Annotated in this window: 58 protein-coding genes; 28 read left to right on the plus strand and 30 right to left on the minus strand. The window is 66.0% G+C overall.

The window, feature by feature from the left end; all coding sequences use genetic code 11:
• Positions 1-30 precede the first annotated feature (30 nt).
• Positions 31-174, plus strand: a complete 144-nt coding sequence (locus tag IFT55_RS09435) for a hypothetical protein (protein ID WP_192091366.1) — start codon at positions 31-33, stop codon at positions 172-174.
• Between the two features lie 58 nt (positions 175-232).
• Positions 233-883, plus strand: coding sequence for a peptide-methionine (S)-S-oxide reductase MsrA (gene msrA / locus IFT55_RS09440; protein WP_192091556.1), 651 nt, complete (start codon positions 233-235; stop codon positions 881-883).
• Between the two features lie 7 nt (positions 884-890).
• Here the strand turns inward: msrA and IFT55_RS09445 are convergent, their stop codons facing one another.
• A complete protein-coding gene (locus IFT55_RS09445) occupies positions 891-1,289 on the minus strand; it encodes a DUF1489 family protein (RefSeq protein WP_192091368.1) in 399 nt (132 codons plus the stop codon).
• 31 nt (positions 1,290-1,320) lie between these two features.
• The gene (gene mgtE / locus IFT55_RS09450) at positions 1,321-2,715 is read right to left on the minus strand and encodes a magnesium transporter (protein WP_192091370.1); all 1,395 of its coding nucleotides are present in this window, start codon (positions 2,713-2,715) and stop codon (positions 1,321-1,323) included.
• A gap of 138 nt (positions 2,716-2,853) precedes the next feature.
• Between mgtE and IFT55_RS09455 the strand changes: the two genes are divergently transcribed.
• Positions 2,854-3,312, plus strand: coding sequence for a peptidylprolyl isomerase (locus IFT55_RS09455; RefSeq protein WP_192091372.1), 459 nt, complete (start codon positions 2,854-2,856; stop codon positions 3,310-3,312).
• Between the two features lie 69 nt (positions 3,313-3,381).
• Here the strand turns inward: IFT55_RS09455 and IFT55_RS09460 are convergent, their stop codons facing one another.
• Positions 3,382-4,269 (minus strand): LysR substrate-binding domain-containing protein, encoded by an 888-nt coding sequence (locus IFT55_RS09460; RefSeq protein WP_192091374.1) that lies wholly within the window; start codon positions 4,267-4,269, stop codon positions 3,382-3,384.
• Between the two features lie 287 nt (positions 4,270-4,556).
• Here IFT55_RS09460 and IFT55_RS09465 point away from each other — a divergent pair, with 287 nt between their 5' ends.
• The 7 genes from IFT55_RS09465 to IFT55_RS09495 all read left to right on the plus strand — a co-directional run bounded on the left by IFT55_RS09465 (position 4,557) and on the right by IFT55_RS09495 (position 13,203).
• Positions 4,557-6,845 carry a CDC48 family AAA ATPase gene (locus IFT55_RS09465; protein WP_192091376.1) on the plus strand — a complete coding sequence of 763 codons (2,289 nt, stop codon included), beginning with the start codon at positions 4,557-4,559 and terminating at the stop codon, positions 6,843-6,845.
• A gap of 128 nt (positions 6,846-6,973) precedes the next feature.
• Entirely contained in the window at positions 6,974-7,582 is a 609-nt protein-coding gene (locus IFT55_RS09470; RefSeq protein ID WP_192091378.1) for a class I SAM-dependent methyltransferase, read from the plus strand.
• 92 nt (positions 7,583-7,674) lie between these two features.
• Positions 7,675-8,757: a type III polyketide synthase gene (locus IFT55_RS09475; protein WP_192091380.1), complete on the plus strand. Its 1,083-nt coding sequence runs from the start codon at positions 7,675-7,677 to the stop codon at positions 8,755-8,757.
• Complete coding sequence (locus IFT55_RS09480; protein ID WP_192091382.1) at positions 8,754-9,440, plus strand: methyltransferase domain-containing protein; 687 nt, start codon at positions 8,754-8,756, stop codon at positions 9,438-9,440. The genes IFT55_RS09475 and IFT55_RS09480 overlap by 4 nt, the downstream gene beginning before the upstream one ends.
• The gene (locus tag IFT55_RS09485; protein WP_192091384.1) at positions 9,419-10,516 is read left to right on the plus strand and encodes an NAD(P)/FAD-dependent oxidoreductase; all 1,098 of its coding nucleotides are present in this window, start codon (positions 9,419-9,421) and stop codon (positions 10,514-10,516) included. Before IFT55_RS09480 ends, IFT55_RS09485 begins: the two co-directional genes overlap by 22 nt.
• A gap of 31 nt (positions 10,517-10,547) precedes the next feature.
• Positions 10,548-10,940, plus strand: coding sequence for a peptide-methionine (R)-S-oxide reductase MsrB (gene msrB, locus IFT55_RS09490; RefSeq protein ID WP_192091386.1), 393 nt, complete (start codon positions 10,548-10,550; stop codon positions 10,938-10,940).
• 106 nt (positions 10,941-11,046) lie between these two features.
• Positions 11,047-13,203: a transglycosylase domain-containing protein gene (locus IFT55_RS09495; RefSeq protein ID WP_192091388.1), complete on the plus strand. Its 2,157-nt coding sequence runs from the start codon at positions 11,047-11,049 to the stop codon at positions 13,201-13,203.
• Here the strand turns inward: IFT55_RS09495 and IFT55_RS09500 are convergent.
• The 3 genes from IFT55_RS09500 to IFT55_RS09510 are packed head-to-tail and all read right to left on the minus strand — an operon-like array spanning position 13,170 to position 14,895.
• The gene (locus IFT55_RS09500) at positions 13,170-13,868 is read right to left on the minus strand and encodes a YgjP-like metallopeptidase domain-containing protein (RefSeq protein ID WP_192091390.1); all 699 of its coding nucleotides are present in this window, start codon (positions 13,866-13,868) and stop codon (positions 13,170-13,172) included. The genes IFT55_RS09495 and IFT55_RS09500 overlap by 34 nt on opposite strands.
• Positions 13,865-14,299 (minus strand): YcgN family cysteine cluster protein, encoded by a 435-nt coding sequence (locus IFT55_RS09505; protein ID WP_192091392.1) that lies wholly within the window; start codon positions 14,297-14,299, stop codon positions 13,865-13,867. The genes IFT55_RS09500 and IFT55_RS09505 overlap by 4 nt, the downstream gene beginning before the upstream one ends.
• Entirely contained in the window at positions 14,296-14,895 is a 600-nt protein-coding gene (locus IFT55_RS09510) for an SCO family protein (protein ID WP_249403720.1), read from the minus strand. Before IFT55_RS09510 ends, IFT55_RS09505 begins: the two co-directional genes overlap by 4 nt.
• A gap of 75 nt (positions 14,896-14,970) precedes the next feature.
• On the opposite strand from IFT55_RS09510, the gene IFT55_RS09515 reads away from it, so the two are divergent.
• The gene (locus IFT55_RS09515; protein ID WP_192091396.1) at positions 14,971-15,567 is read left to right on the plus strand and encodes an ankyrin repeat domain-containing protein; all 597 of its coding nucleotides are present in this window, start codon (positions 14,971-14,973) and stop codon (positions 15,565-15,567) included.
• A 42-nt stretch (positions 15,568-15,609) separates the two neighbouring features.
• Here the strand turns inward: IFT55_RS09515 and ssb are convergent, their stop codons facing one another.
• On the minus strand, positions 15,610-16,185 hold the full coding sequence (gene ssb, locus IFT55_RS09520; protein ID WP_192091398.1) for a single-stranded DNA-binding protein: 576 nt from the start codon (positions 16,183-16,185) through the stop codon (positions 15,610-15,612).
• A gap of 90 nt (positions 16,186-16,275) precedes the next feature.
• Positions 16,276-17,364: an alkene reductase gene (locus tag IFT55_RS09525; RefSeq protein ID WP_192091400.1), complete on the minus strand. Its 1,089-nt coding sequence runs from the start codon at positions 17,362-17,364 to the stop codon at positions 16,276-16,278.
• 88 nt (positions 17,365-17,452) lie between these two features.
• On the opposite strand from IFT55_RS09525, the gene IFT55_RS09530 reads away from it, so the two are divergent.
• Positions 17,453-18,328, plus strand: coding sequence for a DMT family transporter (locus IFT55_RS09530; RefSeq protein WP_249403721.1), 876 nt, complete (start codon positions 17,453-17,455; stop codon positions 18,326-18,328).
• A gap of 3 nt (positions 18,329-18,331) precedes the next feature.
• On the opposite strand, the gene IFT55_RS09535 is transcribed toward IFT55_RS09530, so the two are convergent.
• The 5 genes from IFT55_RS09535 to IFT55_RS09555 all read right to left on the minus strand — a co-directional run bounded on the left by IFT55_RS09535 (position 18,332) and on the right by IFT55_RS09555 (position 22,515).
• Complete coding sequence (locus IFT55_RS09535; RefSeq protein WP_249403722.1) at positions 18,332-18,934, minus strand: hypothetical protein; 603 nt, start codon at positions 18,932-18,934, stop codon at positions 18,332-18,334.
• On the minus strand, positions 18,931-20,139 hold the full coding sequence (locus IFT55_RS09540; RefSeq protein ID WP_192091404.1) for a M48 family metallopeptidase: 1,209 nt from the start codon (positions 20,137-20,139) through the stop codon (positions 18,931-18,933). The genes IFT55_RS09535 and IFT55_RS09540 overlap by 4 nt, the downstream gene beginning before the upstream one ends.
• Positions 20,139-20,924, minus strand: coding sequence for a hypothetical protein (locus tag IFT55_RS09545; RefSeq protein WP_192091406.1), 786 nt, complete (start codon positions 20,922-20,924; stop codon positions 20,139-20,141). Before IFT55_RS09545 ends, IFT55_RS09540 begins: the two co-directional genes overlap by 1 nt.
• A 91-nt stretch (positions 20,925-21,015) precedes the next feature.
• Positions 21,016-22,206, minus strand: coding sequence for an aromatic amino acid transaminase (locus tag IFT55_RS09550; protein ID WP_192091407.1), 1,191 nt, complete (start codon positions 22,204-22,206; stop codon positions 21,016-21,018).
• A 66-nt stretch (positions 22,207-22,272) separates the two neighbouring features.
• Positions 22,273-22,515 (minus strand): glutaredoxin domain-containing protein, encoded by a 243-nt coding sequence (locus tag IFT55_RS09555; RefSeq protein ID WP_192091409.1) that lies wholly within the window; start codon positions 22,513-22,515, stop codon positions 22,273-22,275.
• A gap of 95 nt (positions 22,516-22,610) precedes the next feature.
• Between IFT55_RS09555 and IFT55_RS09560 the strand changes: the two genes are divergently transcribed.
• From IFT55_RS09560 to feoB, 3 genes are read left to right on the plus strand one after another with little or no spacing between them, the layout of a single operon-like run.
• On the plus strand, positions 22,611-23,297 hold the full coding sequence (locus IFT55_RS09560; RefSeq protein ID WP_192091412.1) for a COQ9 family protein: 687 nt from the start codon (positions 22,611-22,613) through the stop codon (positions 23,295-23,297).
• 43 nt (positions 23,298-23,340) lie between these two features.
• Positions 23,341-23,598 (plus strand): FeoA family protein, encoded by a 258-nt coding sequence (locus IFT55_RS09565; RefSeq protein ID WP_192091413.1) that lies wholly within the window; start codon positions 23,341-23,343, stop codon positions 23,596-23,598.
• Between the two features lie 14 nt (positions 23,599-23,612).
• The gene (gene feoB / locus IFT55_RS09570) at positions 23,613-25,466 is read left to right on the plus strand and encodes a FeoB small GTPase domain-containing protein (RefSeq protein ID WP_192091415.1); all 1,854 of its coding nucleotides are present in this window, start codon (positions 23,613-23,615) and stop codon (positions 25,464-25,466) included.
• A 281-nt stretch (positions 25,467-25,747) separates the two neighbouring features.
• Here feoB and IFT55_RS09575 read toward each other — a convergent pair whose 3' ends face one another.
• The gene (locus IFT55_RS09575; RefSeq protein WP_192091559.1) at positions 25,748-25,924 is read right to left on the minus strand and encodes a DUF4169 family protein; all 177 of its coding nucleotides are present in this window, start codon (positions 25,922-25,924) and stop codon (positions 25,748-25,750) included.
• Between the two features lie 75 nt (positions 25,925-25,999).
• Here IFT55_RS09575 and IFT55_RS09580 point away from each other — a divergent pair, with 75 nt between their 5' ends.
• Positions 26,000-26,902, plus strand: coding sequence for an endo alpha-1,4 polygalactosaminidase (locus IFT55_RS09580; protein ID WP_192091417.1), 903 nt, complete (start codon positions 26,000-26,002; stop codon positions 26,900-26,902).
• A 12-nt stretch (positions 26,903-26,914) separates the two neighbouring features.
• On the opposite strand, the gene IFT55_RS09585 is transcribed toward IFT55_RS09580, so the two are convergent.
• The 5 genes from IFT55_RS09585 to IFT55_RS09605 all read right to left on the minus strand — a co-directional run bounded on the left by IFT55_RS09585 (position 26,915) and on the right by IFT55_RS09605 (position 31,713).
• Positions 26,915-27,625 (minus strand): head GIN domain-containing protein, encoded by a 711-nt coding sequence (locus IFT55_RS09585; RefSeq protein WP_192091419.1) that lies wholly within the window; start codon positions 27,623-27,625, stop codon positions 26,915-26,917.
• A 112-nt stretch (positions 27,626-27,737) separates the two neighbouring features.
• Positions 27,738-28,271, minus strand: a complete 534-nt coding sequence (locus IFT55_RS09590; RefSeq protein WP_192091421.1) for a CarD family transcriptional regulator — start codon at positions 28,269-28,271, stop codon at positions 27,738-27,740.
• A 242-nt stretch (positions 28,272-28,513) separates the two neighbouring features.
• The gene (gene fdxA / locus IFT55_RS09595; protein ID WP_192091423.1) at positions 28,514-28,855 is read right to left on the minus strand and encodes a ferredoxin FdxA; all 342 of its coding nucleotides are present in this window, start codon (positions 28,853-28,855) and stop codon (positions 28,514-28,516) included.
• A gap of 35 nt (positions 28,856-28,890) precedes the next feature.
• The gene (locus IFT55_RS09600) at positions 28,891-29,208 is read right to left on the minus strand and encodes an RNA-binding S4 domain-containing protein (RefSeq protein WP_192091425.1); all 318 of its coding nucleotides are present in this window, start codon (positions 29,206-29,208) and stop codon (positions 28,891-28,893) included.
• Complete coding sequence (locus IFT55_RS09605) at positions 29,209-31,713, minus strand: helicase-related protein (protein WP_192091427.1); 2,505 nt, start codon at positions 31,711-31,713, stop codon at positions 29,209-29,211.
• Positions 31,714-31,912: 199 nt separating this feature from the next.
• On the opposite strand from IFT55_RS09605, the gene IFT55_RS09610 reads away from it, so the two are divergent.
• Positions 31,913-33,361, plus strand: coding sequence for a peptidoglycan DD-metalloendopeptidase family protein (locus IFT55_RS09610; protein ID WP_192091429.1), 1,449 nt, complete (start codon positions 31,913-31,915; stop codon positions 33,359-33,361).
• A gap of 55 nt (positions 33,362-33,416) precedes the next feature.
• On the opposite strand, the gene IFT55_RS09615 is transcribed toward IFT55_RS09610, so the two are convergent.
• The 11 genes from IFT55_RS09615 to hemE all read right to left on the minus strand — a co-directional run bounded on the left by IFT55_RS09615 (position 33,417) and on the right by hemE (position 44,167).
• Positions 33,417-35,093, minus strand: a complete 1,677-nt coding sequence (locus IFT55_RS09615) for an ATP-binding protein (protein WP_192091435.1) — start codon at positions 35,091-35,093, stop codon at positions 33,417-33,419.
• A gap of 36 nt (positions 35,094-35,129) precedes the next feature.
• Positions 35,130-36,047: a ParB/RepB/Spo0J family partition protein gene (locus IFT55_RS09620; RefSeq protein ID WP_192091437.1), complete on the minus strand. Its 918-nt coding sequence runs from the start codon at positions 36,045-36,047 to the stop codon at positions 35,130-35,132.
• Positions 36,044-36,823, minus strand: coding sequence for a ParA family protein (locus IFT55_RS09625; RefSeq protein ID WP_192091439.1), 780 nt, complete (start codon positions 36,821-36,823; stop codon positions 36,044-36,046). Before IFT55_RS09625 ends, IFT55_RS09620 begins: the two co-directional genes overlap by 4 nt.
• Entirely contained in the window at positions 36,820-37,440 is a 621-nt protein-coding gene (gene rsmG / locus IFT55_RS09630) for a 16S rRNA (guanine(527)-N(7))-methyltransferase RsmG (protein ID WP_192091441.1), read from the minus strand. The genes IFT55_RS09625 and rsmG overlap by 4 nt, the downstream gene beginning before the upstream one ends.
• Positions 37,437-39,263 carry a tRNA uridine-5-carboxymethylaminomethyl(34) synthesis enzyme MnmG gene (gene mnmG, locus IFT55_RS09635; RefSeq protein ID WP_192091443.1) on the minus strand — a complete coding sequence of 609 codons (1,827 nt, stop codon included), beginning with the start codon at positions 39,261-39,263 and terminating at the stop codon, positions 37,437-37,439. The genes rsmG and mnmG overlap by 4 nt, the downstream gene beginning before the upstream one ends.
• A gap of 23 nt (positions 39,264-39,286) precedes the next feature.
• Positions 39,287-40,570 carry a tRNA uridine-5-carboxymethylaminomethyl(34) synthesis GTPase MnmE gene (mnmE, locus tag IFT55_RS09640; RefSeq protein ID WP_192091445.1) on the minus strand — a complete coding sequence of 428 codons (1,284 nt, stop codon included), beginning with the start codon at positions 40,568-40,570 and terminating at the stop codon, positions 39,287-39,289.
• A 1-nt stretch (position 40,571) separates the two neighbouring features.
• On the minus strand, positions 40,572-40,802 hold the full coding sequence (locus IFT55_RS09645) for a DUF6489 family protein (protein WP_192091447.1): 231 nt from the start codon (positions 40,800-40,802) through the stop codon (positions 40,572-40,574).
• Positions 40,803-40,984: 182 nt separating this feature from the next.
• A complete protein-coding gene (rho, locus tag IFT55_RS09650) occupies positions 40,985-42,241 on the minus strand; it encodes a transcription termination factor Rho (protein WP_192091449.1) in 1,257 nt (418 codons plus the stop codon).
• A 145-nt stretch (positions 42,242-42,386) separates the two neighbouring features.
• Positions 42,387-42,635: a hypothetical protein gene (locus IFT55_RS09655; RefSeq protein WP_192091451.1), complete on the minus strand. Its 249-nt coding sequence runs from the start codon at positions 42,633-42,635 to the stop codon at positions 42,387-42,389.
• Between the two features lie 45 nt (positions 42,636-42,680).
• On the minus strand, positions 42,681-43,136 hold the full coding sequence (locus tag IFT55_RS09660; RefSeq protein ID WP_192091453.1) for a CopD family protein: 456 nt from the start codon (positions 43,134-43,136) through the stop codon (positions 42,681-42,683).
• On the minus strand, positions 43,133-44,167 hold the full coding sequence (gene hemE / locus IFT55_RS09665) for a uroporphyrinogen decarboxylase (protein WP_192091560.1): 1,035 nt from the start codon (positions 44,165-44,167) through the stop codon (positions 43,133-43,135). The genes IFT55_RS09660 and hemE overlap by 4 nt, the downstream gene beginning before the upstream one ends.
• A 308-nt stretch (positions 44,168-44,475) precedes the next feature.
• On the opposite strand from hemE, the gene IFT55_RS09670 reads away from it, so the two are divergent.
• The 11 genes from IFT55_RS09670 to IFT55_RS09720 all read left to right on the plus strand — a co-directional run bounded on the left by IFT55_RS09670 (position 44,476) and on the right by IFT55_RS09720 (position 51,283).
• Positions 44,476-45,294, plus strand: coding sequence for a pyruvate, water dikinase regulatory protein (locus tag IFT55_RS09670; protein ID WP_192091455.1), 819 nt, complete (start codon positions 44,476-44,478; stop codon positions 45,292-45,294).
• A complete protein-coding gene (locus IFT55_RS09675) occupies positions 45,291-45,887 on the plus strand; it encodes a Maf family protein (protein WP_192091457.1) in 597 nt (198 codons plus the stop codon). Before IFT55_RS09670 ends, IFT55_RS09675 begins: the two co-directional genes overlap by 4 nt.
• Positions 45,884-46,693, plus strand: coding sequence for a shikimate dehydrogenase family protein (locus IFT55_RS09680; RefSeq protein WP_192091459.1), 810 nt, complete (start codon positions 45,884-45,886; stop codon positions 46,691-46,693). The genes IFT55_RS09675 and IFT55_RS09680 overlap by 4 nt, the downstream gene beginning before the upstream one ends.
• Positions 46,690-47,286: a dephospho-CoA kinase gene (gene coaE / locus IFT55_RS09685; protein ID WP_342029273.1), complete on the plus strand. Its 597-nt coding sequence runs from the start codon at positions 46,690-46,692 to the stop codon at positions 47,284-47,286. Before IFT55_RS09680 ends, coaE begins: the two co-directional genes overlap by 4 nt.
• A gap of 6 nt (positions 47,287-47,292) precedes the next feature.
• Complete coding sequence (gene dnaQ / locus IFT55_RS09690) at positions 47,293-47,979, plus strand: DNA polymerase III subunit epsilon (RefSeq protein ID WP_192091461.1); 687 nt, start codon at positions 47,293-47,295, stop codon at positions 47,977-47,979.
• 58 nt (positions 47,980-48,037) lie between these two features.
• A complete protein-coding gene (gene hpf / locus IFT55_RS09695; protein WP_192091463.1) occupies positions 48,038-48,646 on the plus strand; it encodes a ribosome hibernation-promoting factor, HPF/YfiA family in 609 nt (202 codons plus the stop codon).
• On the plus strand, positions 48,646-49,113 hold the full coding sequence (locus IFT55_RS09700) for a PTS sugar transporter subunit IIA (protein ID WP_192091464.1): 468 nt from the start codon (positions 48,646-48,648) through the stop codon (positions 49,111-49,113). Before hpf ends, IFT55_RS09700 begins: the two co-directional genes overlap by 1 nt.
• Entirely contained in the window at positions 49,100-49,567 is a 468-nt protein-coding gene (locus IFT55_RS09705) for a PaaI family thioesterase (RefSeq protein ID WP_192091465.1), read from the plus strand. Before IFT55_RS09700 ends, IFT55_RS09705 begins: the two co-directional genes overlap by 14 nt.
• Positions 49,564-49,899 (plus strand): DUF1491 family protein, encoded by a 336-nt coding sequence (locus tag IFT55_RS09710; RefSeq protein WP_192091466.1) that lies wholly within the window; start codon positions 49,564-49,566, stop codon positions 49,897-49,899. The genes IFT55_RS09705 and IFT55_RS09710 overlap by 4 nt, the downstream gene beginning before the upstream one ends.
• Positions 49,900-50,062: 163 nt before the next feature.
• Positions 50,063-50,722, plus strand: coding sequence for a cell wall hydrolase (locus IFT55_RS09715; RefSeq protein ID WP_192091467.1), 660 nt, complete (start codon positions 50,063-50,065; stop codon positions 50,720-50,722).
• Between the two features lie 66 nt (positions 50,723-50,788).
• Positions 50,789-51,283 carry an MmcB family DNA repair protein gene (locus IFT55_RS09720; protein ID WP_249403746.1) on the plus strand — a complete coding sequence of 165 codons (495 nt, stop codon included), beginning with the start codon at positions 50,789-50,791 and terminating at the stop codon, positions 51,281-51,283.
• Positions 51,284-51,370 lie beyond the last annotated feature (87 nt).

The raw sequence follows: 51,370 nt of genomic DNA on the forward strand, positions 1-51,370 counted from the left end.
GGTCCGGCCCGTGACAGGAGGACGAGACAGATGACCAGGACGCACACCGGATTCCTTCGCCATTTCATCAGCGGCTTCGCCATCGGCGCCGTCGCGCTGGTCGCCGCGCAGTTCGGCGTCGCCGATACGCGGATGGTCCATGCCGCACCCGCGACGGTCGAGCGACTCGGTTGATCTGGCGGGGGGCGGCATCGCTCCCCATGTCGGTGCGGAGAGGATCCGCCCGATGAGAATGTTGCTTCCGCTGTCGATCGCCGCGATCGGTGCCGCCGCCGTGCTGACGGTCGCGCCCGCCATCGCCGAGCGTGCCGTCGCGATCCCGCCCGTTACCAGCGACGTTCCGCCCACCCCCGGTCTTGCCACCGCCGTGCTGGCGGGCGGATGTTTCTGGGGAATGGAGGCGGTGTTCGAACAGATGAAGGGCGTGCGGTCGGTCGTCAGCGGCTATGCCGGCGGGACGAAGGCTACCGCGACCTACGACCAGGTATCGACCGAGCGCACCGGGCATGCGGAAGCGATCCGCATCACCTACGACCCTCGCGTCGTCAGCTATGGCACGTTGCTGCGCGTCTATTTCTCGGTCGCGCACGATCCGACGCAGCGCGACCGGCAGGGACCGGATACCGGCCCCAGCTATCGCTCGGCGATCTTTCCGCAGAACGGCGCGCAGATGCTGACCGCGCAACGGTACATGGCGCAACTCGCCCGCACGAAATCCTTCGATCGCCCGATCGCCACCCGCATCGAACGTGGCGCGTTCTTCCCGGCCGAAGCGCAGCATCAGGACTTCGCGCGACGCAATCCGTCGCATCCTTACATCATGCGCTGGGACCGGCCGAAGGTCGCGGCATTCCGCGCGGCCTATCCGCGACTCGCGGGATAGCCCGGCGTCAGAGCAGCCCGAGCGCGACCAGTTCCCCGATCAGCCGGGGCGGGAGTTCGTCCGCCCCGCTGCCCGCGCCGCCCAGATCGGCGGGCGCGTCGGCTTCCTCCAGATACCGCCACCCCTGATGCGCCCGCTTGGGCCGGGCTTCGACCAGTATCAGCCTGGGTCCCAGATGGATCGCGGCGCGCCCGCCCTCCGCTTCGCCGAAGCCGAGGATCGGCGAGCGTGCGACCAGCCGGTGCTTGAGAATCCAGAACAGTGAGCCGCCGTCCAGTTCGGCGACCCGTTTGGGCAGATAGCGCGTCGTCATCGCCTCCCCCGCCGCATGGCGGGTGGCGAGACGTTCGGAAAGCTGGTCGACATGGTCGATCGCAAAGGCGACTTTGGTCAGGTGGAGCGGCACGCGGGCGACATGGGGATGCGCCCGCGCCGCCTCAACCGGTCAGTCCGCTGACGGTCGCAAGTCCCAGGAAAACAAGGAAGCCCATCGAATCGGTCGTCATCGTGACGAAGATCGACGACGCGACCGCCGGATCGGCGTTGAACCGGTCGAGCGTCAGCGGCACAAACACCCCCGCAAAGCCGGCGATCACCACGTTGAGCAGCATCGCCACGCCGATCACCGCGCCCAGTTCCCCGTTGTGGAACCACAACGTCACCCCCACGCCGATCAGCGTCGCCACGGTCAGCCCGTTCATCAGCGCGATGACCATTTCGCGGCGGATCGCACGCAGCGTGTTCGACTGGGTCAGCTGATTGGTGGCCAGCGCGCGCACCGTCACCGCCATGGTCTGGGTTCCCGCATTGCCGCCAAGGCCCGCGACGATCGGCATCAGCGCGGCCAGCGTGACCATCCGGTCGATCGTCGCGCCGAACATGCCGATGATCGTAGCGGGTAACAGCGCGGTAATGAGGTTGGTGATGAGCCAGCGGACCCGCGCCTTGTACGAATCGCGGATCGGTTCGTTGATGTCGCCTTCGCCCGCCCCCGACAGCAGCAGCGCGTCCTCGCCCGCCTCCGCCTGGATGATGTGGACGACGTCGTCGACGGTGATCATGCCAGCCAGCCGCCCGCCACCATCGACCACGGCGGCGGAGATGAGCGCGTATTTCTGGAAGCGGAGCGCGACTTCCTCCTGATCCATGTCGACCGGGATCAGCGTCTGTTCGCGCTGCATGACGTCGGCGATGGCGACGCCGCGCGGCGTGCGCAGGATCCACGACAGCTGGCACGTACCGACCGGCCTGTGCGCCGGGTCGACCACGAATATTTCCCAGAAATCGGTCGTCAGCGTCTCGTCGGCGCGCAGGTAATCGAGCGCGTCCCCAACCGTCCAGTGTTCGGGCACCGCGACCAGTTCGCGCTGCATCAGACGCCCGGCGGACTCCTCGGGATAGGACAACGCTTCCTCGATCGCGGCGCGATCGTCGGGATCGAGCGCGCGCAGCACCGCACGCTGATCCGCATCGTCCATGTCCTCGATGATCGCGACGGCGTCGTCGGTATCGAGCTGTGCGGCGAGATCGGCGACCTGCGCGGCGGTCAGCGCGTCGATGATCGCATCGCGGACCCAATCGTTCATCTCCGCCAGAACGTCACCGTTCAGCCGTTCGGCGACCGATGCCGCCAACGCCGCGCGCTGTTCGCCCGGCACGATTTCGAACAGGTCGGCAAGGTCGGCGGGGTGCAATGGTTCGACCAGATCGCGTGCCGCTTCGTCGTCGCCGCGTTCGACCGCGTCGAGCACCGCACGGACGAATTCCGGCTTCAGCCGGTCGTCGGCGTCGAGTTCGCTGGTATCGGCGATGGAGAGGTCGGTGTCGTTCATCGCGTGCCTTCCTGTCGCCGGCCGAACCCCGCTGTACCCATGCTGCACCGCCGTGCCAACGTTTGTGACAATTCGGTCGATGGTTGCCGGATCGGTGCACAGCCCCTACCTGCCCTCCACGATTTCAAGGAGTGACCCATGGCCGACCTTCCCAGCACGCTCGTACTGACGCTCGACACCGGCGAGGTGCGGATCAAGCTTCGCTCCGATCTGGCGCCGGGTCATGTCGAACGCATCGTCAAGCTGGCCGATTCGGGCTTTTACGACGGCGTGGTGTTCCACCGCGTGATCGACGGCTTCATGGCGCAGGGCGGCGATCCGACCGGCACCGGCACCAGCGGTTCGCAGGAGCCCGATCTGAAGGCAGAATTCAGCCGCGAACCGCATGTCCGCGGCGTGTGTTCGATGGCGCGTACCGCCGCACCGCACAGCGCGAACAGCCAGTTCTTCATCTGTCTCGACGACGCGACCTTCCTCGACGGACAATATACCGTGTGGGGTGAAGTCACCGACGGCATGGACGCGGTCGACAAGCTGCCCAAGGGCGAACCGCCCCGCAACCCGGGCAAGATCGTCACGGCCCGCAGCGAAGCGTAACGGTCGTTCTTTCGCCCCGAACGTCCCCCGGTCCCGGCCGGGGCGACGCTTCGGGGCGTTCGACCAACCTTATTCGGGCGGCGCGTTCAGCGCGCCGACCAACCAGTCGTGGAACAGCTTCACCGGCTTTTGCTGCAACATGCGCGGCCGGCATACGAACCAGTGGCTGTAAGTCGAATCGACCGCGCGATCGAACAGCGGCACCAGCCGGTCGTCGCGCGCGGTTTCGAAATGCGATTCGAGCATGAACGCCACGCCCAGCCCCTGCGCCGCCGCCTCCAGCATCAGCGTTCCCGAATCGAACCGGTCGATCGCGGCGGGCTCCAGCATGGGCAGCCCGGCGGCATGCATCCAGTCGGCGAAGGTATCGGGCATATCGCGGTGGATCAGCGCGGTATGGCGCGACAATTCGGCCGGATGTTCGATCGGTGTCCGTTCGATCAACGCGCGTCCGGCAATGGCATAGACCCGGTTGCGGTCCAGCCGCCGGGCATAGAGCGCCGGATCGATCGCGTGGCCCAGCACGATCGCGACATCGATCCCCTCCCCCAGCCGGCCAAGACCATGATGCGCGGTGTCGAAATCCAGATGGAGTTCGGGATGACGGACCTTCAGGTCGCCCATGCGCGGCATCAACCGCTGGATCGCGAACAGCGGCAACACGCCCAGTCGCAGGCGCAGGACCTCGACCTCGCCCGACATCTGTTCGACCGCATCGGACAGCGTGTCGAGCGCGCCCGACAGCAGCGCCAACAGCCGGTCGCCATCGTCGTTCAGGCGAAGCGCCTGGTGGCGGCGTTCGAACAAGGGCTTCCCGATGAAGCGCTCCAACGCCTGCACCCGCCGGCTGAGCGCGGGCGACGACAGCGCCAGTTCGTCGGCAGCCAGCTTTACCGACCCCAGTCGCGCGACATGGACGAATGCTTCGATCGCAGTAAGCGGCGGGAGCCGGCGCATGAAAAACCCTAGCTTGGTTGCAGTGCGGGACAAGGTGCGCCGACAAGCGGCGCAGCGCAACAACCGTGGCGCGTAGCGATTGCAAAAGTTGCAATCGGAAATGATCCGTTCGCACTTGCACAATAATTCGCCGCACTGCACATAGGGGGTGCCTTTCAGGCATCCTCTCCTAAAACTTTTCGGCCGGTCGTTTTCGATCGGCCTTTTTTTTCGCCCGGCGTCCGGCCTTGTGACTGCTCGCCTGCCTCCTATCTCGTCCGTTCGTCGCGTTGAGGCAGGACACACAGATGGCAGACAGCGAAACCGGCGGCCGCAGATTGCAGGTCGCCAATGCCCGCCCCGAAGACAGTGGGCGCGGCATCGCGCATCTGCCGCGATCGGTGATGGCGTTGTTGGGCGTCAACGAAGGCGATGTGGTCGAGATCGTCGGCAAGAAATCGACTCCTGCCCGTGCCGTCGCGCCCTATCCCGAGGACGAGGGCCTCGACATCGTCCGCATCGATGGTCTGCAACGCGCCAATGCCGGGGTCGGATCGGGCGATCAGGTCGAGGTCCGCCGCGTCGAGTCGCGGGCGGCCACCCGCGTCGTCTTTGCGCCAGCACAGCAGAACCTGCGCCTGCAAGGGTCCGCCAACGCGCTCAAGCGAACCTTTTTCGGCCGGCCGCTGTGTCAGGGCGATATCGTCGCGACGACCGGACATCAGCGCATCGACAATCTGTCGCCCAATGTCCGCCGTTATGTGAACGCGCCGGCATTTTCGTTGCAGGAAATCCGGCTGTCGGTCGTCTCAGCCACGCCGAAGGGCATCGTCCACATCGACGAATCGACCGAGATCGAGCTGCGCGCGGAATATGAGGAGCCGCGCGAATCGCGCCGTGCCGACGTGACCTACGACGATATCGGCGGCATGGGCCAGACGATCGATCAGTTGCGTGAGATGGTCGAACTGCCGCTGCGCTATCCCGAACTGTTCCAACGGCTGGGCGTCGATCCGCCCAAGGGCGTGTTGCTGCATGGACCGCCCGGCACGGGCAAGACCCGGCTGGCGCGTGCGGTCGCCAACGAATCGGATGCCGAATTCTTTCTGATCAACGGTCCCGAGATCATGGGATCGGCCTATGGCGAATCGGAAAAGCGCCTGCGCGAGGTGTTCGAGAACGCGACCAAGGCATCGCCGTCGATCGTGTTCATCGACGAGATCGATTCGATCGCGCCGAAACGCGGACAGGTGTCGGGCGAGGCGGAGAAGCGGCTGGTCGCCCAGTTGCTGACGCTGATGGACGGACTCGAGTCGCGCGCCAACATCGTCGTCATCGCAGCGACCAACCGGCCCGAGGCGATCGACGAAGCATTGCGCCGTCCCGGCCGGTTCGACCGTGAAATCGTGGTTGGCGTGCCCGACGAGCGCGGACGGCGGGAAATCCTTGGCATCCACACCCGCGGCATGCCGTTGGCCGACAATGTCGAACTGAACGAACTGTCGCGCACGACCTATGGCTTCGTCGGTGCCGATCTGGCGGCGCTGACGCGTGAGGCGGCGATCGAGGCGGTGCGGCGGATCATGCCACGCATCGACCTGTCCGAAGGCACGATCCCCCCCGAGGTGCTCGACAGCCTGTCGGTTACGCGCGAGGATTTCGTCGAGGCGCTCAAGCGCGTGCAGCCCAGCGCGATGCGCGAAGTGATGGTGCAGGCGCCCACCGTCCGCTGGGACGATGTCGGCGGGCTAGACGATGCGCAGATGCGGCTGAAGGAAGGCGTCGAGCTTCCGCTCAAATCCCCCGAATCGTTCCGCCGTCTGGGCATCCGCCCCGCCAAGGGTTTCCTGCTGTACGGCCCGCCCGGCACCGGAAAGACGCTGCTCGCGAAGGCGGTCGCACGGGAAGCGGAGGCGAATTTCATCGCCACCAAGTCCAGCGACCTGCTGAGCAAATGGTATGGCGAGAGCGAGCAGCAGATCGCCCGCCTGTTCGCCCGTGCGCGGCAGGTCGCGCCGACGGTGATCTTCATCGATGAACTCGATTCGCTGGTTCCCGCGCGGGGCGGCGGGATGGGCGAACCCGAAGTCACCGCGCGGGTGGTTAACACCATCCTCGCCGAGATGGACGGGCTGGAGGAATTGCAGTCGGTGGTGGTGATCGGCGCGACCAACCGGCCGAACCTTGTCGATCCGGCATTGCTTCGCCCGGGGCGGTTCGACGAACTCGTCTATGTCGGCGTGCCCGACCGCGCGGGCCGCGCGCGTATCCTCGGGATACAGACGCAGAAGATGCCGCTGGCCGACGATGTCGATCTGGACGTGGTGGCGGGACGCACCGAACGCTTCACCGGTGCCGATCTGGAGGATGTGGTGCGCCGCGCCGGTCTGTTCGCGCTGCGCGAATCGCTCGATACCCGCGCGGTGACGATGGCGCATTTCGACAGCGCGCTGGGCGAATCGCGGGCATCGGTCACCGCCGAGATGGAAGAGGAATATCGCGCGATGTCGGCACGGCTGAAACAGGACGCGCTGTCGATCCAGCCGCTGGGTTTCATCACGCCGGGCATGGTCGAAGGCCGCGGACCGAAGGGATAGCGGCGTACCGGACGGGGACGAAGGCGTCCCCGTCCGTCGCACCGCGAAACCGATCGGCTTGCATGTTCGTTGCGCTTTTGCGACGACGCTGTGATTCCGGTGCTTTCGCCGACCGTTCAAGGATCTCCATGACGACCAGCTCCACCACCGCGACCCGTCGGAAGCCGCGCGGTGCCCCTTCGCCGGCCGGAATTTTCCTGCGCGGCTTCGTGAAGCATCCGGTGATGGTCGGATCGGTGATCCCGTCGTCGAACAAGCTGATTCGCAAGATGCTGTCGCGCGTCGACTGGGCGGAAACGAAGCTGATCGTCGAATACGGCCCCGGCGTCGGCACCTTCTGTCGCCCGATCCTCGAAAAGCTGGCACCCGATGCCAAGCTGATCGCGATCGATACCAATGCCGACTTCATCGATTATCTGAACGCGACGATTCTCGATTCGCGATTCGTGGCGGTGCACGGATCGGCGGCGGACGTCGGGACGATCGTCGCGGATCACGGCCACGACCATGCCGATTTCGTGCTGTCGGGCCTGCCCTTCTCGACGTTGCCCCCCGGTGTCGGCGATATGATCGCGGCGGCGACGCGCGACGTGCTGCGACCGGGTGGCGCGTTCCTCGTCTATCAGTTCAATCCGCGCGTCCGCGATTTCCTCGACCGGCAATTCGCGCGGATCGATCATGACATGGAGTGGTGGAACGTGCCCCCCGCCCAGCTGTGGTGGGCGTGGAAAGACTGATCGCACCGCCGATTAGCGCCGTTCTTCTGGCTTTTGCATAACCGGTCGGGATTGCGGCAGGCCGCCGGGCCGTTTCGTGCGTTGAGCAATCGATGACGTCCGCCCCCCCGCCGCCCGTCGCCTGGCTCAACGCCGTCGCGACCGCCGTTCCGACCCATGATATCCACCATGCCTTTATCGGCTGGGCGCGTGCGCGCCTGTCCGATCGCGAAGCGCGCCTGTTCGACCGGATGGTCGAACGGGCGGGGATCGGCCATCGCTGGTCGGTGTTGCCGGCGGGATCGGATGGCGGTTCGCCGGTCGCGGCGGGCGGCTTCTATGCCGATGCCATGCCCGGCACCGCCGCCCGCATGGCAATCTATGCCGACGCCGCGCCGACGTTGGCCATCGACGCGATCGACCGGCTTGCCGAGCGCACCGACCTGAACGGCATCACCCATCTGGTGGTGGCCAGTTGCACCGGCTTCGTCGCGCCGGGTATCGATCAGCGGATCGCGGCGCGGATTGGGCTGTCGCCGGGCGTCGAACGTCTGCTGGTCGGGTTCATGGGATGTTACGCGGCAGTCGCAGCACTGCGCAGCGCGCGGCATATCGTCCGGTCGGACCCGGCGGCGCGCGTGCTGGTCGTCACGGTCGAGTTGTCGACGCTGCATCTTCAACCCGACGACGCGCTCGAACCGCTGCTCGCGATGCTCCAGTTCGGCGACGGCGCGGCGGCAGCGTTGGTCAGCGCGGAACCAGCCGGCTTCGCGATCGAAACGCCGTTCGCAGCGACGCTGCCTGCATCCGCCGACCTGATCCGATGGGATATCACCGACGCCGGCTTTGCGATGCATCTGTCGGGCGAAGTGCCCGGACGCATCGCCACCGCGCTGGCCGATCCGGGCTTCGCCGCCGCCGCGACCGGCGGGCGTTCGATCGCGGCGATCGACGGATGGGCGGTGCATGCGGGCGGGCGATCGATCCTCGACGCGGTCGAACGCAGCCTGTCGCTTTCCCCCGACGCGCTGGCGGCATCGCGTGGCGTGCTGGCGGCGAACGGCAACATGTCGTCGGCGACGCTGATGTTCGTGCTGGCCGATATGCTGGCAGGACCGCCGGTCGCCGATGGTATCGCGCTGGCGTTCGGCCCCGGCCTCGCCGCCGAAGGGTTCGGCTTTCGGAGCGCCGCATGAGTTTCGCACGGGTCGACGCGGAGGAGGCGATGGACGATCCCGCGCTCGATCCGGCAACCTATGCCGCCGTGCTGCGCGACCTTGCGCGGGTCAACACAGTGACGATGGCGGCGCGGCCGACGCTGGCGTTTCTCGACCGCATCGCCGCGCGCGGCGACCGATTGCGGCTGCTCGATGTCGGATATGGCGACGGCGACATGCTGCGCCGGATCGCCCGCTGGGCGGCACGGCGCGGATTGCCGGTCGAACTGGTCGGGATCGACCTGAACCCGCGCAGCGAGGCAATCGCGCGCGCCGACACGCCCGTTGCCCTGCCGATCACCTATCGCACCGGCGACTATGCCGATCTGGCGGGCGAAAAATGGGACGTGATCGTCTCCAGCCTCGTTGCGCATCACATGACCCCGCCGCAACTGATCGCGTTCCTGCAATTCATGGAGGCTAAAGCGACGCGCGGCTGGATGGTCAACGACCTGCACCGCCATCGCTTCGCGCATGTCGGCTATCCGTTGCTGGCACGGACGATGCGCTGGCATCCGATCGTTCGCGCCGATGGTACGCTGTCGATCGCGCGATCGTACCGGCCGGACGAATGGCCCCCCATCCTCGCCACCGCCGGCATCGCCGATGCGCGGGTCGTGCGCCGTTTCCCGTTCCGGCTATGCGTCGAACGCGCGCGCTGATCGCGGGCGGCGGTCCCGCCGGCGCTATCGCCGCGATGCTGATCGCGCGCGACGGCGAACGCCCGCTGGTGCTGGAGCGGACGCACGCACCGCAGGATGCGCTGTGCGGCGGATTCCTGTCGTGGCGGACGCTGGAGACGCTGGCACGTGCGGGCGTCGATCCGGCGGCGCTGGGCGGGCATAACGTTCGCCGCGCGCGGCTGTTCGCGGGGACGCGACAGGCCGAAGCGATGCTGCCCGCCCCCGCCATCGGCCTGTCGCGCCGCGTCCTCGATGCGGTACTGATCGACCATGCCCGCACCGCCGGGGCGGCGGTCGAGCGCGGCGTGGCGATCCGCGCGGCGGAGGGACGGACCCTGCGCACCGGCGACGGCGCGACGATCGTCGGCGACGCGCTGTTCCTCGCGACCGGCAAGCACGATCTGCGCGGCCTTGCCCGCCCGGTGCCAATCGAACAAGATCCGGCGATGGGCGTGCGCGTGCGACTGGCGGCGGCACCTGCCCTGACGCGCATGGTCGGCGATGCGATCGAACTGCATCTGTTCGACGGCGGCTATGCCGGGCTGGTGTTGCAGGAAGACGGCAGCGCGAACCTGTGCATGGCGCTGCGCCGGTCGCGCCTGACCGCCATCGGCACCCTGCCCGCATTGCTCGACCGGTTGGCGGACGAATGTCCCGCGCTGTGCGATCGGCTGGCGCATATGGCGCCGGGCGCACCGATCGATGCGATCGCCAACGTCCCCTATGGCTGGCGCACCGGCGATACCGCGCCCGGCATCTTCCGGTTGGGCGATCAGGCGGGGGTGATCCCGTCGCTGGCGGGCGAAGGCATGGGCATCGCGATCGCCAGCGGTGTCCGTGCGGCGCGCACGTTCGCACGATCGGGCGCGGAAGGGGCGGCAGGCTATCAACGCGATCTGGCACGCGCGATGCGGCGGCCGCTGGGCGTCGCGGGCGTCGTACGCGCATTGACGGAACGTCCGGTCGGCGGTCGCATGCTGATGGGTGGTGCCCGTCTGCCGGGGCTGCTGGCACTGGTGGCGGCAACGACGCGGATCGGATCGCCGGGCGATTGACGCGGGCCGACACCGACCACACATCCACCCCATGGAACGCATCAACCTGTCCGAAGCCGAATGGCGTCAGCGCCTGTCCCCGGCCGCCTTTCACGTCCTGCGCGAAGCAGGCACCGAACGTGCCTTTGCCGGCAAATATGACGGCCTGAAGGCCGACGGCGTCTATCATTGCGCCGGTTGCGGCAACGACCTGTTCGACAGTGCCGACAAATATGATTCGGGGTCGGGCTGGCCCAGCTTTACGCAGCCGATCGCACCCGACCGCGTATCGGACCATAGCGACGTCAGCCACGGCATGCGCCGTGTGGAAACGCGTTGCGCGACCTGCGACGGGCATCTGGGCCACGTGTTTCCCGACGGCCCGCCGCCGACCGGACAGCGTTACTGTATGAATTCGGTCGCGCTGGATTTCCGCCCGCGCTGATCGCCTGGGGGCGGACGTGCCGTGACCGGCCGTCCGCACCTGTTTTCGGGCGATGCACGCCCGCTCTTGTCGCCGGGGGTGCGGGCGCGGTATCCGGCGCTTCTCCATGGCACGCACTCCCTCCCGCCCGCCCAGGCCGACCGCCGCCCGCCCGTCCCGCTGGCGGCGCATCCTGCGCTGGACGCTGGGCATCGGCTTCACATTGGCGCTGCTCGCCGCGATCGCGCTGGTCGTCGCGGTCTATAACGCGAAGGCCAGCCTGCCGAGCTACGACCAGCTCAAATCCTCGCCCAACGGACAGATGATCCGCGTGCGCGCCGCTGACGGCACGATCCTCGTCTCGCTGGGGCCGAGCTATGGCGAATGGATCGCGTATGACGACATTCCCGCCGTGATGCGCGACGCGATGGTCGCGGTGGAGGACCGGCGATTCCGGTCGCACTGGGGCGTCGATCCGATCGCGCTGGCCCGCATCACCAAATTCGCGATCGAGACGCGCGGCACGGGACGGCGGTTGCAGGGCGCGTCCACGATCACGCAACAGGTCGCGCGCACGATCTTCCTGTCGAACAGCTATACGATCGGACGCAAGTTGCGCGAGGCGATCCTCGCGCTCGCGATCGAACGCAAGTTCAGCAAGAACCAGATCCTCGAACTCTATCTGAACAAAGTCTATTTCGGCGGTGGTGCGTACGGCATCGACGCCGCCTCGCGCCGGTTCTTCAGCCACCCGGCCACCGACCTGTCCCTGTCCGAAGCGGCGGTCGTCGCGGGGCTGGTCAAGGCACCGTCGCGCTATTCGCCGACCGCCGACGCCGAAGCGGCCGTGGGCCGTGCCGGCGTCGTGCTGAAACTGATGCAGGAAACCGGCGCGATCACCGCGTCGCAGGCGATGGATGCCGATCCGCAGGCAATCCGGCTGGCCCCCGAACCGCAACAGAACAGCGTGCGCTATTTCACCGATTGGGCGTTGCCGCAGCTCGAAACGCTGATCGACGAAACCGAAGCGCCGCTCGACGTATGGACCACGCTCGATCCCGGCATGCAGCGCAGCGCCGACACCGCGATCCGGGGCAACGCCCCGGCGGGGGCACAGGGTGCGCTGGTCGCGCTCGACCGCGATGGCGCGGTGCGCGCGATGGTCGGCGGCAAGGATTATGTCGCGTCGGTCTATAATCGCGCGACCCAGGCGACGCGCCAGCCGGGATCGGCATGGAAGCTGTTCGTCTATCTTGCCGCGCTGGAGGCGGGGCTCACCCCCGATACGCAGGTCGACGATGCGCCCGTGACGATCGCGGGGTGGAGCCCGCGCAACAGTTCGGGGCGGTTCAGCGGCAAGATTTCGATGCGCACCGCCTTCGCCTATTCGATCAACACCGTCGCGGCGCGGCTGGGGCAGGAAGTCGGCTTCGGCACTGTCGCCGACATGGCGCGTCGCTTCGGCATCTCAACGCCGGTCGATACCCGGCCGGCGATGGTGCTGGGCACGTCCGACGTGCGGTTGATCGACATGACCCGCGCCTATGCGTCGGTCGCATCGGGCGGGACGGCGGTCGTGCCGTACGGCATTACCCGCGTCACTGCCGGCGGATCGCTGATCTATCAGCATCAGGTCGACAGTTCGCGCGTGCTGGTCGCGCCCTATGTCGCGCAACAGATGACCGACCTGCTCCAGACGGCGGTCAACACCGGCACCGGGCGATCGGCGCAGATCGGCCGCCCGGTGGCGGGCAAGACCGGTACGACCAGTTCGAACAAGGATGGATGGTTCATGGGGTTTTCGTCCGGCATCACCACCGGCGTGTGGATGGGCCGCGACGATGCGAAGCCGGTCGGCGGGTTACAGGGCGGCGCCGCCCCCGCGCGTGCCTTTGCCGCGTTCATGCGACAGGCGGTGGCCAGCCGCCCGGTCGAGGAATTCGACACGAAGGTGACGCTGCCCGAATGGCAGGAGGAACCGGACGCCGAAAGCTATTACGGCGAACCGGATGACCAGATCTATCTCGATCAGGACGGCAACCCGGTCGATGCGCCGCCCCCGCCGCGTACCGCGCCGGTCGATCCCGATGCCGAAGCGCCCGTCGCCGTGCCGCCGCAACGCGTACCCGACGAACAGCTCGATCAGGACTGGATCGATCGCGCGCTGGGCCGCACGCCGCGCGGTGAGGCCGCACCGCCGGTCGTGCCGCGCCGCCCGCCCGAACGCCGCGCGCAGCCCGCGCCGGACCGTTATTCGGAGGAAGAAGCCCGCCCGTACCAGTGAAGCGCCGCCCCGTCGCGGCGCAGCCACGCTCGCGCCGCGTCCGGGTCGCCTTCGTATAGGTCGGCGACCAGCGCGTGGAACGATGGGCCGTGATGCATGTGAACGCGGTGTGCGACTTCGTGCGCCACCGTCGCCCGCCGGACGAAGCCGGGGGCGAGCAGCAGCCGCCAGCTGTACCGGATCGCGCCGCTGCTGCTGCAACTGCCCCATCGCGCCTTGGGATCGCCGACCGCGACGCGGGTGATGCCGACTCCGGCCTTTTCGGCATAGTATGCGGTGTCGTCGGTCAGCACGCGCAATGCCTCGCGCACCAGCCACCGCCCGATCCGCGCCTCGAACCCCTCGTGCGGGCCACCGCACAGCAGCGATGCGGTCGCATCGTCGGCGGGGAGCAGCCGCGGCACGCGCGATGCCGTTTCATCCCACACCAGCGTCACCGCCCGGTCCGCCACCGGCAGCACCACATCCGGCAGGAACGGCCGCCCGGTCGGCAGCACCGCGCGCTGCGCGTCGATCCAGTCGCTTTTGGTGGTGGCCCATTCGATCGCAGTGCGCAGCGCCATGCGCTTCGGCACCGTCAGCCGGACCCGCCCGGTCGCCGGATCGACCGACAGCCGCGCGACCCGCGCGCGCGGATGCCGCACGACCTCCAGCGAATCGATCACAGATCCCGATCGATCAGGTGATTCTCGATATCGCCGACGTCATCCTCGGACACCGTCCATCCGCGCGTCGACTGGCGCGCCGCATGCACGCTCTCCCGGTCGCCGGATTTCAGATAATGCCATTCGGGCAACTGTTCGCCATTGGCGCGCAACCGATAGGCACAGGTGGAGGGCAGCCATTCGATCGTGCCCACGTTGCGCGCGTTAAGCCGCACGCATTCGGGAACATAAGCGTGGCGGTGGCGATAGTCGGAACATTGCCCCTGCCGCCGGTCGAGCAGCTTGCACGCGACATTGGTCGCATGCACTTCCCCGGTATCCTCGTCCTCCAGCTTGTGCAGGCAGCATTTGCCGCATCCGTCGCACAATGCTTCCCACTGCGCGCGGTCGAGCCGGTCGAGCGGCACGGTTTCCCAGAAGCGCTCGCTCATCGGACCCACTTCGTCAGTTCGGCCGCGAACGCCTCAGGTGTTTCGTCCTGCGGCAGCAGCGCGACCGGCTTGCCCGTCGGGTCCATCAGGATCGCGGTACGGCTATGGTCCATCAGATACTCGCTCGCCCCCGGCGTCTGCGACTTGGCATAGGTCACGCCATATGCCCGCGCCGCGTCGGCGATCGCCTGCGGCGTACCGGTCAGCCCGACCATGCGCGGATGGAACGCCGCGACATAGCGTCCGATCACCGCGGGGGTATCGCGTTCCGGATCGACGGTGATGAAGATCGGAACGACCTTCGCACCCAGTTCGGGCGAGTCGCTTTCGAACGCCTTCACGCCCGCCGCGATCGTCTGGAGATCGACCGGGCAGACGTCGGGACAAAAGCTGTATCCGAAATAGACGATGCGCCATTTGCCCGCGAAGTCGGTGTCGCGCACGACCCGCCCCTGTCCGTCGGTCAGCACGAACGGCCCGCCCAGCCGCGCGCCCGCCAGCGGCGGGGACGAAGACGAATCGCCCGATCCCCCGCCGCCGCACGCGGCAAGGGTAAGCGCGATCGATAGCGCGGCGATACGGACGATGCTGTTCATGGCATCGCCAGCCATGATCTGATAGGCGAACGCATGCAAGCCGTGCGTACCACCTGTGTGGAGTTGTCCGTTTCCATGTCCGCCATCCGTATCCTTCTTGCCGCCGCCCTGATGATGCCCGCCGCCGCGCAGGCGCAGCAACGATCGGCGGGCTATACCTTCCTCCAGGCGGTGCGCGAGGAAGACGGGACCAAAGTCAACGACATCCTCGGCCAGCCGGGCCAGACGATCATCAATACGAAGGACCGTTCGACCGGCGAAGGTGCGCTGCACATCGTCGCGAAGAACGGCAACCTCGCCTATCTCCGCTTCCTGCTGGCGAAGGGGGCCAATCCCGACATTCAGGACAATCGCGGCAACACCCCGGCGCTGATCGCGGTAGATGCCGGATCGGTCGAGGCAGTCGCCTCGCTCATCGCGCGCAAGGCCAATCTGAACCTCGGCAATGCCAGCGGCGTGACACCGTTGATCCGCGCGGTGCAACTGCGCAACGTCGAAATGGTCCGCACGCTGGTCGCCGCCGGGGCCAATCCCGATCAGGGCGACGTCATGGCCGGCATGTCCGCGCGGGATTATGCCAAAGCCGATACGCGGACGCCGGTGCTGCTGAAACTGTTGAACGAAGCACCCGCCAGCAAGCCCAAGCCAGCAGTGGCGGGACCGCGCCTGTAACGGTGCGTCACGCCGAACCGACGGCGTGACGCGAACCGTCGATCAGAACGGGACGTCGTCGTCCAGATCGTCGCCGAAGCCACCGCCGCCGCCCGAACCGCCGCCGAAGCCGCCCTTGTTGCCGCCCGAGTTGAACCCGCCGCCACGCGATCCGCCCGAACCGCCGCCGCCCGACTGACCGGCATAATCGTCGCCGCCCCAGTCGCCGCCACCTCCGCCGCTACGCGCACCGCCGCCACCGCCGCCGGCACCACCCTGACCGCCGCCCGGGCCGTCGAGCATCACCAGCACGGCATTGAAGCCCTGCAGGACGATTTCGGTGGAATATTTGTCCTGACCCTGCTGGTCCTGCCATTTGCGCGTCTGCAACTGGCCTTCGAGATAGACCTTGCTGCCCTTGCGCAGATAACGCTCGGCAACGTTGGCCAGCCCTTCGGAAAAGATCGCGACCGAATGCCATTCGGTCTTTTCCTTGCGCTCGCCGCTGTTCTTGTCCTTCCACGATTCGGACGTGGCGATGCGCAGGTTCACCACCTTGCCGCCGTTCTGGAACGACTTCGACTCAGGATCGCGGCCCAGATTGCCTACGATAATCACCTTATTTACACTACCGGCCATCGTCCGCTCCAAAATTGCTGGCGGGCTTGTATGCCAGCGTGCCGATCGACGCCAGCGGAAGCGGACGGCCGCAGCCGCCCGCCAACCAGCCTATGCCGCCTGCGCCTCCAGCGTCGGGTAATCGGTATATCCCTCCGCCCCGCGCGAATACCACGTCGCCATGACGTCGTCGTTCAGCGGCGCATTCGCCTTCAACCGCGCCGGCAGATCGGGATTGGCAAGGAACGGCCGCCCGAACGCGATCGCATCGGCGATGCCGGCATCGAGTTCGGCTTGGGCGCTGCCCGCGCGATAATCCTGATTGAGCACCAGCGGCCCTGCAAACGCCTTGCGGATCGCGGGCGACACGCGTGGCTGCGTCGTGCTGCCGAACGTGCCGTCAGGGCCGGGTTCGCGGAGTTCGAGAAAGCCGATCTTCTTGTCGGACAGCAGCTTCGCCGCCGGGACGAATACCGATTCGGGGTCGCTGTCGAGCACGCCCTGCGTGTCGCCGTTCGGGGAAAAGCGCACCGACGTGCGGCCCGCGCCGACTTCGGCGATCAACCGGTCGACGACCTCGCCCAACAGACGGATGCGGTTTTCCGGCGTGCCGCCATAAGCGTCGTCGCGGTGATTGGCCCCGTCGCGCAGGAACTGATCGATCAGATAGCCATTGGCGGCGTGGAGCTGCACCCCATCGAATCCGGCGGCCTTCGCATTGCGCGCCGATCGCGAATAATCGTCGAGCACGCGCGCGATATCGTCTGGCGTCGCTGCACGCGCCGCTTCGTACCGCTTCTTGCCGTCATAGGTGTGCGCGTCGCCCGGTGCCGTCGTCGCCGACGACGACAAGGGCGCGGCACCGTCCAGATAATCGGGATGCACCACGCGGCCCATATGCCACAACTGCGTCACGATCCGGCCGCCCGCTTCGTGCACGGCAGCGGTGATCGGCTTCCATGCCTCGACCTGTTCGTCGGTCCACAGGCCAGGCGCGAACGGCCAGCCAAGGCCTTCGCGGCTGATGCCCGTCCCCTCGCTGATGAGCAGTCCGGCGGAGGCACGCTGCGCATAATATTCGGCCATGATCGCGGTCGGCACATGCTCGCCCGTGCTGCGGCCGCGCGTCAACGGCGCCATCAGCACACGGTTGGGGGCATGGATATCGCCAAGGGCGATCGGGTCGAACAGCGTGGGCATCGGCGTTCCTAGCATCAAAAGATCGGGACGGACGGGAGATAGGGCGATAGGGGGCGGCATGCAGCCGGTATCCCGTGAAACAAAAGCTATGCCCGTTCCAAGTTCGTCGTCGCGCGGCGCGATCGTCGCGGTGATCGCCGCCAACGTCGCGCTGGCATTCGGACCGTGGTTCGTACGGCTGGCCGATACCGGACCGGTCGCCGCCGCCTTCTGGCGGATCGCGCTGGCGGTGCCGGTGCTGTTGGCCGCCGCCGCATGGGTCGATCGCGGCGCGTTGCGACGCGGGCGGTTGCTGTGGCCTGCACTGTTGGTCGCGGGCGTCGCATTCGCGCTGGATCTGGGCAGCTGGCATGTCGGCATCCTCGGCACGACGCTCGCCAATTCGACGCTGTTCGGCAATTGCGCGGTCCTGATCTTTCCGGTGTACGGCTTCCTCGCGATGCGGCGCTGGCCGACGCGGGCGCAGGGGGCGGCGCTGGCGCTGGCGGCGATCGGGGGGGCGGTGCTGCTGGGACGATCGGCCGAGCTGTCGCCGCGTCATCTGGCGGGCGACCTGTTCTGTCTGTTGGCCGGTGTGCTCTATGCCGTCTATTTCATCGTCATGGCGCGCGTCCGGCGCGAAATGCCGCCGCTGCCCGCGCTTGCCCTGTCGTCGCTGGCCAGCCTGTTGCCGCTGTTGCTAATCGCGCTGGCGCTGGGCGAAACGATCATGCCGACCGACTGGACACCGCTGTTGGGGCTGGCGCTGGTCAGCCAGATCGTGGGTCAGGGGCTGATGATCTATGCGCTCGGCCATCTCAGCCCGCTGGTGATCGGGCTGGCGCTGCTGGTCCAGCCGGTCGTCGCAGGGACGATCGGCTGGTCGGTATATGGCGAGGCGCTGACCCCGCTCGACGCGGTCGGTGCCCTGCTGGTCGCGGCGGCGCTGGCGATCGTGAGCACGCAGCGCTCGCCAGACCGGTAACGGCTACAGCGTCGCGCTGTCGGTCAGCGCGCGGAAATCGGCGATCGACCGGTCGAAATAATATTGCCGCGGCGCGTCGAACGTCGCCATGTACAGCAATCCGCCGACCAGCACGGCGCGCGCTTCCCCCCGGCGGGGCAGTTCGTCGCTATCGACATAGTCATAGGTGAAGCGGATGCCTTCCTGCCCCAGAAACCGGTGGGGCGAAGATCCGGTGGTCTGGAACGTGCCGATATTCCGTTCGGTGCGATAGGTCGCTTCGAGCAGTTCGGGCAGTTCGACCAGCAGCGTCGCACGAGTCACCTTGGGCAGCGGTTTGCGCTTCCGGCTGGTCTCGCGGATGATTGCCTCACCCGGCGCGATGCCGCCATACCACGTGACCTCGTTCAGCCGTTCGCCGTCCAGCGTCCACGTTTCCGCCTTCTTGCCCGGCCGGATCGACAACAGGTTCCAGTCGCGCGACGGCGTGACGCTCATCGGCGAATTGGCCACCGCGACCTTCTTGCCTTTTTCGCGATATCCGTTCGCGATCGCCGGTGTCGCCAGCAGCGCCACGGTCATGACGATCCCCGCCACCCGTCCGAATGCAGTTGCCTTCATGGTCATCGATCCCCTTCCGTGGCACGTGTCAGCATGCCGACCATCGCCGCATCGGATGCGTCGGGCTTGAGTTCCAGATAGCGTCGCAGTGCCGCGCGCCCTTCGGCCGGACGCGCGGTCTTGAGCAGCGACAGGCCCAATCCGCGATGCGCCGCCGCCATTGCAGGATCGGCGGCGATGGCGTTGGCATAGAATTCGGCGGCGTTGACCAGATCGCGTGGGTTACCCCGCGCCCGGTACAACTCGCCCCGCGCCAGCCATAGCGGCGCGGTCCAGCCCGTTTCCGCCAGCGATCCGATGATATAGTCGCTGGCGCCGAAGTCGTTCAGCTTGATCTGGTCGTCCAGAAAGGCAGGCAGCCACGGTGCGAGCGCCGCGGCATAGCGATCCGCGCCATCCTCCCGCCCCGCCCCATCAGGCGCCGCCAGCGCGGCCAGCGTCGCCGCGCGTTCTGCCTCCGGCGGATGGCTGGCGGAAAACGCGATCTGTCGGAAATTGGGCTTCGACAGTCCTCGTGCGAGTGACGATGCCTGTGCCTCCGCCATCACGTTCCGCCATACCACGGACGCTGCCTGAGGCCGCAGCCGGCCGGTATTCAGATATCCGACGCCGAGCATGTCGGCCTCGCGTTCCTGATCCCGCCCGAATCGATACAGCCCGCCATAGACCGACACCTGTATGCGGTCGAAGCTCGACCGTGCCTGATAGCCGGTCGACATCGAGGCAAGGACCGCTGCCCAGCTAAGCAGGTCGGTGCCCGACCGCTGCGACTTAAACTGCTCAAGCGAATGCCGCTGTTCAAAATGACCGAACTCGTGGCCCAGCACCGCGCCCAGTTCGGCTTCGCTGCGTACCCGCAGCAGCAGCCCGCTGAACACGCGCATCGTGCCGTTCGGCGCCATGGTCGCGTTGAACAGCGGCATGCGCAGGATGTAGAGGCGGGCCGCCGCGCACCGGTCGTTGCCGACCGTTGCGCACAATACGCCGCGGACATAGGCGTTGAGCGCCTCGTCGCGCACGACGATCGGCGAATTGGCCAGCGCCCGCTCGCTTTCGTCCGCCTCGCGCCATGCGCCGATCTCGTCGACGCCCTTGGGCTGATAGACACCGGCAAAGGGCGGTGGCGGCGGTGCCGCACGGTCGTTCGCGATCGCGGTCGACGCGGTTCCAGCGAGGATCGCCGCAGCGATCCACCTTGCGGTCGTGCGCATCAACGCTGCGCCGTCACCGTCGGCGGGGCGGAAGGCGTGGCAGTCGGCGACGGCGACGGCGTGCTGCCGGGGAAACCCTCCAGCAACTGGCCGACGCGCTTCTGCGCGCCCTCGGCGGTTCGCACGTCGCCGCCCATCGCATGGTCGGCGTTCAGCCACAGCAATTCGCCGGTCTTCAGATCGACCAGCCCGGCATAGCCGGTATGTTCGCCCGATTTGACCGCGATGCCCGGACCCAGCAGCGCCGCGACCTGCAACAATTTGCGGCCGGTCGATCCAAATGCGTCCCGATTGTACAGGAACAACGCGTAGTCCGCGTCCTTCGCGCCCGGCAGTGCCGCGATCCCGCTGCCCAGCGACCAGTCGAAGATGCTCGCCTTGTTGTCGCGCTTTTTGGTGGGCAAGCGGTTGCCGACGAAGAACTGGTACTGGATCACCGATTGCGACACCGCCGCGAACAGCGCGGTGAATTCCTCGACCAGTTGCGCGTCCGCGCCATAGCCTTCGGGCGCGGCGACGACGCGGTTGCCCAGTTGCCGCTGCCGCTCGACCAGCGCAGCATCGATGTTCCGGCGTGCCGTATCGGTCCAGTCGCCGTTCGGTTCGAACATCCCGCCGGTCGATTGCGCCCCCACCTGAACGGCGGGGCGGAAGACGATGATCGTCTTGCCGCTATTGGCGGGTAGCTCGAACCCCGCCTTTACCGCCGTGCGTTCCTGTGCCCCCGCATGCACGACCGACAACATCGCCGCCAATGCGACGACGACCATATGTCCCAGTTTCATGAAGCCCCCCGGCCACTATATTTACAGCGACTGGCCTAATACATCGTCGTTTCGGCGGCAATATGAAGTTGGTCGGCCGGTGAAAGAACGCTCATGCCACGCCGGCGCGATCCAGATCGACCAGTGCCTCGCCGAACCGCGCCACATCGCCGGGCGCGAAGCCGGCGATGTTGATCCGGCCCGACCCCGCCATATAGATACCATGGGTCGCGCGGAGCCATTCGATCTGTCCGCTCGACAGCGGCAGCGTGGCGAACATGCCCTTGCCATGGACCAGCGGGGCAAGATCGATCGCGCCCGCCCGGCCGATCGCCGCCAGTTCGCCGCGCAACCGTTGCAACCGTCCGCGCAGTCCGTCCAGTTCGGCCCGCCAGTCGGCGGCCAGCCGTTCGTTCTCCAGCACAATCCGCACCGCCGCCGCGCCGTGATCGGGCGGCATCGACCAATTCGCGCGCGCCAGCGCCAGCAGGTTCGACAGGACGATGTCGCGTGCCTCCTCGTCGGGTGCGGTCGCCCACAATGCCCCGGTGCGTTCGCGGTACAGTCCGAAATTCTTGTCGCAGGAATAGGCGACCAGCCCGAAGGGCACCGCCGATAGCACTGCACGCGTTCCTGCCGCGTCGCTGGCCATGTCGTCGCCCAGCCCCTGATAGGCCAGATCGACGAACGGTACGATCCGGCTGTCGGCCACCGCCGCCGCGATCGCACGCCATTGATCGGCGTCGGGATCGATCCCGGTGGGATTATGGCAGCATCCGTGCAGCAGGATCGCGTCGCCCGCTTCCGCCTGTCCGATCGCGGACAGCATGGCGGGCAGGTCGAGCGTCTGGCCGATCATGTCGAACGCGGCATGCGCCACGACGATGATCCCGGCGGCGGCGAAGACCGGCGCGTGATTGGCCCAGCTCGGCTGTCCGACGAGGATGCGCCGCACCCCCGCCTTCGCCAGCAGTTCGGCGCCCAGCCGCAACGCCCCGGTTCCCCCCGGCGTCTGCACCCCGCACAGCCGGTCCGCCGTCACCGTATCGCCGAACACCATTGGTTCGAGCAGCGCGGTGAAGCCCTTGTCCCCTTCCGGCCCCAGATAGCGCTTGCTGTCCTGCGTCGCGATCAGCCGCATCTCGGCCTGTTTGATCGCTGCCATTACCGGCGTATGCCCGGCATCGTCGCGGAACACGCCAACGCCCAGATCGATCTTGTGCACGCGCAGATCGGCGCGGAACGCCCCGATCAGGCGAAGCAGCGAATCGGCAGGCTGCGCGACGAGCGAATGGAACGGCATGGAAACTCCCCCGGATTGATCGGGAAGCCTATACGCGAGCCTGCCGTCGATACTACCTGCCCCCGGTCACCCGTTTCGGGACAGCCATCGAGCCAGATCATCGCTGCCGCCGATCCGTTCGCCGTCGATGAACACCTGCGGCGTGGTGTCGACGCCGTGCTCGGCCTTGAACGCATCGACTTGCTCGCGCGTCGCCAAAATCCGGTCGTCGACATCGTATCCCGCCTGTTCCAGCGCTTCTTTCGCGCGCACGCCGAACGGGCAGACATGGTCGGGCAGGACCATGCGGTACAGGGTGGCGCTGGTCATCGGGCGTTCCTTTTGTCGTTCGCACCGAACAGCGTACGCCGGTGCAAAGGGTTCCGCCGTTGCCGTTTACCGGTCCCCGCCCTAGCTTGGGTGCCATGACCTACGACGCGACGACTCCGCTGGCCCCCGCCGACCTGACGCTGGACGAACTGCGCGGGGCGCTGGCCCCGTTGATCGCGGCCAATGCCGCGTTCGACGGCTGGTCGATGATGGCGGTCGACGCGGCGGCGCGCACGTTCGGGGCCGATGCCGATGTGGCGCGGCTGGCCTTTGCCGGCGGCCCGGTCGACATGATCGATGCGTGGTTCGGCGAGATCGACCGGCGGATGATCGAATCGCTGCCCGCCGACGCGTTGGCCGCGATGAGGATCCGCCAGCGAATCACCGCGCTGGTCGAAGCACGGCTGTCGGCGGTGGCGGGCGAGCGCGAAGCGTTGCGCCGCGCGCTGTCGATCCTCGCCATGCCCCGCAACGTCGCGCGTGCTACGCGGCTGGGCTGGCGGACCGTCGACCTGATGTGGCGGCTGGCGGGTGATACCGCGACTGATTACAATCATTATACCAAGCGGACGATGCTCGGCGGGGTCTATGCCGCGACGATCATGGTATTTCTGGACGACGAAAGCGGCGGTCATGCCGATACGCGCGCCTTTCTGTCGCGCCGGATCGACGGGATCATGCGGTTCGAGAAGTTCAAGGGCCGCGTGCTGGCCGGACGCGATCCCGAACGGCGGATCAGCATATCGCGCTTCATCGGACGGTTGCGCTATCCGGCAGTGTGAGATTCCGCTTCCCATTGCCGACCGTTATTGATAATCAGTCGCAATGCTGTCGCCCACCTTCCAGCTTACCCATCTGTCCCGTGCGCAACATGGCACCGTCGCGTCGGTCGACTGGGATAGCCTGTCGCCCGGCGAGGCACGCCGGCTTCGCGAATTCGGCCTCGACGAAGGCGTCGACGTGCAATTGCTGCACCGCGCGATGCTGGGCGGCGGGCCGCTCGCCTGCCGCATCGGCCGGATGACGGTGGCGTTGCGCGCGCATGTCGCCGGTGCGATCCGCGTCGCGCCGCTCGCGGGCTGACGGCCGCTTTCCACGTGAACCCCGCACCGCTGGTCGCACTGGTCGGCAATCCCAATGCCGGAAAAACCGCGCTGTTCAACGCGCTGACCGGCGCGCGGCAGAAGGTCGGCAATTACCCCGGCGTCACGGTCGAACGCCATTCGGGTCGCCTTGCGCTGCCGGACGGGCGGCCGGTCGAACTAGTCGACCTGCCCGGCACCTACAGCCTCGATCCCTCCAGCCCCGACGAAGCGGTCACGCGCGACGTGGTGCTGGGGAAACAGGGGGGCGAGCGGTTGCCCGACGCGCTGATCGTCGTCGCCGATGCGACCAATCTCGACAACCACCTGCGCTTCGTTCTTCAGCTTCGATCGCTCGGGCGGCCGATGGTGCTGGCACTCAACATGATCGACATGGCCACGCGCGACGGGTTGCGGATCGATCTGGCCGCGCTGTCGGCCGAACTGGGCGTTCCGGTCGTTGCGACCGTCGCGGTGCGCAAGCGAGGACTGGACGAACTGCGCACGTCGCTGGCCGACATTCTCGCGAAACCGGCGGAAAAGACCGCGATCGATGCGGTCGAACACGATATCCGCTATTTTCAGCGCGAGGCACGGCGCATCGCGCATGTCGCGGTGGTCGAACAACCGGCGATGCGCGCCTTCACCCATGGCGTCGACCGGGTCGCGCTGCACCCGGTGATCGGCCCGCTGCTGCTGCTGGCCATCCTGTTCGTGATGTTCCAGGCGGTGTTCAGCTGGTCCGAAGCCCCGATCGGCTGGATCGAGGGTGCGCAGGGCTGGCTGGCCGACACCGCCGTCGCCGTGCTGCCGCAAAACTTCCTGCGCGACCTGCTGGTCGAAGGAATCATCAACGGCGTTGGATCGGTCGTCGTGTTCCTGCCGCAGATCCTGATCCTGTTCCTGTTCATCCTGCTGCTCGAAGCGTCTGGATACATGGTGCGCGCCGCGTTCCTGATGGACAGGTTGATGAGCGGCGTTGGATTGTCGGGACGCGCCTTCATCCCGCTGCTGTCGTCGTTCGCCTGCGCCATCCCCGGCATCATGGCGACGCGATCGATCGACGACCCGCGCGAACGGCTGACCACGATCCTGATCGCGCCGCTGATGACCTGTTCGGCGCGCTTGCCGGTCTATGCCGTCATCATCGGCGCGTTCATTCCGCCGCGACAGTTGCTGCCAGGCGTGGGGCTGCAGGGGCTGGTGCTGCTGGTCCTCTATCTCACCGGCATTCTCGGCGCGGTGATCGCGGCATTCGTGCTGCGGCGGACGGCGACCAAGGGTGCCAGCGGCGGATTCCTGATGGAAATGCCGCGCTACCAGCTACCCTCCCCCCGCGACGTCGCGATCGGATTGTGGCAGCGCGCCTATGTCTTCCTGCGTCGCGCGGGTACGATGATCATGGGCGTCACGGTCGCGCTGTGGCTGCTGGCGTCGTATCCGATCGCGCCGGCGGGGGTCAAACAGTCCGAATATTCCATCGCCGGGCGCATCGCATCGGGACTGGAAGTCGTGCTGCGTCCCATCGGCTTCAATCATGAAATGTCGCTTGCGGTGATCCCCGCCATGGCCGCGCGCGAAGTCGCGGTATCGGCGTTGCAGACCGTCTATGCGATCGACGCGGCGGACGAGGATCAGGGCGCGCAGGAACTGGGCGGACGGCTCCACGATCGCTGGAGCCTCGCCACCGCGCTGGCGTTCCTCGCGTGGTTCGTATTCGCGCCGCAATGCCTGTCGACCATCGCCGTCACCCGGCGCGAGACCAATGGCTGGAAATGGCCGGCGGTAATGATCGGCTATCTGTTCGCACTGGCGTATCTGGCGGCGGGTGCGACCTATTGGACGGCGGTCGCGTTGGGACTGGGATGAGGTTTCCCGTCCGGGTACGGCACGCCCCGTCGAATCGCGCGACGCAACATCGACAAAGCGCCGGCGGGATTGCATCGCCTGACCACGTAGCGCTCCCGTCGCCGTGGGACGGTGGTGAAGTCCCGTCAGAACCAGCGCTTTGGGCTGGACGCTATCAGTCAGCACCATCCATCCAGCGTAGTCGTTGCGTCTGACTAAACGGCGTAGCGAAGGATCGCGGCGCAGGGCTTCGTTACGGCTCGCCGCGACGGTTCCGGGTCCGGTCGTCGGCATTCCTCGCATCAATCGTCCCGCTTCGCCCCGTCCAGCAGCGCATCCTGCCGCGCCTGTTCGGCTGCGTGCGCCTGTTTCTCCGCCTTGGTTCGTCCGAACGCAGCACGATTCGCGTCGGCCTTCGCGCCGCACCCGGCCTTTGCGCGGGCCTTGCGCGCACGGTTCAGATTGATGACGTCGCCCATCGTGCCATGCTGCCCCGGATCGGGACCGAATGCCATGCTTTACGACCGGCCTGCCGACGCTGTAGCCGCCGCCGGATGACGACGACTGCCTTCCAACCGAAATGCCACTGGGCCCTGTGGATGCTGGCCGGCATGCTTGCCGGGTGCGGCGGCGGCGGCGGCACGGGCAGCGTCACCGCGCCCACCCCGCCGTCGCCCACGCCGGTCCCGACCATCACCCCCACGCCGACCGCTACCCCGGCCGGCCGATGGCAACCAACCATCGCCACGACATGGCATTGGCAGTTGAGCGGCACGATCGACCCGCGCCATGCGGTCGATGCCTATGACATCGACCTGTTCGACACATCGGCGGCGACGATCGCACAACTGCACGGGCAGAACCATCGGGTGATCTGCTATTTTTCCGCCGGGTCGTCCGAAAACTGGCGGCCCGACGATGCGCAATTCGCCGAATCCGATCGTGGACTGCCGCTCGATGGCTGGGTCGGGGAACGCTGGCTATCGATCACGTCGCCCGGCGTCCGGCGGGTGATGACTGCCCGGCTCGATCTGGCGCGGAGCAAGGGTTGCGACGCGGTCGAACCCGACAATGTCGATGGCTATGCCAACCGCAACGGGCTGAACCTCACCGCTGCACAACAGCTCGACTATAACCGCTTCCTGGCGGACGAAGCCCATGCGCGCGGGCTGGCGGTCGCGCTGAAGAACGACGTCGATCAAGTAGTGGCGCTGCAACCAGCGTTCGATTTCGCGATCAACGAACAATGCCATGAATATGACGAATGCGTCGACTATGCCGCGTTCCTTCGCGCGGGAAAACCGGTCCTGAACGCCGAATATCGGAACGATTACCGCACCAATTCGGGCGGCGCGCGCGATCGACTGTGCGCCGCAGCGACAGCGCAAGGGTTGCGGACGCTGGTCCTTCCACTCGAACTCGACGGCAGTTTTCGTTTCAGTTGCGACGCGCCCTGACGACGCGTCGACTCATCCGCCGCAATGCACGTCGCCCGATCCGGTCTTCGCCACCGTACAGCGGGCGTTCCGCCCCAGCGTCACCGATCCCGATCCCGCCAGCGTGACGCGCGCGGCACCGTTGACGTCCGCGACCGCGTCACCCGATCCGGCGACCGATACATCCGCGCTACCAGCACGCAGTTGCGGTGCATCGATCCGGCCCGAACCGCCGACCGACAGCGCCAGCGCCTCTACCGCCCCCGCCGCCGCGATCGTCCCCGATCCGCCTAAGTTCAGCCGTGCCTGCCGCCCGCGCAACTGTCCGATGATGATGTTGCCCGATCCGTCGAGTGCTGCGGTAAAATCGCCCTGCACGCGATCGATGCCGATATCGCCCGATCCCCGCAGGGTCGCCGCGCGGATCGATGGCATCGTCACCTCGATACGGATTGCCGGTGTACGGTCGCCGGTCCAGCGCCATTTGGCCGGCTTGCGCCCGATATGCAGCGTATCGCCGTCCCGACGGACATCCAGCCGTTCGAGCGCCGTCGCATCGCCTTGCGCGCGCACTGCGAAGGTCGCGCCCGTCCGGATACCCAGCCGGTCCAGACCATCCAGTTCCACTGCCGTGAAATCGCGCTCCGCAAAGTCCCGCACCGCTGCCCTGCCCGCCGGTTCGGCTGGCGGGGACCCGTCGTTGCAGCCCGTGAGCGCGATGGCGGCCAGTATCACGATCCGCATGCGATTCCCTCCACGTGTATTACACAAACCATACACCGTGCCGGGAGACGCGCAAACAAAAAGGGCGACCGTCGCCGGTCGCCCTCATTCGCAGGATCGGACGAACCGCCGTTCAGGCTGCCGTCTTTTCCTTGTTATAGATCGTCGCCGCTTCGCGGAGGATTTCCAGAATGCGCTCCAGCGCCTTCGGTTCGTCCACCTGCTCCATCGCCGCGAGTTCGCGGGCCAGACGGCTGGCGGCGGCTTCGAAGATCTGCCGCTCGGAATAGCTCTGCTCGGGCTGGTCGTCGGCACGGAACAGATCGCGGACCACTTCGGCGATCGACACGAGGTCGCCCGAATTGATCTTCGCCTCATATTCCTGTGCACGGCGCGACCACATGGTCCGCTTGACCCGGGGCTTGCCCTTCAGCGTTTCCATCGCTTCGCGCATCGTCTTGTCCGACGACAGCTTGCGCATGCCGACGCTTTCGGCCTTGTTGGTCGGTACGCGAAGCGTCATCCGCTCTTTTTCGAAGCGCAGCACATATAGTTCGAGTTGCATGCCAGCGATTTCGCTACGCTGGAGTTCAATCACACGGCCGACGCCGTGCTTGGGATACACGACATAATCGCCGACATCGAAGGACAATGCCTTGGCAGCCATTGGGTACCTTTCCGTGGTCGCCCCGATGCCGACGCTCCTTCCCCCGGAACCACAAAAGGGTAACCGGCGAAAGAACGACACGAGGACGTTTGCTAGAGGTGGCTCTCCGGGCGGGGCGCTGGAAATGCCTCCGTCTGACGCGGGTTATACCATCATGGCAACAAAATTACCAGCATCAATGGCAACCGCGTCCGGCGGACATCACGTCCGTCGGTCCTCAAGGCCCGCGATCCCCGAAAGTGTCAGTCGCCCGCGCCCGGTTCCGCCGAGAAATACTTGTCGAACTTGCCCTCTACGCCCTTGAACGCGTCGGCATCCGGCGGAGTCTGGTTCGCGTTACGCGTGACGTTGGGCCATTGCGCCGAAAAGGTGTTGTTCAGTTCCAGCCACTGTTCCAGCCCGCTTTCGGTATCGGGCAGGATCGCTTCGGCCGGACATTCGGGTTCGCATACCCCGCAATCGATACATTCGCTGGGGTTGATGACGAGCATGTTCTCGCCTTCATAGAAACAGTCGACCGGGCAAACCTCGACACAGTCCATATACTTGCAGCGGATGCAGGCGTCGGTGACGACGTAGGTCATGGGTCGAACAGCTCCGGGAATCGAATGCGACCGCGTTATGCGGCGGAATCCGACTCGTCAACGGGGCTGGATCGTGTGGGTTCCAGTGGGGTGTACAACGTACGCGCCTCGGCCGGCGGGCCGCGCCGCGTCGGCAGCGCCTCGACCCGGAGGATGCGGACGACCCCGTTCAGCGGAAACGCCATGACCATGCCGACGCGCACCGGACAATGCGCGCGTTCGATGCGCCGTCCGTCCAGCCGCAACCGCCCCCCTTCGCAGATCGCCTGCGCCGCACTGCGCGTCTTGGCAAGCCGGGCGTGCCATAGAAAGATGTCGAGCCGCAGCGTCGGTTCGGGCGATCCGCTGGCCATTCAGCGATCGAACCCCAGATCGGCCAGCGCACCGAATGCGTTGCCCGGACGCACCGCCGGCTTCGGCGCGGGCGGCGTGGGCTTGCGCATCCCGCCCCAGCGCCAGTGCGGCACGGCATCGACCACCGCACTCGGCCGGAAACCCAATTGCGCCATCAACCGCGCGATCGTGTCCGGCTTCAGCCCCATCGACGTCGCCAACGCGGGATCGGGCGCAAATGGCGCGGCTCCCTTGCGCGCGTCGTGCACCGTCCGTGCCAGCCGTTCGATCAGGTCGACACGTACCGCCTGCGCCCCCAGCCGGCGATAGCCCCACGCCGCCTGCCCCGCCGGCAGCACGCTAGCGCCGACCGGGGCCAGCGGTTCGACGGGTCGCCCGTCGCGCGCCGCCAGCAGCGCCGCGCGCCATGCCGCCGCTGCCGGACGGAACAACCGTGCATCGAACAGGTCGAGCGTACCGATCGTCACCCCCGCCTTGCGCAGCCGTCGCCGGTCGTCACTTTCCAGCGGCGTGAGCATCGCGTCGAAACCGTCGCGCGGCGCGATCCCGCCGACCTCGGTCAGCGAGGCAGCCACCGCGCGCAACGCACCGCTTGCCGCCGGATCGCGTGCCAGTGCCGCCAGCGCGGTCAATGTCGGCACGTGTCGCGCCGTTTCCTGCGCGATCCATGCCGCCAGCCGATCGCGTACCGCCGCCTGTGCGGCACGATCGAGCACATGCAGGCTGCGGTCCAGCGTCACCGCCGGCCGGTCGAGCGTCGGCCCCGCCGTCATGGTCGCGACCGTCAGTCCCGACCACCACAGGCGCGGCACCGATCCCGGTTCGGCCGCCAGCGACAGTTCGGCATCGGACGCGACCGCCAGTTCGGCGGCACGCTTCGCCAACTCGCCGACCAGTCCCTTTTCCGCCGCCGCGATCAGCAGCCGTTTGTCGGCGACGGTCGTATCGGGCGATACCTCGAACCGAAACCCGTTCAGGCGGCCGATATCGTGACCGTCCACACTAACGACGCCGTCGCTGCCGACATCGACCGGCAGGTCCGCCGCGCCTGCCCCGATCCGGCGCAACAGCACCGTAGTCCGTTGGTCGACGAAGCGCTGGCGCAACCGGTCGTGCAGCGCGTCGGACAGTTTCTCTTCCACGCCGCGCGTCCGCGCCGCCCAATGTTCGGGGTCCATCAGCCAGTCGGCACGATGCGCGATATACGCCCAGCTTCGCACCGCCGCGATCCGTCCCGCGATCGTCTCGACATCGCCGGTCATCAAGTCCAGCCGTTGCAGTTCGTCGGCGAACCACTGGTGCGGCAGATGCCCTGCCCCCTCGCTGAGATGGCCGAAGATCCGTCCGACGAAGCGGGCATGCGGATCGGGGCCAAGCTTTCGGAAATCGGGCAGTCCGCACGCCGACCACAACCGGCGCACCATCATGGGCGACCGCGTGCGCGCCCGTACCCAGTCTTCCTCGGCCAGTCGTTTCAGTACGATCAAATCGATCGCCTGCGGAGCAGCGGTCAGCACCGGGTGCTGCGGTCGTTCCTCAAGGCTCGCGACCAGCGCATCGACGCTGGAGAAATCCGGCTCGCCGCTGCGCCAGTACAGCCGTTCGAGCGGGGGTACGTGATGCCCCTCGATCGCCAGCATTTCCTCGGGCGTAAAGGCATTGGGACCGTCGTCGACCAGCGCGCCGAACGTCCCGTCGCGATGATGCCGCCCGGCACGTCCCGCAATTTGCGCCATTTCTGCGACGGTCAGCCGTCGTTGCCGCCGTCCGTCGAACTTGCGCAGCGACGCGAACGCGACATGCTGTACGTCGAGGTTCAGCCCCATGCCGATGGCATCGGTCGCGACGAGGTAATCGACCTCGCCCGACTGGAACATCTGGACCTGCGCATTGCGGGTGCGTGGCGACAATGCCCCCATCACCACCGCCGCGCCGCCGCGCATCCGCCGGATCGCCTCTGCCACGGCATAGACTTCCTCGGCCGAGAATGCGACGATCGCCGACCGTCGCGGCAGCCGCGACAGTTTACGCGCGCCCGCGAAACTCAGCGTCGAAAATCGCGGTCGGCCGATGATCTCGGCATCCTTGACCAGTGCGCGGACCATCGGCCGCAACGCGTCGGAGCCGAGGATCATCGTCTCCTCGCGTCCGCGCGCGCGCAACAGCCGGTCGGTGAATACATGCCCGCGTTCGGGGTCCGCGCCCAATTGCGCTTCGTCCAGCGCGACGAACGCCGTCTCGCGTTCCAGCGGCATCGATTCGGCTGTGCACAGGAACCAGCGCGCCTTGGGCGGGATGATCCGTTCTTCGCCGGTCACCAGCGCGACGTTTTCGACGCCCTTCATCGCGACCACCCGGTCGTAATTCTCACGCGCCAGCAACCGCAGCGGAAAGCCGATCATACCCGACGCATGACCGCACATCCGCTCGATCGCGAGATAGGTCTTGCCGGTGTTGGTCGGCCCCAACACTGCCGTGACCGGGCTACGCGCGAACTGGCTCATTACGAACGCAACATCGGGTGTCGCACCGGCCGGTGCAACGGCTTTCGTACGGCACAACTCACGATTCACTCCGCCGCCCGCTCACCACGTTCCGCCGCATGCCATGCAACCATTTCGCAGGTTCATTTGACTTTAAATCTTGTCCTTCACACGAGGTTCGCGATGGGCCGGTGGACCGGCCGCCTTGGGGGAATCGCGGGTGTTCCTGCGCGCGGATCATGGACTGGAACTGGCCGGGGGCGGCGGTGCGCTGCAATTCGGGCGCGCGCCCGTCATGGCCGCCCCGCGCATCGACCGGTGGCGCGGGACGATCGGATCGTTCGACTGGACACCCGATCTGGGCGCGGCGATCGGATCGCGCGACTGGTTTCGCGGACTGGCAACCTGCGCCGCGTTGTGCGGGGCCGTCTGGCTATTGTCGCCGGAGCTGGGTCGCCCGATTATCGGCGGCGTTCCCGCTACGTTCGACGGCGCCGCGCTGGACGACGCGCGCAGCCTGTCGTTCGGCGCAGGTGCATTGGGTGCGAACAGCGGCATGCGCCTCGCACCGACCAGCGGCGTCCGGCCGCTGAACGACACACCCGAACGTCCGATCCTCGAAGCGACCGCCACGCTCGGCGCCGGCATCGCCGATGCGCTTCGACGGTCCGGTGTCGCATCGGCCGAGGCGGCACAGGTCGCGACGATGGTCGCGAGTCAGGTCGATCCCGCCGAACTCTCGCCTGCCACCCGGCTCGACATCACGCTGGGTCGTCGTGATTCGCGGGCGCAGGCCCGGCCACTCGAACGCGTTGCCTTTCGCGCCCGGTTCGATCTGGCGCTGGCCGTCGTGCGGGAAGGCGGCGTACTGCGGGTCGACGCCACGCCGATCGCGATCGACCGCACGCCGCTGCGCATCCGGGGGCGCGTCGGTGTCAGCCTGTATCGTGCCGCGCGAGCAGCAGGCGCACCCGCCAAAGCGATCGAGTCCTTCATCAAATCGGTGTCGGGCTTCGTTCCGATGGGACAGGTGGATCAGGATGATCGCTTCGACCTGATCGTGGAACAGGCGCGCGCTGCGACCGGCGAAGTACAACTGGGTCAGCTTCTCTATGCCGGGCTGGACGGTCGACGCGACGTTCACCTGATCCGTTGGCAGGACGATGGCCGGACCGAATGGCTCGATCCGGCGGGCATCGGCGAACGCAAGGGCGTGATGACGTGGCCGGTCGCGGCGCGCATATCGTCCAATTTCGGCTGGCGCGTGCATCCGATCCTCGGTTTTCGCAAGCTGCACAAGGGCATGGACTTCGCCGCCGGCTATGGCACGCCGATTCGTGCCGCCACCGACGGCGTGGTTGCGATGGCGGGCCGCCATGGCGGTTATGGCAACTTCGTGAAGCTCAATCACGGCGGCGGCCTTGCAACCGGCTATGGCCATATGAGCCGTATCGCGGTCGCGCCCGGCACGCGTGTCAGCCGGGGTCAGGTCATCGGCTATGTCGGATCGACCGGCCTGTCGACCGGACCGCATCTTCATTACGAACTCTGGCGTAGCGGCGTGCCGATCGATCCCCGATCGGTATCCTTTTCAACCGTCCAGCAGTTGGCGGGCGACGAGCTGGTTCGCTTCCGTCGGCAGGTCGGTCGGTTGATGGCGCTGCGGTAAATCGGGTTTTGACCGGTGCGCATCGCCCGCACGAACGGATCGCAGTTCGATGCCGTTATCGCCCCTGTGTGCGCCACCGCCGGATCGTTCGCTCGACGATGCCGTCCTCACCCCCCGTTTCGCGCCATAGCGCGGTGAACGACGGATCGGCCGATGCCGGTCGGGATGCTTCTTCCAGCGCGTCGATCATGACGCGGATCGGCGTCGCCACCCCCTCACCCACCACGATGCATTCGCGATTGCGCAGCGCCGGGATCGCGTCGAGAAACCCCCGTGCGGACTCCGGCATCGCCGCGCGGACGAAGGCCTGATCGCGTTCGTTGTTCAGTCGCATGGCGATGATCGTGCCGCACTGCGACAGCACTCCTTCGGCAAGGTCCGAAGGACGCTGCGTTATCAGCCCCAGCGATACGCCGTATTTCCGGCCTTCCTTCGCGATCCGCCCGAGAATGCGGGCAACCGACGATCCGTCCGAGTTTCGTTCGTTGGGGACATAGCGATGCGCTTCCTCGCAGATCAGCAGGATCGGCCGTTCCGCCTCGCCACGCGACCAGATCGCATAGTCGAACACCATCCGGCCAAGGACCGCGACGACGACCGACGTGATTTCCGATGGCACGCCCGAGACATCGATGATCGAAATAGGTCGTCCGTCGGCCGGAAGGCGGAAGATGCGTTTCAGGAACGCCGCCATTGTATCGGCGACCAGCATGCCCGAAAACATGAATCCATAGCGCGGATCGGCCTTGATCTCGTCGACCTTGCTCTTGATCCGCATATAGGGCGCGCTGTCGCCCGCGCGATCCATCTTTCCCATTTCCAGTTGCAGGATATTGGTCAGGTCCGACAACAGATACGGAATCGGTGAATCGATGGTGATCTTGCCGATCTCCTGCGCCAACCGGTTCTTCGACTTTGCCTGCAGGATGCATTTGTTCAGGATGTCGGCGTCGATCTGTCGTTCGGACCCGGTGGACGTCAGGAATATCTCGCAATGCTCTTCGAAATTGAGCAGCCAGTAGGGCATTTGCAGGTTGGATACGTCGAAGGACGCGCCGATTTCGCCGAACGCGGCAGCATATTCGCCGTGCGGATCGATCATCACGACATGCCCTTGCGGACTGGCGCGACAGATCCGGTGCAGGATCAACGCGGCGGTGGTCGATTTGCCGGTGCCGGTCGATCCCAGCAGCGCAAAATGCTTGCCCAGCAGCCCGTCGACATACAGTGCGGCCCGGATGTCATCGCTGGGATAGACGTGCCCGATCTCGATATGCGGGCGGTCCTGTGCGGCATGCAGTTGGCGCAGATCGTCGGACGTCACCGGAAATACCGGCGTTCCCGGCAATGGATAGCGCGTGACGCCGCGACGAAAACCGCGCCACTGCCCGGTCGCCGCGTCCTCTTTCGCTTCCCCCATGAAATCGACCTGCGCGATTGCGCTGGTTGCATCGCCGGGGGCCAGACGCAGTTCGCGAATATTCGCGATGATCCATTTATCGCCGACCCGCATGCGGACCTGCGATCCGACCTGTCCCGCAAAGCTGATCGCGGTATCGTCGTTCCCGGCCAGTCGCGCGACCACCCCGAGATCGAGCGCAACGGCGCTCGACGGTCCGGCGATTTCGATGACGCGACCGATGGCGCAGGTCGCCGCCGGATCAGGCGCTGCCGAAAGACGATCAGACAGATAATTGGCGGTATCGTGATCGAAGCGAGTACGTGCATCCATATCCACGGCATGACACCGGCGGGTAAATTTACCGTATCAAATACGCTCGCCGCTCAGACGCTGACACAGCATATCCAATTGATCCAACGTGGAATATGCGACTGATATCGTCCCGCCATTGCCGCTGTGCCCGATCTGGACCGCAAGTCCCAGCACGTCCCCGAGTTGCCGTTCGAGTGCGCGCAGATCGGCATCACCTGTTTCGCCCTCGCTGCCGGATGAGGGACGTGCCGCCCCTCTAGCCTTTCGCTCGACCGGGTTGCGCGCATTGCGTGCCAGTCGTTCCGCGTCGCGGACCGACAGTCCCTTCGCAACGACCCGTTCGGCGATCGCTTCGGCTTCGGGCACGTTGATGAGTGCGCGGGCATGACCCATGCTGAGCCGCTGGTCGCCGACCATGTCCTGAATCGGTTTGGGCAGTTCCAGCAACCGGAGCAGGTTGGTGACGTGGCTGCGTGACTTGGCGACCAGATTGGCCAACGCTTCCTGCGTATGACCGAACTCGTCGATCAGCCGACGATAGCCTTCCGCCTCCTCGATCGCAGTCAGATCGCGACGCTGGATATTTTCGACCAGCGCGATTTCCATCGTCTCCGCGTCGGTAAAGTCGCGAACGACCACCGGCACTTCGTGTAGTCGCGCCCGTTGTGCCGCACGCCAGCGCCGTTCGCCAGCGACGATCTGGAACCCCTTGCCATGCGGGCGCACCACGATCGGCTGGATGACGCCGCGCGCCGCGATCGATTCCGCCAGTTCGTCGAGCGCCGATTCGTCGAAGAACCGCCGTGGCTGTCCCGGCAATGGCGATAGTGCCGTAACCGGTAATTGACGCACACCGGTCGGAACCGTCTGGGCCCGACCATTGCCCGTTTCACCGTCGCTATCGCCGAGCAGTGAACTAAGCCCACGACCCAGTCCGCTGCGTGGCCGGCGGGGGGAAAGCGCGTCGCTCATGCTGCCTCCGCCAGTACCGGCAACCGCTGGATCACTTCGCGGGCCAGCGCGATATAGGCTTCGGATCCCGCACAACGATAATCGTAGATCAGCGCGGGCATGCCGTGGCTCGGTGCCTCGGACAGCCGGACGTTGCGCGGGATGACAGTGTCGAACACCACTTTGCCCAGCACGGCACGGACATCGTCCGAGACCTGATCCGTGAGCCGGTTACGGCGATCATACATCGTCAGCACCACCCCAAGGATCGATAGCCCCGGATTAAAACGCTCACGGATGCGTTCGACCGTGCTGAGCAACTGGCTCAGCCCCTCCAGCGCGAAGAACTCGCATTGCAACGGCACCAGCAACGCATGGCTGGCGACCATCGCGTTGATCGTCAGCAGACCCAGCGACGGCGGACAGTCGATCAGGATCACATCCCATTTCCCGCCGCTCGCCTCTACCACCCGGTCGAGTCGGTGCGTCCGTACCTCGAACTCGATCAGCTCGATCTCAGCGCCTGACAGGTCGACCGTCGCCGGTACGATCGACAGACGCGGCACCTTGGTCGGGATCGCCGCTTCGGTCAGCATCATGTCGCCGACGAGCAGATCATAGGTCGAATATTCCCGGTCGTTACGACCGATGCCGAGCCCGGTCGATGCGTTTCCCTGCGGATCGAGATCGAGGATCAGGACGTCCAGGCCGGTCGCCGCCAGCGCCGTACCGACGTTGATCGCGGTGGTGGTCTTGCCGACGCCGCCCTTCTGGTTTGCGATGGCAATGCAAATCATTTCCGGCGCACTCCCTGCGCGATCACGATCGATGACGTCGGATCGGTGATGCTCTGTTCCACGTGAAACGTTCCGTGCCAGTCGGCACGCGCTTCCGATACTTCGTCTTCTGCGGAACGCCCCTTGGGCAGCACCCATATCGTATCTGCGTCTGCGTGCCGATGGCCCATCGAAAATATTGCAGTCAATCGCGCGACCGCTCGCGCCGAAACAATGGCTGCAGGCGTGGTCACGTCCAGCCGCTCGATCTTCGATTGATGCACGACGACGTTCGATAGTCCCATCAGATCAGCCATATCGTTGAGCAGTGTTGCGCGCTTCGCACGCGGTTCGACCAGTACCACCCGCCGGTCAGTCAGAATCGCTGCGACGATGCCGGGAAAGCCCGCCCCTGCTCCGATATCGATCCAGTCGCCCTCACCTGCTTCCGCTACCAACGGCACTAGTTGCGCGGAATCCAGTACATGCCGTTGCCAGATCGTATCGATCGTCGACGCCGCAATCAGGTTCTGATTGAAGGTTTCCCTGACGATCATCGCCGCGAACCGGTCGAGCTGTTGGAGCCGAGCGGCATCGTACCGTGCTGCGATCCACGCGCGCGCTGCCTCTTCGGTCATGCGGCGATCCTTGCGCGGCTATGCAGCAGAATCGCGACCAGCGCTGCCGGGGTCACGCCCTGTATCCGACCCGCCGCAGCCAGCGTTTCCGGCGCAGCGGCGCTCAACCGTTCGATCATCTCGTTCGACAATCCCGGCACTTCTGCGAACGGAAAGTCACCCGCCAACACGACATGATCGTCCCGCGCGGCAGCAAGTTCCGCCGCCTGTCGCTCCAGGTAGGGCGCGTACCGTGCGTCCTCGACCAGCTCTGCCAACACGTCGTCGGTCGTTTCGTCCAGCCCGATATGCCTTGGATGTACCCCGTGAACCTGAAGCCATTGCGCCCCGGTCCGGGTATCGGTTCCGGAGACCGGTGCACCCAATCGTTGCAATGCGCCTGCCGATGACCGACGGTCCAGCAATGGTGCCAGCGCTTCGCGTCGTTCGGCCCGGGCGGCGTTGAACGCAATGCGTTCCGGCGAAAGCAAGCCTGCGTCCTTTCCGACGGTGCCAAGCCGCGTCGTGGCATTGTCGGACCGTAGTCGCAGCCGAAACTCTGCCCGCGCAGTCATCATCCGGTACGGTTCGGATACGCCCTGCAACACCAGATCGTCGATCATCACGCCAATGTAGCTCGATGCTCGATCGAGGATAAGCGGTGCCAAGCCCAGCGCTGCCGCCGCTGCGTTGGCACCTGCGACCAGCCCTTGGCCGCCGGCTTCCTCATATCCCGTCGTGCCATTGATCTGGCCCGCGAAGTACAGCCCGTCGATAGCACGCAGCGCCAGCGTCGCGTCCAGCGCGCGCGGATCGATATAGTCATACTCGACGGCATAACCCGGCGTGACGATCTCGACCCGTTCCAGCCCGGCGACGCTTCGCAGCATCGCCAGTTGCACGTCGGTCGGCAGTGACGTCGATACCCCGTTGGGATAGACCAGATGTGTGTCCAATCCCTCAGGCTCGAGGAAGATTTGATGCCCGTCACGGTCGCCGAACCGGTGGACCTTGTCCTCGATCGACGGGCAATATCGCGGCCCGCGCCCTTCGATCGATCCAGAGAACAGGGGCGAGCGATCGAGCCCCGCTCGGATAATATCATGCGTCTCGGCCGTCGTTCGCGCGATGGCGCAATCGAGTTGTGGCAGGCGCAACTTGGGGTCCGAAAGCGGCGACATCGTCCATGCGTCCGCGTCCGATGGCTGTTCGGGCAGCGCGGCCCAATCGATCGTCCGTCCATCCAGACGTGGCGGCGTACCGGTCTTCAACCGCGCAATCGGCAACGCGAGGTCGCGCAATTGTTGGCCCAGACGGGTTGCGGCCCGTTCGCCCACGCGTCCGCCCACCGCCCGTTCGTCACCACGAAACATCGTTCCGCCAAGGAACGTCCCGGTCGCCAGTACGACCGTCCTCGCGGCTATCCGTGCGCCATCCGCCAGTTCGACGCCGGTGACCCGGCCAGCCAGTGTGGTCAAGGCGACACTGTCTCCGGCCATGATCGTCAGCATCGGATGCGCGAGCAACTCCCGCACGGCAGCAGCATAGCGGACCCGATCCGCCTGCACCCGTGGTCCCTGTACCGCCGACCCCTTGCTCCGGTTGAGCATGCGGTGATGAATCGCCGCAGCATCCGCAGCCCGCGCCATCAGCCCGTCGAGTGCATCGATTTCCCGGACGATATGTCCCTTGCCCAATCCGCCAATCGCAGGATTGCACGACATTGCGCCGATCCGCGTCGGATCGAAATCGATCAGAAGCGTCTTGGCCCCACGTCGGGCCGCGGCGGCCGCAGCCTCGGTGCCGGCATGTCCTCCGCCGACGATCAGTACATCATAGGTCATGGTTCATCGTTCCACGTGGAACATTATTTGCCGATACAAAAACGCCCGAACAGCGTATCGAGCATTGCCTCGGTCGCGCGAACGCCTGTCAGCGCCGCGAACCCGCCGATCGCATAGCGCAGTTCCTCTCCGATCAACAGGGGGTCTTGCTGCATCGACGCCCGCTGTAACGCAGCAGCAGCGGTAGCAGCGTCGGTCCGTTGCCGGCGGTTCAACGCGACCTCGTCGGTCTTGGGCAGGAGCGACCGACCATGTTCGGTCAACCTCGTCCAGAGTACTCCCATTCCCACACCCGTTACCGCGGACACCCCTATCCGATCGGATGGGATTGTTCGTCCGGGCAGATCGCACCGGGGAAACAATCCAATCGCGCCGACTGGCGGCTCATCCTCGCCAAGCCACAAGACGATATCCGCCTCGGCCATTGCGCGCGACGCACGCTCGATCCCGATCCGTTCGACGGCATCATCCGCACCGTGTCGAATACCGGCGGTATCGATGAACAGCCATGCCATACCGTTGCGCGTCACCGGTATCTCGATCCGGTCGCGCGTGGTCCCCGCCACCGGTGACACGATCGCTGCCTCGCGTTCGACCAGCCGGTTGAGCAGGGTCGATTTGCCGGCATTCGGTGGGCCCGCAAGCACGACCCGGATGCCATCACGCAGCCGCTCGACCGGCGGAGCCGACAGCACCGTATCGATCGCATCCGCCAGCCGTGCCGCATCGTGGCGGACCCGACCGACGACCGCGTCGCTGGCATCGACGTCATCCTCGTCGGCATGATCCAGCAACGCCTCGATCATAGCAGAAAGCGTCAGTGCCTGCTCGGACCACTCTCCCACCAGTCTTCGCAACCGTCCGCCGCTGGCATCGATCGCCATTCGACGTTGTGCCTCGGTTTCCGCCGACAACAAATCGGCCAACCCTTCCGCTTCGGTGAGGTCGATCCGCCCGTTCGCCAATGCGCGCCGGGTAAATTCACCAGGCGCGGCCGGGCGAAGGCCGGGTATCGCCGCAAGCGCTGCCTCGACCCCGTCGACCACTGCCCGTCCGCCGTGCAAGTGCAGTTCGACCAGATCTTCGCCGGTTGCGGTCGCCGGACCGGGAAACACCAACAACAATCCACGATCCAGCAACCGGTTATCCACAGGATCATACAGTGCCCGAAGCGTCGCGCGGCGTTCCGGTGGGAGCGGTCCGCTCATCGCTACCGCAGCGCGCATCGCGTCCGGTCCCGATATCCGCAACACCGCGATCGCGGCGGGTGGCCGCCCACTCGACACCGCAAAGATCGTATCGATCACCTCAGCCGCCACGTCCTGCCGTCTCGAACATCCGCCGCCAGAACGTCATGCCCGCCTCGCCCATCGGCGCCCAGCTCTTCATCATCTGGTCGAGCATTTCGGGGCTGGCGCCCTTCTCTATCGTCTCGGTCAGCATCGCGACATAGCGTTCATGCACGGGCGTGAAGTCCGGCAGGCCCATTGCACGGCGGGCTTCTTCGGGGGTGCAGTCGACTTCGACGTTGATCTTCATGGCGTTGGTCCCCGGTGGCTTGGCCGTGCACGGTAGCGGGAAACGGTTCGGAATGCGACAACGCCGCGTAGTCCCAAGGGAATACGCGGCGTTGTGGAGTTCGGTGGAATGCCCGGCCGGTCGGCGCGCTGACCGGTCGCCAGCGGTGATTCCCGGCGGCAATCCACCCGGACCGCTCGCCGTTACTGATTCATGCTGTCGAAGAAATCTTCGTTCGTCTTCGAATTCTTCATCTTGTCGAGCAGGAACTCGACCGCATCGATCGTGCCCATCTGCATCAAAATGCGACGCAATACCCACATCTTGGACAGCTTGGTCTTGTCGACCAGCAATTCTTCCTTGCGCGTACCGGACTTGCCGACATCGAGCGCCGGGAATACGCGCTTGTCGGCGACCTTTCGGTCCAGCACGATTTCCGAATTGCCGGTGCCCTTGAACTCTTCGAAGATCACCTCGTCCATCCGGCTGCCGGTATCGATCAGCGCGGTGGCGATGATCGACAGCGAACCGCCCTCCTCGATGTTACGCGCCGCACCGAAGAAGCGCTTCGGCCGCTGCAATGCGTTCGCATCGACACCGCCGGTCAGCACCTTGCCCGACGACGGCACGACCGTGTTGTACGCGCGACCAAGGCGTGTGATCGAATCGAGCAGGATGACGACGTCGCGCTTGTGCTCGACCAGCCGCTTCGCCTTTTCGATCACCATTTCGGCGACCTGGACGTGACGCTGCGCCGGTTCGTCGAACGTGGACGACACGACCTCGCCCTTCACGCTTCGCTGCATGTCGGTGACTTCCTCGGGCCGCTCGTCGATCAGCAGCACGATCAGGAACACTTCGGGATGGTTGTCGGTGATCGCCTTGGCCATGTTCTGCAACATGACCGTCTTGCCGACGCGCGGCGGTGCCACGATCAGCGTACGCTGCCCCTTGCCCTGCGGCGACACGATGTCGATCACGCGCGCCGACTTGTCCTTGATCGTCGGATCGAGCTGGTCGAGCGTCAGCTTGCTCTCGGGATAGAGCGGCGTGAGATTGTCGAAATTGACGCGATGACGCACCGCGTCGGGATCGTCGAAATTGACCGATACCAGACGGGTCAGCGCGAAATAACGCTCGCCGTCCTTGGGTGCGCGTACTTCGCCTTCGACAGTGTCACCGGTGCGCAACCCGTGCTTCCGCACCTGGTTGGGCGAGATATAGATATCGTCCGGCCCCGCGAGATAGTTCGCCTCCGGGCTGCGCAGAAAGCCGAAGCCGTCCTGCAACACCTCGATCGTGCCGACGCCCATGATCTGCTCGCCATTTTCGGCGCGCGCCTTCAGGATCGCGAACATCAGGTCCTGCTTGCGCATCGTCGATGCGCCTTCGACCCCCAGTTCCTCGGCCATCGACACGAGTTCGGCGGGGGCGTGTTTTTTCAGATCTTTAAGATGCATGGGGGAGGTCCAGGTCAGCGATAGAAGGGCAAGGTCGGCGGAACGGCGGACGCGAGCGGCTGGGACGGGCGCACCGAGGACCGGGCACCAACGGCATCGGCCTAGAATGCACGTCCCGCCAAGTCAAGCGAGCCGCCGTCTGCTCTTATTTCCTGCCGGCTTCTCGCAACGCCCCGCCCCAGCGCTGCATCGACGTTCCACGTTCCTGCAAGATCGTCCCGCAACGTGGTGCCGCCGCCCGGACCTTGGCTTCACCATCCTTGGTGCGGATCAGCCGCGCCAGTTCCTCGGCATAGTCCAACCCCGGTGCCGCGCGATCGATGCGGCCCATGAAGTACATCAGACCCCCGACCAGTCCGGCCTGCTTGTCGACCGGCGTAGACTGTACCGCCATCGACACGACGGCGATGCAGGTCAGATCCTTTTCTGTTCCCCTGTTCTAGAACGGCTTCACGACCGCCAGCACTACGATCACCGCAGCCGCCAGCGCGGGCACCTCGTTCAGCAACCGCAACTGGCGTGGCTTCAAGGTCGGACGACTCGCCGCCAGTTTGCGGGCATAGCCCACCGCCCAGCCATGATAGCCACTGAGCAACAGTACGAACGCCAACTTGGCATGCAGCCAGCCCAGCCCGGCACCACCGTCCAGCAACCCGATATTCACCGCCAGCGCCAGTCCCAGCACCCAGACAACCACTAGCGACGGGGTCAGGATCATCCGCCGCAACAGCCCTTCGCGCCGGATCCACCGCGCCGGTTCGGCCGGATCGGACAATCCTTCCTGGTGATGGACCAGATAGCGGGGAAACATGAACAGTCCGGCCATCCAGAAGATGACGAACACGATGTGCGCCGCCTTCACCCACGGATAGGCTGCGCCGAGGAAGCCGGTCATCGCCCGCGCACCCTTGCCACCAGCCGCTCGACATGCGCGATCGGCGTATCCTGCTGGATGCCATGGCCTAGGTTGAAGATATGCGGCCGATCCGCGAACGCCGCCAGCACCCGGTCGACCCCGCGATCCAGCGCCTCGCCACCTGCGATCAGCAGCAGCGGATCGAGATTGCCCTGCACCGGCATTGTCGCCGGCAGCTCGCGGTCGGCCCAGACCGGATCGACCGTTTCGTCCAGACCGATCGCGTCGACGCCGGTTTCGCGGGCATAGGCGGCCAGCTTGCCCCCCGCGCCCTTCGGAAAGCCGATCACCGGTACGTTCACCCGCGCGCGTAGCCGTTCCACGATCCGCGCGGTCGGTGCCACGACCCAGCGTTCGAATTCGACGGGCGCCAGGCTTCCCGACCAGCTGTCGAACAACTGCACCGCCTCTACGCCCGCCGCGACCTGTCCGGCCAGATAATCGACCGTCATGTCGGCGATGCGGTCGATCAGCGTTTGTACGGCCGCTGGATCGGCATAGGCGAGCCTGCGAGCCTCCGCCTGCTCCCGACTGCCCTTGCCGGCAATCATGTAGGTGGCGACCGTCCACGGCGATCCTGCGAAGCCAAGGAAGGTAGTGGTCGGCGGCAGCGAAGCCGCGACGCCACGCACCGTCGCATAGATCGGGTCGAGGATCGCTGAATCGGCTTCCAGCGCGTCGATCGCCGCGCGGGTCCGCAGTTCGGGGGCCAGTCGCGGCCCCTCCCCCGCCTCGAACCACAGACGCTGTCCTAGCGCGTTGGGAACCATCAGGATGTCGCTGAACAGGATCGCGCCGTCGAACGCGAACCGGCGCAGCGGTTGCAACGTCACCTCGGTCGCGGCGGGCGGATCGTTGACGAGATCGAGGAACCCGCCCTTCTCCGCCCGCAGCGCGCGATATTCGGGCAGATACCGTCCCGCCTGTCGCATCAGCCAGATTGGCGGGACGGACTGCCGTTCGCCGGCCAGCGTGCGAAGAAGCGATTTATTTGGGGGTGAACCGGTCAGCGTCGTCGCTCCACTACTATAATAAGTAGAATCTATAAGACTGGTGGAAGAGGTTGGGCGGTGGGTTCCGGGGCTTATGGTGGATTGCCCGAAATGCCAACAGATTGACGTAGGCCGAACCGCACGGTTCCGCCGATTCACCGACGCCCGTCCCCATTATCCACAGCCTGTGGGGCAAACTGGTGCCTGTGCCGGGATTGTGGATGGATCGGGGATAAAAGCCCGGTTGCCCACAGCTTGGCGGCAAGCCCGAGTTGCGCTAGCGCGGACCCCCGACTTATCCACAGCCTTGTGCGCAAAGGGGCGATATGCGCCTGCATCTCCACCTGTTGTCCGACTCCACCGGCGAGACGCTGGAGAATATTGCGAAGGCGGCACTGGCACAGTTCGACGACGTCGATACGATGCGTCATTTCTGGCCGATGGTGCGATCCGAAACGCATCTCGAACGCATCCTGTCGGAAATCACCGTCAATCCGGGACTGGTGCTCTATACACTGGTCAACCCGGTGATCCGCCGCATGCTGGAGGCGCGTTGCGCGACGCTCGGCCTGCGCGCAGTCGCGCCGATGGACGCCGTGAGCAATGCGCTGTCGGCGCTGCTGGGCCAGGAAGCGAAGGCACGTCCGGGGCGGCAGCATACGCTCGACGCCGCCTATTTCGCGCGGGTCGAGGCGATTCAGTGGACGATCGCGCACGATGACGGCATCGCCTCGGAGGATTGGGAAGAAGCCGAAATCGTCCTTGCTGGCGTATCGCGTTCGTCCAAGACCCCGACGTCGATCTACCTCGCCAATCGCGGATACAAGACCGCCAATATCCCGATCGTCGTCGAAAGCCCGCCGCCGCCGATCCTGTTCGCGCTGCGCAATCCGCTTGTCGTCGGCCTGACGACCAGTGCCGACCGGTTGATCGCGATCCGCCGCAACCGACTGTTGTCGCTCAACCAGATGCCCGACACCGATTATGTCGAACAGGATGCGGTAGTGCGTGAACTATCCTATGCGCGGCGGATGTTCGCCGACAATGGCTGGCCGGTGATCGACGTCACGCGGCGTTCGATCGAGGAAACGGCGGCGGCGATCATCACGCTGGCGAACGAACGCCGGCTGGAGCCGCGCGCATGAGCTTCGTACTCGCCTCCACCAGTGCGTCGCGCCGCGCGATGCTTGATGCCGCCGGCATCGAGCACGATGCGATCCCCAGCGGCCTTGATGAGGATGCGGCGAAGGCGGCGCTGGCGGCGGAAGCGCTCAAGCCGCGCGACCTTGCCGATGCGCTCGCCGAAATGAAGGCGTTGCGCGCCGCGACGCGCGTTCCCGGCACGATGGTGCTCGGCGCAGATTCAGTCGTCACGCTCGCCGACGGTACGGTGCTCGACAAGCCGGTCGACCGTGCCAATGCCACAGCGCATCTGCGCGCGATGTCGGGCGGACGCCACGATCTGTTCAGCGCGGCGGTGATCGTCGAGGATGGCCGTCCGGTATGGCGTCACGTCGGTCATGCGCGGCTGACCGTCCGGTCGTTGTCCGACGGCTTCATCGAATCTTATCTCGACGCCGAATGGCCGGCCATTGCCGGCTGTGTCGGGTGTTTCCGGATCGAGGGACCGGGCGTTCAGCTTTTCGACCGGGTCGAAGGCGATCACTGGACGATCCTCGGCATGCCGTTGATCGAGGTCGCGCGCTATCTGCGCCAACGGGGGAAACTCGCCGCATGAAACCCTATGCTGAAGTGATCGGCGATCCGATCGCCCAATCCAAGTCGCCGCGGATCCATCGGTTCTGGCTGGATCAGATCGGCATGGATGCGGACTATCGGTCGTTTCACGTGAAACCCTCCGACCTTGCCGCCTATTTCGACGATCGGCGCGACGATCCGGCATGGCGCGGCTGTAACATCACCGTCCCCCACAAACTGGCGGCGCTCGATCATGTCGCCGATCCGGGCGACGTGCGGGGATCGATCGGGGCGATCAACACCGTATTCCGTGGCGAGGACCTTCGCTGGATCGGCACCAATACCGATGCTGCCGGCTTTCACGCTCCGATCGCCGGGCTGGACCTGACACGCCAGCCGGTGTGCGTGATCGGCGCGGGCGGCGCGGCGCGGGCAATTCTGTTCGCGCTTTCCAAGCTGGGCGTGGGACGGGTGACGATCCTCAACCGCAATCCGCTCAAGGCTGCCGCACTGCTCGCCACGTTCGGACTGAAGGGAGACGCGCTGCCGCTGACTGCACCGGTGCCTCCTGCCCGGCTGCTCGTCAACGCCAGCACGTTGGGCATGACTGGGCAGCCGCCGCTGACCATCGACCTCGCTCCCCTGCCCGAAGACGCCGTGGTGTACGACGCGGTCTATGCGCCGATCGAAACGCCGTTGTTGGCGCAGGCGCATGACCGGGGCCTCGATACCGTCGACGGGCTGGAAATGCTGGTCGGGCAGGCGGCATTGGCGTTCGAATTGTTCTTCGGCGTGGAGGCACCGCGCACCCGCGACGACGAGTTGCGCGAACTGCTGCTGGCGTGACCATCGTCCTCGGCCTGACCGGATCGATCGGGATGGGCAAGTCGACGGTCGCGACGATGTTCAGCGATGCGGGCGTACCAGTGTTCGATGCCGATGCGACCGTCCATGCATTGCAGGCACCGGGTGGTGCACTGCTGCCCGCGATCGAGGCGGCGTTTCCGGGAACGACCGGTCCGACGGGTCTCGACCGTCCGGCGCTACGTCAGGCGATCTTCGGCGACGATACCGCGCGAACCCGGCTCGAAGCGATCGTGCATCCGGCGGTGGCGATGCAGCGACAGGCGTTCCTTGCCGCGCATGCCGCTGAACCGCTGGTCGTGCTCGACGTCCCGTTGTTGTTCGAAACCGGCGGGGATCGGACCTGCGACCGGGTCGCGGTCGTTTCGGCCGATCCGGAAATCCAGCGCGCGCGCGTGCTGTCCCGGCCCGGCATGACGCCCGCGACGTTCGACGCGATTCTCGCGACGCAAATGCCGGACGATGATAAACGCGCCCGAGCGGACTACGTGATCGATACCGGTATGCCGCTGGACGCAACCCGGGCGCAGGTCGTCGCGCTGATCGCTTGCCTGGCGGTCGCCGAAGGCGGATAAGGACGCATGCGCGAAATCGTATTCGACACCGAAACCACTGGCTTCAAATTTTCGGAGGGCGACCGGCTGGTCGAAATCGGCTGTGTCGAACTGGTCAACCGGGTCGAAACCGGTCGCGTGTTCCACGCCTATTTCAACCCAGGGCGCATGATGCCGGCGGAGGCGCAGGCGGTTCACGGCCTGTCGGATGCGTTCCTGTCGGACAAACCCGCCTTTCATGCCGGCGTCGACGATCTGCTGGCGTTCCTTGGCGACAGTCCCCTGATCGCGCACAATGCCAGCTTCGATTTCGGTTTTCTGAACGGCGAACTGGCGCAGTGCCGGCGTGATCCAATCTGCCTCAGCCGGATGGTCGACACGCTCACCATGGCACGCAGCCGGCATCCCGGCGCGAAGCACACGCTCGACGCGCTGTGCAACCGATTCGGCATCGATCGCAGTCATCGCGTGCTCCACGGCGCACTGCTCGACGCCCAATTGCTGGCGCAGGTTTATGTCGAGCTGATGGGCGGTCGCCAGATCGGCTTCGGTCTGGATGCGGTTCCGGCCCCGACCGTCGCATCGACGATCGCGGTCGCGCCGTCGCGCGTCCGGCCGCCCCGCCATTTTGCGGCGAACGACGTCGAACTTGCGGCGCATGCCGCGTTCATCGCCACGCTGAAGCAGCCGCTCTGGGACCAGTCGTCGGCTTGACGCGTTGGTCCTGTCCGCCTCACAGCGGTATTTCGAGTTTTCAACGACGGAGGATTACATGGACATCCGGGTTTCGGGGCACCAGGTCGACACTGGGGACGCACTGAAGGAGATGGTCCAGGAGCGTCTCCAGGGCTTGGCCGACAAATATTTCCAGCGCGCGATCTCGGCTACCGCGACCTTCGGCAAGGGACCGCACGATAACGGCTTCGTCTGCGACATCGTGTGCCACGTCACGCACGGCCTCGTCCTCAAGGGGCATGGCAGCGGACAGGAAGCGCAGGGTACGTTCGCCGGTGCCGCCGACAAGATCGAAAAGCAGCTTCGCCGCTACACCCGCCGCCTGAAGGACCGTAATGCAGGTCAGGCGACCGCGCTGAACGAAGCGGGCGGGTATGACAACGGTTATGCCAATGGCTTCGACAATGCGGGCTATACCGTGTTCGGGGGCGACGAGCGCGAGGAGGAAGTCCCTGACGCCCCGCTCATCATCGCCGAAACCCGTGTCGACGTGCCCGACGCCAGCGTATCGGACGCGGTGATGATGCTCGACCTGCGCAACACCAACGCGCTGCTGTTCAAGAATAGCGGCACGGGTTCGTTCAACATGGTCTATCGTCGTCACGACGGCACGATCGGCTGGGTTGAGCCCAACCGCGCGGCCTAGTGTTCGATTTCCACGACCTGGTCACGCCGGGAACGGTGCTGGCGGATATTTCCGCCGGCACCCGAAAGGCATTGTTCGGCATCATCGCCGCAGCCGCCGAACCCATGTCCGGCGTACCGGCGAAGCTTGTCGCCGAAATGCTGGCCGATCGCGAAAAGCTCGGTTCGACCGCATTTGGGGGAGGCACCGCGATCCCCCATGTCCGGATCGATACGATCGACCGGGTGCATGGCATGTTCCTGCGGCTGCATCGTCCGATCGACTATGCGGCGGTGGACGACCTGCCGGTCGACCTCGTCTTCGCACTATTCTCTCCACCCGGTGCGGGCGGCGACCATTTGAAAGCGCTGGCGCGGGTGTCGCGGGCGCTGCGCGATACCGCGTTCCGCGCGAAGTTGCGCGGTGCGGGGTCCAGCGACGCGCTCTACGCGCTGTTGTCGGGTGTCGAGGCGCGTGACGCCGCCTGATCCGCCGCTCGACGGCGAAGCGGCGCACTTCCGCGCGCTGGAGGCGCTATATGCCGCCGCGCCGATAAACCGGCTGTTCGACTCGCGGCTGGAGATACCGCATGCCGGGGTCGCCCGGATCCATTTCACAATCGACGACCGTCATTTCCATGCGGCGGGCGCAGCGCACGGCACCGCTTATTTCAAGATGCTTGACGACGCTGCCTTTTATGCCGCCAACAGCCTCGTCACCGATCGTTTCCTGCTGACGACGGCATTCAACCTGCTGCTTACCCGCCCGCTGGGGCTGGGGCCGGTCGTCGCCGAGGGACGCTGGGTCAGCGGCCGCCGCCGGGTGTTCATCGCCGATGCGCATCTGATCGACGCGACCGGCGAGGAAGCATCGCGCGGCACCGGCACGTTCATGAAAAGCCGTATCGCGCTAGCCACGCTGCCCGGCTATGGCGGCGCATGAGCGACTGGCCGACGCATCTGCGCGTCAACGCCTTCGTCCGCGCGGTCGAACAGGCGGGCGGACAGGCGATGATCCTTGCACGCGGCGATCGCGAATCGGGCGTCATCCTGCTGCTCGCGATCGATCGGGATGGTCCGCCCCGGCTGTTCGAACGTGAACGCAAGCTGGACGGAAGCGCGGTCATCGCCCAGCGCAGCCCGGAATCGAACGAAGAAACTGTACTTACAGCCTATTGGCAGCGGCGTCGCGCCAGCGATCCCGACATCTGGGTGGTGGAGGCGGTCGTCGCAGCGGCCGAACGGTTGGCCGCTGAAACCCTGTGGGCCGATTGACACCAAAGCGTAACGAACCCTAGGCCGCTGGCAACAGGCACAAGCGTTGTGCCGGTCGGGGTGCGATACCGATCGGTTACGCAGTCGGGGGGCACGCCCGTTCATCTGGTTCCGGCGACGGAAGCACGCTGAACGCGCACCAACCGCATAATAACGACGGCAGATGAAGTTTGGTTTTCCCACGGCGACGATCGCCGCCGTGACATTTCTTGCCGGCGTTGCCGCCGGTCTGGCCTCGCCGGTTCTCGCAGAGGAGACCGTCTCGCCGACCAGTCTGAATAACCTCTCGGCCGCGCCGAAGGTTCCCGCGACTCCCGCCGTTTCGACTTCCGCGGTGCAGTTCGCTCCCCAGACCGAAATCGTTCAGGACGTCACCGTGACGCCGGCCATTGCCACCACGGACGACGCCGACTTCTCCTCGCTCGATGCCGCCGTCGCCGCGCAGAGCGCCACGATCGACGACGAAGAGCTGAATTGCCTCGCCGTCGGTGTCTATTATGAATCGAAGGGCGAGCCGCTCGCGGGCCAGCTGGCCGTCGCCGATGTCATCCTCAACCGTACCACGTCGGGGCGCTTCCCGGCATCGATCTGTTCGGTCGTGAAGCAGCCGGGGCAGTTTTCGTTCGTCAAAGGCGGCAAGCTGCCCCAGGTCGACCCCGGCCGTCGCGCATGGAAGACCGCCGTCGCCATCGCCCGTGTCGCGGCGAAGGATTTGTGGGACAGTCCTGCCAAGAACGCGCTGTACTTCCACGCGCGTCACCTCAGCCCGAACTGGGGCAAGGCACGTGTCGCATCGGTCGGTAATCACGTGTTTTATCGCTGAACGCTGACCAGCGAACGGTCCGCCGTTCGCACTTCCATCGTTCGTGGAATGTTCTATACCGGCGCGATGGCCAGTATCGCCCCCTCCCCCGTCATCCTGTCCGACACCCGGCCGCCGATCGCGGCCGAAGTCGCGCGCGGCGTCACTCGTATGCTGCTTGCGCATGATCTGACCGCGATGCCTGAAGTGCCGCTGGACGGCGGTCGCCGAGCCGATCTGATGGCCATCGACGCGCGCGGACAGATCGTGATCGTCGAGATTAAGGTGTCGCGTGCCGATCTGTTCGGCGACGGGAAATGGACCGATTATCTCGCCCATTGCGACCGGTATTTCTGGGCGGTCCCGGCGGGCTTCGATGTCTCGCCGTTGGAGGGAGAGGTATTTATGCCCTCCCGCACCGGTATCATCGTCGCTGATCGCTACGAAGCGACGATCCTGCGCGAGGCCAGCACGACCCCCCTGCCCGCGCATATCCGCAAGCGAGGCACACTGTCCTTCGCCCGGCGTGCGGCCCGGCGACTGATCGGGTGTCTCGATCCGGATGCGATTCAGGGGTTCTGACCCCTTGGCTAAGGAAACGCCCTAGGCGGGATCGACATTCAGGATTCCCAAATGTGTTGAAGGCTGATTCATAGTCATCCGTGCTGA

Origin of the sequence: Sphingomonas sp. CFBP 13720, from assembly GCF_014842075.1 — a bacterium.
Taxonomy (GTDB): domain Bacteria; phylum Pseudomonadota; class Alphaproteobacteria; order Sphingomonadales; family Sphingomonadaceae; genus Sphingomonas.

Bases quoted from the DNA above. Each gene is read 5' to 3' on its own strand.
- IFT55_RS09435 (WP_192091366.1), top strand. From the start codon at position 31: ATGACCAGGACGCACACCGGATTCCTTCGCCATTTCATCAGCGGCTTC.
- msrA (WP_192091556.1), top strand. From the start codon at position 233: ATGTTGCTTCCGCTGTCGATCGCCGCGATCGGTGCCGCCGCCGTGCTG.
- mgtE (WP_192091370.1), bottom strand. From the start codon at position 2,715: ATGAACGACACCGACCTCTCCATCGCCGATACCAGCGAACTCGACGCC.
- IFT55_RS09455 (WP_192091372.1), top strand. From the start codon at position 2,854: ATGGCCGACCTTCCCAGCACGCTCGTACTGACGCTCGACACCGGCGAG.
- IFT55_RS09460 (WP_192091374.1), bottom strand. From the start codon at position 4,269: ATGCGCCGGCTCCCGCCGCTTACTGCGATCGAAGCATTCGTCCATGTC.
- IFT55_RS09465 (WP_192091376.1), top strand. From the start codon at position 4,557: ATGGCAGACAGCGAAACCGGCGGCCGCAGATTGCAGGTCGCCAATGCC.
- IFT55_RS09470 (WP_192091378.1), top strand. From the start codon at position 6,974: ATGACGACCAGCTCCACCACCGCGACCCGTCGGAAGCCGCGCGGTGCC.
- IFT55_RS09475 (WP_192091380.1), top strand. From the start codon at position 7,675: ATGACGTCCGCCCCCCCGCCGCCCGTCGCCTGGCTCAACGCCGTCGCG.
- IFT55_RS09480 (WP_192091382.1), top strand. From the start codon at position 8,754: ATGAGTTTCGCACGGGTCGACGCGGAGGAGGCGATGGACGATCCCGCG.
- IFT55_RS09485 (WP_192091384.1), top strand. From the start codon at position 9,419: ATGCGTCGAACGCGCGCGCTGATCGCGGGCGGCGGTCCCGCCGGCGCT.
- msrB (WP_192091386.1), top strand. From the start codon at position 10,548: ATGGAACGCATCAACCTGTCCGAAGCCGAATGGCGTCAGCGCCTGTCC.
- IFT55_RS09495 (WP_192091388.1), top strand. From the start codon at position 11,047: ATGGCACGCACTCCCTCCCGCCCGCCCAGGCCGACCGCCGCCCGCCCG.
- IFT55_RS09505 (WP_192091392.1), bottom strand. From the start codon at position 14,299: ATGAGCGAGCGCTTCTGGGAAACCGTGCCGCTCGACCGGCTCGACCGC.
- IFT55_RS09510 (WP_249403720.1), bottom strand. From the start codon at position 14,895: ATGAACAGCATCGTCCGTATCGCCGCGCTATCGATCGCGCTTACCCTT.
- IFT55_RS09515 (WP_192091396.1), top strand. From the start codon at position 14,971: ATGTCCGCCATCCGTATCCTTCTTGCCGCCGCCCTGATGATGCCCGCC.
- ssb (WP_192091398.1), bottom strand. From the start codon at position 16,185: ATGGCCGGTAGTGTAAATAAGGTGATTATCGTAGGCAATCTGGGCCGC.
- IFT55_RS09525 (WP_192091400.1), bottom strand. From the start codon at position 17,364: ATGCCCACGCTGTTCGACCCGATCGCCCTTGGCGATATCCATGCCCCC.
- IFT55_RS09530 (WP_249403721.1), top strand. From the start codon at position 17,453: ATGCCCGTTCCAAGTTCGTCGTCGCGCGGCGCGATCGTCGCGGTGATC.
- IFT55_RS09535 (WP_249403722.1), bottom strand. From the start codon at position 18,934: ATGACCATGAAGGCAACTGCATTCGGACGGGTGGCGGGGATCGTCATG.
- IFT55_RS09540 (WP_192091404.1), bottom strand. From the start codon at position 20,139: ATGCGCACGACCGCAAGGTGGATCGCTGCGGCGATCCTCGCTGGAACC.
- IFT55_RS09545 (WP_192091406.1), bottom strand. From the start codon at position 20,924: ATGAAACTGGGACATATGGTCGTCGTCGCATTGGCGGCGATGTTGTCG.
- IFT55_RS09550 (WP_192091407.1), bottom strand. From the start codon at position 22,206: ATGCCGTTCCATTCGCTCGTCGCGCAGCCTGCCGATTCGCTGCTTCGC.
- IFT55_RS09555 (WP_192091409.1), bottom strand. From the start codon at position 22,515: ATGACCAGCGCCACCCTGTACCGCATGGTCCTGCCCGACCATGTCTGC.
- IFT55_RS09560 (WP_192091412.1), top strand. From the start codon at position 22,611: ATGACCTACGACGCGACGACTCCGCTGGCCCCCGCCGACCTGACGCTG.
- IFT55_RS09565 (WP_192091413.1), top strand. From the start codon at position 23,341: ATGCTGTCGCCCACCTTCCAGCTTACCCATCTGTCCCGTGCGCAACAT.
- IFT55_RS09575 (WP_192091559.1), bottom strand. From the start codon at position 25,924: ATGGGCGACGTCATCAATCTGAACCGTGCGCGCAAGGCCCGCGCAAAG.
- IFT55_RS09580 (WP_192091417.1), top strand. From the start codon at position 26,000: ATGACGACGACTGCCTTCCAACCGAAATGCCACTGGGCCCTGTGGATG.
- IFT55_RS09585 (WP_192091419.1), bottom strand. From the start codon at position 27,625: ATGCGGATCGTGATACTGGCCGCCATCGCGCTCACGGGCTGCAACGAC.
- IFT55_RS09590 (WP_192091421.1), bottom strand. From the start codon at position 28,271: ATGGCTGCCAAGGCATTGTCCTTCGATGTCGGCGATTATGTCGTGTAT.
- fdxA (WP_192091423.1), bottom strand. From the start codon at position 28,855: ATGACCTACGTCGTCACCGACGCCTGCATCCGCTGCAAGTATATGGAC.
- IFT55_RS09600 (WP_192091425.1), bottom strand. From the start codon at position 29,208: ATGGCCAGCGGATCGCCCGAACCGACGCTGCGGCTCGACATCTTTCTA.
- IFT55_RS09605 (WP_192091427.1), bottom strand. From the start codon at position 31,713: ATGAGCCAGTTCGCGCGTAGCCCGGTCACGGCAGTGTTGGGGCCGACC.
- IFT55_RS09615 (WP_192091435.1), bottom strand. From the start codon at position 35,093: ATGGATGCACGTACTCGCTTCGATCACGATACCGCCAATTATCTGTCT.
- IFT55_RS09620 (WP_192091437.1), bottom strand. From the start codon at position 36,047: ATGAGCGACGCGCTTTCCCCCCGCCGGCCACGCAGCGGACTGGGTCGT.
- IFT55_RS09625 (WP_192091439.1), bottom strand. From the start codon at position 36,823: ATGATTTGCATTGCCATCGCAAACCAGAAGGGCGGCGTCGGCAAGACC.
- rsmG (WP_192091441.1), bottom strand. From the start codon at position 37,440: ATGACCGAAGAGGCAGCGCGCGCGTGGATCGCAGCACGGTACGATGCC.
- mnmG (WP_192091443.1), bottom strand. From the start codon at position 39,263: ATGACCTATGATGTACTGATCGTCGGCGGAGGACATGCCGGCACCGAG.
- IFT55_RS09645 (WP_192091447.1), bottom strand. From the start codon at position 40,802: ATGAAGATCAACGTCGAAGTCGACTGCACCCCCGAAGAAGCCCGCCGT.
- rho (WP_192091449.1), bottom strand. From the start codon at position 42,241: ATGCATCTTAAAGATCTGAAAAAACACGCCCCCGCCGAACTCGTGTCG.
- IFT55_RS09655 (WP_192091451.1), bottom strand. From the start codon at position 42,635: ATGGCGGTACAGTCTACGCCGGTCGACAAGCAGGCCGGACTGGTCGGG.
- IFT55_RS09660 (WP_192091453.1), bottom strand. From the start codon at position 43,136: ATGACCGGCTTCCTCGGCGCAGCCTATCCGTGGGTGAAGGCGGCGCAC.
- IFT55_RS09670 (WP_192091455.1), top strand. From the start codon at position 44,476: ATGCGCCTGCATCTCCACCTGTTGTCCGACTCCACCGGCGAGACGCTG.
- IFT55_RS09675 (WP_192091457.1), top strand. From the start codon at position 45,291: ATGAGCTTCGTACTCGCCTCCACCAGTGCGTCGCGCCGCGCGATGCTT.
- IFT55_RS09680 (WP_192091459.1), top strand. From the start codon at position 45,884: ATGAAACCCTATGCTGAAGTGATCGGCGATCCGATCGCCCAATCCAAG.
- dnaQ (WP_192091461.1), top strand. From the start codon at position 47,293: ATGCGCGAAATCGTATTCGACACCGAAACCACTGGCTTCAAATTTTCG.
- hpf (WP_192091463.1), top strand. From the start codon at position 48,038: ATGGACATCCGGGTTTCGGGGCACCAGGTCGACACTGGGGACGCACTG.
- IFT55_RS09710 (WP_192091466.1), top strand. From the start codon at position 49,564: ATGAGCGACTGGCCGACGCATCTGCGCGTCAACGCCTTCGTCCGCGCG.
- IFT55_RS09715 (WP_192091467.1), top strand. From the start codon at position 50,063: ATGAAGTTTGGTTTTCCCACGGCGACGATCGCCGCCGTGACATTTCTT.
- IFT55_RS09720 (WP_249403746.1), top strand. From the start codon at position 50,789: ATGGCCAGTATCGCCCCCTCCCCCGTCATCCTGTCCGACACCCGGCCG.